Below are 56,484 nucleotides of genomic sequence, written 5' to 3'. Positions count from 1 at the left end.
GCTGCTGGCAGCCCGGCTCGGCGAACGTCGCCTCACCGCCGAACGCGCGGCGGTGCGGGAGATCATCGCGCACTGCGCGGGCGTGCCCCGGGCGCTCGCGGTGGTGGCCGCCCGGGCGGCCGTCCAGCCCCGGCTGCCGCTGGCGGAGGTGGCCCGCCAGCTCCGGTAGGCGGACCGGGGCCGGTCAGCCCCGGTCGGCGCGGGTGCCGGCGCGCGCGGCGACGTGCGCCGGCACCGGCGTCGCCGGCGGCAGGGCCGGGTCGGTCACCGGCGGCTCCCAGCGCGCGACCAGCGGAAGCTCGCCGGCCCACAGCCCGAGGGCGGCGTCCGGGCCGTCGCCGTCGTCCGGCGGGCCGCTGCGTGTCTTGACCGACGCCTCGGCCAGCGGCAGCGCCAGCAGCGCGGTGGCCGCCAGCTCCCGCCGGTTCGGGCGGCGGGCGTGGTCCCACTGGCCGGGGGCGACGTGCTCGGTCAGCAGCCGCAGGCCGTGCAGCTTCTCCTCGGCGTCGGTCACCCACCGGGGCCGGCCGTAGATCATCGCGCTGCGGTAGTTGATCCCGTGCTCGAACACCGAGCGTGCCAGGACCAGGCCGTCGACCACGGTGACCGTGACACAGACCTCGGCGTCGGTGGTGAGGCTCCGGCTGGCCACCGAGCCGTGCAGGTAGAGATGCCGGTCGTCGAAGCCGTAGACGGTCGGCACCACCATCGGACCGCCGTCGACGAGCACGCCGAGATGGCAGACGAAGGCGGCCCGGAGCACGTCGAACAGGGCGGCGCGGTCGCGGTGCCCCTTCTCCTTCATCCGGCGCAGGGTCGTACGCGGCGTCGCGGACAACCGCGCGTCGGTGTCGGTCATGGCTGATTCTCCCGTCGGCCACGCCGTTTCTACCGGGTCGGGCCGCGGTCCTCAAGGGCCGGCCCGCCGGGCCGGTGGGAAAGCGGGGTGCTCTCCGGCTCAGCGGACCTTCTTCGTGGGCCGCTTGCGCGGCGGCGTCAACGACTCGGCGATCGCCGAGATCGCCGACGGCACCAGGCGGTAGTACGCCCACACACCCCGCTTCTCCCGCTCGATCAGGCCGGCCTCGGTGAGGATCCGAAGGTGATGGCTGACGGTCGGCTGGGAGAGCCCGAGCGGCGCGGTGAGGTCACTGACGGACGCCTCGCCCTCCGGAGCGGACTGGATCAGGCTGAGCAGGCGCAGCCGGGCCGGGTCGGCGAACGCCTTCAGCACTCCCGCGAGCCGTTCGGCATCGGCCCGCTTGATCGGCTCACCGGCGAGCGGCGAGATGGCCGGGGTGGCAGTTTTCGCAGTTCCCACGCCTGCATCGTTGCACCAAAGGGCTCCGCCTGCCCGTACAACCAGGACCGGATCACCGTCAGTGGCGCGGTGGGCGACCATGAGGGCGGGTGTCAGGCGGTGCGGTGCAGTTCGGCGAGCAGCCGCTCCACCCGGGTGCGGATCTCGTCCCGGATGGGCCGTACCGCGTCGAGGCCCCTGCCTGCGGGGTCGTCGAGTTTCCAGTCCTCGTACCGCTTGCCGGGGAAGACGGGGCAGGCGTCACCGCAGCCCATGGTGACGATGACGTCCGAGGACTCCGCCGTCTCGTACTCCAGGAGCTTGGGGGTCTGGCCGGTGATGTCGATGCCGACCTCCCGCATGGCCTCGACGGCGGCGGGGTTGACCAGGTCGGCGGGTGCGCTGCCCGCGGAGCGGACCTCGACGGTGTCGCCGGCGAGGTGGCGCAGCCACCCGGCGGCCATCTGGGAACGGCCGGCGTTGTGCACGCAGACGAACAGGACGCTGGGCTTGTCGCTCATCGGGTCTCCATGATTGCGGTGGTGGCCGCGCGGCGTGCCGCAGCGCGGTGGACGCAGATGCCGGTGCCGGCTTCGGATCCGCGGTCGAGGCGTCTCATGACCGGATGCCCGGCGTGGGGAACAGGCGGGTGCGGGCCCACAGCGACACGTAGACCAGGCCGACGAGAACCGGAACCTCGATCAGCGGGCCGACGACACCGGCGAGGGCCTGGCCGGAGGCGATCCCGAAGGTGCCGATCGCGACCGCGATGGCCAGTTCGAAGTTGTTGCCCGCGGCGGTGAACGCCAGGGTGGTGGTGCGTTCGTAGTTCAGGCCGACGGCCCGGCCGAGCAGGTAGGAGCCGGCCCACATGAGGGCGAAGTAGGCCAGCAGCGGCAGGGCGATGCGGGCCACGTCGGCCGGTCGGCCGGTGACGGCCTCGCCCTGCAGGGCGAACAGGATGACGATGGTGAACAGCAGTCCGTACAGTGCGGCGGGGCCGATCCTGGGCAGGAATCGCTGCTCGTACCAGTCGCGGCCCCTGGCGCGCTCGCCGAGGCGGCGGGAGAGGTAGCCGGCGAGCAGCGGGATGCCGAGGAAGACGAGCACGTTGCCGGCGATGTCCCAGCCGGAGACCTCCAGCGCGGCGCCGTCCAGACCCAGCCAGCCCGGCAGGACCGACAGGTAGAACCAGCCGAGCAGGCCGAACGCGAGAACCTGGAACACCGAGTTGACGGCGACGAGGACCGCTGCCGCCTCCCGGTCGCCGCAGGCCAGGTCGTTCCAGATGATGACCATCGCGATGCAGCGGGCCAGGCCGACGATGATGAGACCGGTGCGGTACTCCGGTTGGTCGGCCAGGAACACCCAGGCCAGGGCGAACATGAGGGCGGGGCCGACGATCCAGTTGAGGACCAGCGACGAGACCAGGAGGCGCCGGTCACCGGTGACGGTGTCGAGGCGGTCGTAGCGGACCTTGGCCAGTACCGGATACATCATGATCAGCAGGCCGAGAGCGATGGGCAGGGAGATGCCACCGACCTTGACGGCGTCGAGAGCGTCGTCCAGGCCGGGGACGATCCGCCCGAGCAGCAGGCCGGCGACCATGGCCAGGCCGATCCAGGCCGGCAGGAACCGGTCGAGGCGCGACAGGCGTGCCACCACCGGTGGGGCGTGGTCGGCTCTGGTGGCGGTGCTCATGGGCACTCCCGCGAGGTGTCGGTGCCGGCGCGTGCGCGTCCGGCGAGGTCGGCCAGGTGGTGGGCGGCTGCCGCGCGTGCCTGCGGGCTGAGGCGATCGGAGGGGAGGCGGCCATGCGGCTCGGCGGTGATCACGCCGGCATCGACCGGCTCGTCGTGCGGGAGCACGAGGCGCCGCCCGGTACGGCGGTGGCCTACCGCTGCGCCGCGGCGGCCGGCTCGATCGACAGCAGGCCGGCGAGCTGGCGCAGGATCTGCGGTCGCGCGCGGTAGTAGACCCAGGTGCCCCGCCGCTCGGCGTCCACCAGGCCCGCCTCGCGCAGCGTCTTGAGATGGTGGGAGATCGTGGGCCCGGTCAGGTCGAACGCCGGTGTCAGGTCGCACACGCACACCTCGCCGCCCTCGGCGGAGGCGATCATCGACATCAGCTGCAGCCGTACCGGATCGCCGAGGGCCTTGAACGCGGGCGCGAGCACCGCTGCCGTCTCGGCCGGAACCCGGCGCTGCGCCAGTGGGGGGCAGCACGGCGCCTCGCCGCCGAGGTCGACGAGGGGGATCGGCGCCTGTTGCTTCGACATGCCTCTAGGTTGACATCTGTCTAATCAGCGCGCAAGTCCCGTGGCCCGCCCGTCGCCCTCGTCATCCGGCTCCCGTGATCGACGCGGCGGCGGGCTCTAGGTGAGCAGCGTGCGCAGCGCCTCGGCCAGGCCGGAGCCGGCGGTGACCGGGCGGGCGAAGGGCAGCCGGGTGTCGATGTGGCCGTCCGGCCGCTCCGCACGCAGCACGACGCCCTCGGCGTCGAGCGCGACCGGGACGACGCGCGCCGAACCGGCGGGGTCGACGAGCGCGCCCAGCCGGTCGAGGACGTCGCGGTGGCAGCGCGCCAGGTGCGCCAGGTGGGCGGCCTCGTCGACGGCGATCGGATCCGGCCGGGCCGCGCGGTACGCGCCGAGGTCCACCGCGACGGGATCGGCGGCCCGGTCGAGGACGATCTCGTCCGGTTCGACCGCCCACAGCGCCACCGGCGGCAGGTCGAGCAGCGACATCACGGTGGCCGGGTCGCAGGCGTCGAGGGCGGCCGGGTCGAACCGGCGGGCGGTGCCGAGGATCCGCAGCCGGGACCGCACCCGGGAGCGTACGGCGACCGGGGCGAGGTCGGTCACGTCGAGGCGCACCGCGCCGCTGTGGCCGCGCGCGGCGACCAGCAGGCCGCCGGTGCGGCTCATCGCGTCGACCGCGAGGACGATCGTGCCGTCGGGGAGGACGGCGTGGGCGGAGAGGAGGTCGGCAGTGGTGTCGCCGAGCGTGAGCCGCAGCGAGGAGGCGGCGGCCAGCACGCGCCGGGCGGCCACGGCGTCGCCGGGCGTGGAGGAGGTGCCCGTACCGCCCGCCGACCGCCCTGTGGCGACGGGTGCGACGCCGGCCGACGGGGCCGGACGCCCGGCGGGGTGCAACGCCATGTCTGTCTCCTCGGCCGGAAAGGGGTGAGCGCGGCCCAGGTCAGACGGTAGTAGGTAAGGCTTACCTGTGCAACGGCGGGTCGGGTGCCACAGACGCGGTACGGGTCACGACGGTGACCGTCGTGACCCGTACGGGCGTGCTGTCCGGTTCGTCAGGCCGGCTGGTAGGTGAGGCAGTCGCTGACCGTGGCGCCCGGACCGACCGTGATCGACTCGGCGGTGCAGGCGAGGTTGCTGTTGAACACGCACTCGGCCCGCGCACACGCGCCCACCGCGCCGGTGACCTCCGCGATCCCGCCGCTGAGCGACGACTCGACGAACGTCGCGCAGGAGGCCGCGTCGGCGGACGCCGCCACGGTGATCGCGGGAGCGTGGCAGCCGCTGTCGTTGAAGCTGCACGCGGTGGCGGCGCACTCACGTACCGGCGGAGACTGCAACAGGGTCTTCATGGTGCCTCCAAGTCATGCGGGCCGGCGGACGCCAACGGCCGGCCTCGTGGTGCTCGAATGCCATCTGGTATTTGCCGGGTGGCCCGGTCTTCAAACCTCTCGGCCGTCCCTGAGGATCTGCCTCACCTTAGCAACGGAATGCGGGTTTGGCGGCCTTACGCCGCCGTTTCCCCGCCGAATTCCCAACGACGAAGATAAGGCTAACCTTGGTTAGGTGAGTCTTTCTTTACTCTCCGGTACCGCGAATGCCGGCGCCTGGTTGTGGCCCGCCAAAACGGCCCTGAGCTGCGAATACGTACGCTGTCGTGCCGCCGGGAACCGGGGCTTCCGGTCGAATGGGTGATCGGGTGACGACGGCGGGTTCCGGAACGGCCGACGCGATTCGGGGCGCGCCGTAAATGCCAGCCGGAAATCGACGAACCGGCGGGGATCCAGGGCTGTCTTCGGGGCGTGGAATGCGAGTCCGGCGGCGGGAAGCGCAGGCTCCGCGTCCGCGATGTCCGCCGGGTGGGGGTCACCTGTCGGCGCGGGCGTGGCACCCTGAGCGGACCGCGGGCCCGGTGCGGGCCCGGCGGATCCGGGGCGGACGGGTGGAGGCGGCGTGACCGAGGGGTGGCACGGCTGGTTCGGCACGATCAACGGGGTCGTGCTTCTGACCGTGGCCGCGTTGCCGGTGGCCGCGCTCGCGGTGGGGGTTCTGGCCCGCCGGCCCGGCGGCGCGGGGCCGGCGTGGCGGAGGTCGCTGGCCGAGGTGGGAATCGTCTACGGGACCGTGCCGTGGGTCTGGATGATCATGTTGCCGGGGGAACGGGCCGGCGCGGTCCCCGGCCGGGTGAGCCTGGTGCCGCTGCGGGACCTGCTCACCGTCCTCGCGAGCGGGCCGCTGACGGTGACGGTCCAGATCGTCGGCAACCTGCTGGTGTTCGCCGCGCTCGGGTTCTTCGGCCCGCTGCGGTTCGCGGCGCTGGCGTCGGTGCCCCGGATCCTGGCGCTCGCGGCCGGCTGCTCGGTCCTGGTCGAGGTCGCGCAGTACGTCCTGCGGCTGGACCGCGTCTCCTCGGTCGACGACGTCCTGCTCAACACCGCGGGCGCCGGGCTGGCCGCGCTGGCGTCGCGCCGCTGGTGGCGGGAACCGGCCGAGGCGTCGCCGGACCGTCCCCGACCGGTCGCGGCCCCGCGACGCTGACCGGGCCGGCCCGGGGGTGACCTGCCGTCAGGCGGCGACCGGGCCCGCCGTGGCGCGGCGCGCGCGCCGTCCGAGGGCGGACACCGCGACGACGATGATCGGGGCGAGCGTGAGGTGGCAGGCCGCCAGTGTGATCGTGCTGGTGGTGTCGAGGTCCGCGGGCAGCGTCATGGTGGCGATCGTGAGCACCGCGAGCGCCGGGCCGACGATCAGCGCCGCCCGGACCACTTAGGCGAACCGGGAGGCCAGCAGGGCGACGGCGGCGAGCCCGAGCGCTAGCTGTAATGCCCATGAGGGTTGTTGACGGCGTGGCGGCTTGAGACGAGGCGAGACCTCCGGCGAGGTGTGAGGTGCTGACGCCCACACGGAACCGGAGGTCTCATGGCCCACCGTAATGCCCGGCTGACCATCCACGGCCGGCGGCTGCTCATCACGCGTGTCGTTGACCAGGGTCGGCCGGTGGCCCACGTCGTGAAGGAACTGGGCTGTTCTCGGGCCACCGGCTACAAGTGGCTGCAGCGGTGGCGGGCCGAGGGCGACGCTGGTCTGCGGGATCGATCCAGCCGGGCTCACCACCAGCCGCACAAGACGTCCGCCCAGTTGGAGGCGCGGGTCTGCCAACTGCGCCAGGAACGCAAACTCGGGGCTCGCCGGCTCGGACCGTTGCTCGGGATGCCGGCCTCGACGGTGCACGCCGTTCTGACGCGGCACGGTCTACATCGCCTGGCCTGGCTCGACCGGCCCACCGGTCAGCTCATCCGCCGCTACGAGCGCGACCGGCCCGGCGAGCTGATCCACGTCGACGTCAAGAAACTCGGCCGGGTTCGCGACGGCGGCGGCTGGCGCATCTTGGGCCGCGACAGCCTGGAACACCGCCGTGCCCGCAACGCCAGCCGTGTCGGCTTCGACTACGTGCACTGCGCCATCGACGACCACACCCGTCTCGCCTACGCCGAGATCCACCCCGACGAGAAGACCGACACCTGTGCCGGCTTCCTACGCCGCGCTGCCGAGCACTTCGCCACCCACGGCATCACCCGCGTCGAACGCGTCATGACCGACAACGCATTGGCCTACCGCCGCGGCCGAGCCTGGCACCAGGCCCTGACCGACCTCGGTGCCACCGCCCGCTTCACCCGCCGCTACCGACCACAGACCAACGGCAAAGCCGAACGCTTCAACCGCACCCTGTGCGACGAATGGGCCTACGCCCAACCCTTCACCAGCAACCAGCAACGCGCTGACGCTCTACCCGCCTGGTTGCACACCTACAACCACCACCGCAACCACACCTCACTCGGCGGCAAACCACCCATCAACCGCGTCAACAACGCTGCTGGGCATTACAGCTAGCGGCGGCGCGCTGAAGCCCGCCACGGTCACCGCGTCGACCTCGACCCGCCGGCCGTCGGCGGTGAACAGGAAGCTGCCGCCGGCCGCCCGGCCGATGGCGTACACGGCCAGGTTGACGACCACCGCGACGGCGGTGGCGAGCGCGACGACGGCGGTGCGGGACAGGTCAGCCACGGGAGGTCTCCTCTGCCTGCTCCCGGATCAGGTACGCCTCGATGCGCGCGAACGCCCCCGCCCAGACCTCGCCGACGAAGAGGTCGCGCAGCTGCGGGGTGGGGAAGCCGCTCTGCACCACTGTGATCAGCGTGCCGCCGTCCTTCGCCTCGAAGGTGACCTCGATGCGCGTGGTCATGGTCGTGCCGACCGGGCCGGTGCCCGTCGACTCGGTGACCAGCCGGTGCGGGCGGTCGATCTCCAGGAACGTCTGCGTCTCCCGGAACAGCTCGTCGGGGGAGGGGCCCCAGACGGCGGTCTGCCTCCCGCCGACCCGCAGGTCGACATCGATCTCCACGACGCCGGGCTCCTCGTCGAGGATGCCGAACCAGATCTTCTGTTTGCCGGCGTCGGTGTAGGCGTCGAACGCCTCGTCAGGGGTGCCCGGAAGGTGTCGTGTCACCCGCATGTGGAGTGTCATGGTCGCGGTCCTCCGTGGTGAGTGTGAGATAGGCGTCGAGGCCGTCGAGGCGACGCGCCCAGAGCCGTCGGTAGAAGGCGATCCAGGCCATCGCCGAGTCCAGCGGCGCCTCGCTGAGCCGGCACTGCCGGGACCGGCCGACCTTGCGCGTCACCACGAGGCCCGCGTCCTCCAGCGCGCGCACGTGCTTGCGCATGCCGGTGAGGCTCATCCCGGTGGGCTCGGTGAGCTCGCTGATGGTGGCCGGACCCGCGCCGAGCCGGATCAGGATGTCGCGTCGGGTGGGGTCGGCCAGGCTGGCGAACACCCGGTCGAGCGTCTCTTGCTGAACCACGAGGTTCACCGTACGACACTGAACCAATTGGTTCAACGTTATGCCGGGATCAGCGTGGCGTACGCGTGAAACGGCCCCGCGACCGGTGCGGGTCGCGGGGCCGTCCCCGGCGCCGTGGGAAGAACGCCGGAGTGCGGAGTGCCGGTCAGGCGATCGTGCAGGGTGAGCCGTTCAGGCTGAACGAGCCGGGCCGGGCGGTGTTGCCGGTGTGCGTGGCCTGGAAGCCGATGGTGGTCGAGCCGCGGGCCGGGATGACCGCGTTGTACGCGAGGTTGCGCGCCGTCACCTGCCCCGAGGCGGGGGAGTAGGACGCGTTCCAGCCCGAGGTGATGGTCTGACCGCCGGGCAGCGTGAACGCCAGCGACCAGCCGTTCACCGCGGTGGTGCCGGTGTTGCTGATGGTGATGTTCTCGGTCAGCCCGTTGTTCCAGGCGTTCAGCGCGATGCTCACCGAGCAGGCGCCGGTGCCGGGCGGGGGCGTGGTCGGGCCGGGCGGGGGCGTGGTCGGGCCGGGCGGGGGCGTGGTCGGGCCGGGCGGGGGCGTGGTCGGGCCGGGCGGGGGCGTGGTCGGGCCGGGCGGGGGCGTGGTCGGGCCGGGCGGGGGCGTGGTCGGGCCGGGCGGGGGCGTGGTCGGGCCGGGCGGGGGCGTGGTCGGTCCCGGCGAGGTGGTCAGGCCGAAGAAAGCCACGGCGGCCGCGGCCATCCCCGCCGACGGCAGGCTGTGCCCGGCGCCCTGGATGCTGTAGGCCTCGACCTGGACCGTGCCGGAGGTGTCGGCCCAGCGCCGCCGGTTCCAGCCGGACTGCGGCGTGTCGGTGGACGTGGGGTTCTGGCTGAGGCCGAACACGTTCGTCCACTGCTCGATCGTCTCCTGCAGCAGCGAGTACGGCACCAGCGTGTCGTTGGTGCCGTGCCACAGCTGCACCCGGGGGCGGGGGCCGGTGTAGCCGGGGTACGCCTGGCGGACCGCGTCGCCCCACTGCTGCGGGGTGCGGTTCATGCTCCCGCCGGTGCACTGGCTGGCGCCGGGCGGGTAGTCGGCGGCGCCGGCGAAGCAGTTGAACGGCACGCCCATGAACGCCGCGCCGGCCTTGAAGACGTCCGGGTAGAGCGCCAGCATGTGGTTGGTCATCATGCCGCCGGACGAGCTGCCGGTGGCGTAGACCCGGTCCGGGTCCGCGCCGTACTGCTGCTGGACGTAGCGGACCATCGAGATGAGCGACACCGGGTCGCTGCCGCCGCCGCGCCGCTTGGCCGCGTCGGACCAGGTGTCGAAGCAGTTGCCGAAGCCGGCCTGCTGGGTCGCGCTGGGGTAGATGACGATGAAGCCGTACCGGTCGGCCAGGCCGGCGAACTCGCTGCCGGAGTAGAAGCCGGGGCCGGAACCGCCACAGCCGTGCATGGCGACCACAGTGGCCGGCCGGGCCGGACGGGCGTCCGGGACGTAGACGTGCATGCGCATCCGGCCGGGGTTGTCGCCGAAGCTGGTCACCTCGGTCAGTGACGCCGCGTACGCGGGTTGGACGGCGGGGATCACCAGGCCGGCCGCCGCCAGCGACGCGGCCAGGGCCACCACCATCTTGGCTCTGATTCTCACGGATTCTCCTTCGGTCGCCCTGTGCGGGCGGTGACGGGCGGGCGCGCGTCGCGCCGGCGGCCCGGACCACCGCGGTGTCGCGTCTCGCCCACTGACGTGTCTCGCCCGGCCCGGCTCCGTCGTGTGGCACATAGTGTTCCCGCCGGGCGCTGAAGTGTCAATCGACGTGCTCCGATGAGCTTTGGCGGCGTTCGTCTACAGTCGGTGCACCGTCCCTGAGCCCAGCCCGGAGCGCGCGTGGCAAACCCGTTCGACATCGAGGAGATCTACCCGGACGAGGGGCCCGCCGCGCGGCTGCCCCGGCGGCAGGCCGGCACCTCACCGCAGAGCGTCGCGGTGACCCTGCTCGCCGACTACACGCTGCGTACCCGCGCCGCGCTGCCGTCCGCGGCGATCGTCGCGCTGCTCGGCGAGGCCGGGGTGACCAGTGCCGGGGCGCGTACCGCGATCAGCCGGCTGGCCCGCCGCGGGGTGCTGGAGGGCGCCCGGCAGGGCCGCAACAGCTTCTACCGGCTCAGCCGCTCCGCCGCCGAGTACCTGTCCGCCGGCGGGAACTGGATCATCGCCTCCACGACCGACGTGCAGACGTGGGACGGATGCTGGACCATCGTCGCCTTCTCACTGCCCCAGGATCACGGAGCGCAGCGCCGGGCGCTGCGCGGCCAGTTGCGCTGGCTCGGCTTCGCGCCGCTCTACGACGGGCTGTGGATCTCGCCGTACGAGCTGGCCGCACCCGCGCGGGCCCGGCTCGCCCCGCTCGCCCTCGGCGCGGTCACGGTGTTCCGGGGACGGCAGGACGCGCTGGACGCGATCGGCCAGCGTGCCCCCGTCGACGCCTGGGACGTCGACGCGATCAGCGGACACTACGAGGCGTTCCTGCGCCGGTGGACGCCACTGGTGTCGCGGCTCGGCTCCGTCGACGGCGCCGCAGCCGTGCGGGCGCGCACCGAGGTGATGGACACGTACCGGCGGTTTCCCACGCTCGACCCGCGGCTGCCGCTGGAGCTGCTCCCCGCCGGGTGGCCACGCCGGACGGCCCGGGACCTGTTCGCGGCCGTCTACGACGGCCTGGCCGGGGCCGCCGAGACCCACGTCCGGACGGTCGTCGCGCGGTTCGCCGAGCCGGTGCCGCAGGGCATCCGGGCGCACACCACCGCCGACATGCTCGTAGGCGTCGGCGAGGACGGGTGCGGTGCGCCGGCGGGCTGACACTCACCGTCGCTCATGGACACATCGGCGGCGATGAGTCTAGGGTCGCGGCACCCGGTATCCCGCGAGGAGCGGCCATGCGCGTCACCTTCTCCCTCGACGAGTTGCTCGGTGACAAGGTGCGGCGCGACCCGTACCCGTTCTACGCCCGGCTGCACGAGGCGGGGGAGGCGGTCGCGCTGCGGCCCGCCGACCCGCACGCACTCGTCGTGCACGGGTACGACGCGGTCAACCGGGTGCTGCGCGACCCCGTCTTCCGGGTGCTCGGCGCCGAGTACCTGGACCGGGCCGGCGTGCGCTGGCGCGAGCACCAGGTGATCCGGATCCTCCAGTCGTCGATGCTCAACGCCGCCGAGGGCGACCACCTCCGGGTCCGGCACCTGTTCTCCCAGGCGCTCACCCCGCGCCGGGTCGCCGCGCTGGAACCGGCCATCGGGCGCATCGCCGACGACCTGCTCGACGGGCTCGCCGCCGAGGGCGCGGACGGCCGGCCGGTCGACTTCATGGCGCGGTTCGCGCTCCGGCTGCCCAGTGACGTCATCGGCGAATTGCTGGGCGTGCCGGAGGCGGACCGGGAGTGGTTCCCGTCCCGGGTCCGCGCGTTCGACGCGGTGCTGGAGATCGGCCGCCGGTCCATGCGCGAGGTACGGGCCGCGAACGTGGCGGCGGCGGAGCTGACCGCGTACTTCACCGATCTGGTCGTCGCGCGCCGGGCTGCGCCGCACGACGACTTCGTCTCGGCCCTGCTGCGCGGCCTGGACGCCGAACCCGGCCGGCTGACCGCCGACGAGCTGCTGGCCAACCTGATCATCATGTACAACGCCGGGTTCCGGACCACCGCGAACCTGCTCGGCAACGGGCTGGTGCTGCTCACCGAACGGCCGGCCGCCCGGGACGCGCTGCGCGCCGATCCGTCGCTGGCCGCGTCGTACGTCGAGGAGATCCTGCGGTACGAGCCGCCGGTGCACTTCGCGGTCCGCTACGCCGCCGCGGACACCGAGGTCGCCGGCCTGCCGGTGGCGGCGGGCCGGACGGTGGTGGTGCTGACCGGCGCCGCGAACCGGGATCCGCGCCGGTTCCCCGACCCGGACCGGTTCGACCCGTCCCGCGCGGACAACCGGCACCTGGCGTTCAGCGCCGGACCGCACTACTGCTTCGGGGCGACGCTGGCCCGGGCCGAGGGGCGGCTGGTCCTGCCCCGCCTGCTGGACCGCTTCCCGGGGCTGGCCGCCGAACCCGGGCCGCGCCGCGCGCTGATGCTGCGCGGGTACGACCGGCTGCCCGTACGGCTGACCGGCCGGGTGTCTTGCCAAACCAACCCGATCGAGTAAGGTCGATGCTACGCGGAGTGTCCGCTCCGCGCCTCACAGGTTCCGTCGAGCAGGTCGAGCGCGCCGCCAGGACACCGTGGAAGGGAAACACCGGACATGACCGACGAGATCCGCGCGTTCCTCCTCGCCGCACTCACCGAGATGAAGTACGACGTCTCCGACGTCGACGACGACACCGTCTTCGGCCCGGCCGGGCTCGACGTGGACTCCCTCGGCCTGGCCGAGCTGGCGGTGCGCGTGGAGGACCGGTTCGCTGTCGCCTTCGACGACGAGGCGGAGGACCTCGCCATGATGACCGTCGGCGAGTTCAGCCGGGCGGTGGCGGCGCGCATCGCGCCGGCCTCGGCGCACTGACCGATGCCGGGGCACGACAGCCGGTCGGGTCGCGTCCCGGCGGTTCCGGCGCGGCACCGGGTCCGGTGAGCGTGCGCGAATCGGTCACCGTCACCGGGATCGGGCTGGTCAGCCCGGTCGGCTCCACCGCCGCCGACGTGTTCGACGCGGTCTGCGACGGCCGCTCCGGGCTCTCCCGACCGCCCGCCGGCCATCCGCTGCACGGCGTGGTCGACGTCGCCGCGTTCGCCCCGGCGATCGACCCGGCGAGCGTGCTGCCCGGCCCGGAGTCCCGCGTCGTGGACCGGTCGATCGTGATGGTGCTGCGCGCCGCCGAGGACGCGCTCGCCGACGCCGGGCTGCGGATCGGCCACGACGTCGACCCGTACCGGGTGGCGGCCGTCGTCTCCGGCGTCGGCGGGCTGTCCACCCTGGAGGAACAGGTGCTCGGCCGCGCCGCGCGGGGCCGGTTCGGGGTCAGCCCCTACATGCTGCCCGGGACACTGCCGAACATGGGCGCGGCCCGCATCGCGATCAAGTTCGGCATCCACGGCTACACCTCGTCCATCGGCACGGCGTGCGCGGCCGGGGCGCAGTCGATCGGTGAGGCGCTGCGCATCCTGCGCGCGGGTGAGGCGGACGTGGTGCTCGCCGGATGCGCCGAGGCGCCGCTGTTCCCGACGTTCGCGTACGCGTTCGGCAACGCCCGGGCGCTCGCTCGCGGCTGGGCCGACCCGGCCGCCGCGAGCCGCCCCTTCGACAGGCGTCGCAACGGGCTCGTCCTCGGCGAGGGCGCCGGGGTGTTCGTGCTGGAACGCGCCGCGCACGCCGCCGCGCGCGGTGCCCACCGCCATGCCGACGTGCTCGGCTGGGGCGCCACGAACGACGCCCACCACCCGACCACGCCGCGCCCCGACGGCGCCGGCGCGGCCGCGTGCATGCGGATGGCCGTCCGCGACGCCGGGCTGGTGCCCGGCGACATCGGGTACGTCAACGCGCACGGCACCAGCACCCGGGCCGGGGACGCCGCCGAGCTGGCCGCGCTCGCCGAGGTGTACGACACCGGCCCGCCGCCGATGAGTTCGACGAAGGGCGTGACCGGGCACATGCTCGGCGTCTCCGGCGTGATCGAGGCGGCCATCGCGGTCGAGGCGCTGCGTCGCGGCCTGCTGCCGCCCACGCACAACCTGGACGACCCGGAACGCGCCGGGGAGGTCGACCACATCCGCGCGAAGGCGCGGGCGGTGGAGGTGGACGCGGTGCTGTCCAACTCGTTCGGCTTCGGCGGCCACAACGTCAGCCTCGTCCTGGCGCGCCCCGCCTGACCGCGCGGTGTGCCTCAGCGCAGCGTGATCACCGTGGCGGTGTCGTACGTGGCGACGGCCACTGTGAAGTGCGGGCGCAGCATGTCGGCCACGTAGTCGAGGTCGGCGACCAGCGGCACCGGCAGCAGGGCGCGCTGGTCCGGGCCGGTACGGGTGGCGACCAGCTCGATCCGGTCGGCCTTGAGCAGCCCCCGGGTGAGGAACGCGGGCAGATCCTCGGGCAGCAGGCACCGCCACATGTCGACGTTGACGATCAGATCCAGCGCGCCGGCCTTGAACTGCTGGAGCACGGTGCCGAGCAGGTGGGAGTTCGTCTCGCCGGTCGGCGCGTCGTGGTCGAACGTGTGCGACCCGGCGCCAGGTCCAGCGCGGACACGCCGTTGCCCACGACCAGCGCCACGCTCGCCGCCAGCTCGTCGCGCAGCGGCGCGGGCAGGACGTCCGGCCGGCCCAGCCCACCGGCCCGGTACGCCTCGATCGCCTGGCCGTAGAGCCGGATCCGGCCCAGGTGCCGGCCGAACGTGTTGAGCCCGTACAGCACCTCGACGTCGTAGCGCAGATGCTTGCGCAGCAGGTACTTCATGTTGTCCATCGAGGCGAGCCCGTTCGACGTCTTGCGGAAGTGCGGCAGGTGGTAGGAGAGCGCGTCGGCGTCCAGCCGGAACAGCTCCGGCGGCGCGCCGTGCAGGTGGAACACCCGGTAGAAGAAGTCGAGGTCCTCGAAGCCCCACTTGACCATCGCCTCGTCGAACCCGCCGACCCGCCGGAACGACTCGTGGTCCACCGACGCGTTGTGGGTCAGGCCCAGCACCCAGGGCGCGCTCGGGAAGTCGTCAGTCCGCTGAGGGAGGGCGATGTCCTCCAGCCGCGGGTCGCCGCGCTCGGCGTCGAGCATCGCCGGAACGACCGGTTCGTCCCGGCGCAGCGCGTCCGCGCCGGCCCAGTCCAGGTCGTACCGCTGGCCGAGCAGCACGCCGGGCCGGCCGGCCCGCCCGGCGTGGAAGTCGCGGTGCCGCTCCAGCAGCCCGGGATGGGCCACCGTGTCGGCGTCGAGGAACATCAGCGTGTCCGCGCGGGCCCGGGCCGCCGCCGCGTTGCGGTTGGCGCTGCGGCCCCGGTTCCGCTCGCTGCGGACGTAGTCGATCCGCAGGCGGTCCCGGTACGTGTCCACCACCGGGCCCAGCGACACGGCCGAGCCGTCGTCGCCGACGACCACCTCGAACTCCCCGGCCGGCAGCGTCTGCCGGGTCAGCGAGCGCAGCGTGGCGTCGAGCGCGGATCCGTTCTCGTGCGCGGGCACCACCACGCTCAGGCCGGGCCGGTCCATGGCTCAGCGCGGGGTGGAGTTGGCGGTGATGTAGTCGGCCAGGTCGCCGAGCGTGGCCATCCGGTCCTCGTCCAGCTCCTCGACGTCGATCTGGATCTCCAGTTCGTCCTCCAGCGCCAGCAGCAACTCCAGGCCGAGGGAGGAGCTGAGGCCGAGCTCGTCCATCAGCTGGGTCTGCTCGGTGACCGGCGCGTCCGGCCGGAGCATGCGGGTCAGCAACACGGTCAGGCGGTCCACGACCTGGTCACGGGGCGGCGCGGCGACCGGCGCGTCGTGCTCTAGCACCGGGCGTCCCACGAGTCGATCATGCGCGTCGGCATGGAGTCATCAGAGCAGGGGACATCGGCGGGTGTCAACGGGTGCGGCGATCGTCACCGATCTTGACCGGGGCCGGTGCGGCACTCGACGGCGTACGGCCGCTCACCGGCGAGCGCGACCGCCACCGCGTACCCGGCGGGCTTGCGCAGGTCGGTCAGCCGGTGCGGTCCGGCCGGGTCGACGCATTCGACCACGTCGCCCCGGTGCACCGGCATCCCGAGGTTGGGCCACAGCCGCCCCCCGGCCGCCTTGACCGCCGCCTCCTTGCGCGCCCACAGCCGGGTGAACCGCAGCGCCCGGCCGGCCGCGCCGGGCCCGGCGGCGACGTGCCGCGCCTCCTGCGGGTGGAAGAAGCGCGCCGACGCCGACACCGGATCCCCGCCCGGCGCGACGTGCTGGACGTCCACCCCGACCGGACGGCCCTCGCTCAGCGCGACCGCCACCAGGTCGCCGGAGTACGACAGGCTCGTGTGCAGGCCGCTCCACGGGCCGGTCAGCACCGGTTTGCCGTACCGGCCCCGGCGCCAGGCCAGCGCCGCCGGTGACGCGCCGGTGGCCCGCCCGGCCAGGACGCGCAGCGCGCCGTGCGCCACTGTGAACCGGTCCCGCAGCGCCTCGGTGTCGAACCGCGCGGCCCGGTCCCGCTCGTCCGCGTCGAGCACCGCCCGGTACCGCGCCAGCTCGTCGGCCGGCACCGCCACCGGAACGATCCAGACCCGGACGGCGTCCCGCATGGACGGCAGCGTAACCGCGCGCCGTCACGTTGACACGCGCCGATGCACGTTGCTCTGATGAGCGGGTGTTCGCGCAGACGGTCCAGGCCCAGGTGCCCGTGGCGTTCGCCGGGCCGGGCGCCGGCACCGCGCCCCTGACCTGGGGGCAGAAGGCCATCATGCAGGACATGCGGGAGACCGGCTGGACGCACAACGTCAGCGGCGCCCACCCGATGCCGCCCGGTGTCACAGTCGAGCAGGTGACGGCCGAGTTCGCCGCGCTGATGGCCCGGCACCCGGCGCTGCGGATGCGGCTCGGCGCCGGCGGCGGGGACGGACCGTGCCAGGTCGTGTCGGCCAGCGGCGAGACGGTCCTGGACGTGGTGGAGGTGCCCGACGACGCCGACCCGGCCGACGTGGCCGCGTTCGCCTACGACCTGGGCCACGCCCGCCTGCTGAGCCACTACGACCTCTACCGCGACTGGTCGGTGAGGATGGCGGTGATCCGGCACCGCGGCGCCCTGGTGCACCGGGTGCTGACCATCGACCACCTCGTGGTGGACGGCACCGCCACGTCCCTGGTGCTGGCCGACCTCGGCCTGGCCGCCGGCCGGTCCGCCGGGTCGCCGACCCGCGTACCGTGCAGATCCTCGACCTGGGCCGGCGGGAGGAGACGCCGCCGCTGCGCCGGGTCAGCGACCGGGCCGTGCGCCACTGGGCCGAGCACCTGCGGGACGTCCCGCCGCTCACGTTCGGCGAGCCGGCCGCCGGTGGGCGCCGCGGCCACCGCTACTGGCACGGCCGGTTCAGCTCGCCCGCGGCGTACCTGGCGGTGCGGGCCATCGCGGCGCGGACCCGGACGGACACCTCGCGCGTGCTGCTCGCGGTCATCGCGGTCGCGATCGGCCGGGCCACCGGCGTCAGCCCGCTCACCGCCAAGCTCATCGTCGGCAACCGGTTCCGGCCGGGCTTCGCCGAGGCCATCGCCCCGCTCAGCCAGAACGGCGTGCTGAGCGTCGACACCGCGGACACCACTGTGGACGAGGTGGTGGCGCGTGCCCGCCGGGCCGCGGTCTCCGCCGGGAAGTACGCCTACTACGACCCGGCCCAGCTCACCGAGGTCTCGGACCGGCTGGACGCCGAACGCGGCTACCCGGCGCGGGTCACCTGCCGGATCAACGACCGGCGGGTGACCACCCGGCGGGCGGCCGACCACGGGCTGCACGACGACCCGGTGACCGCCGAGCGGATCCGCCGCCGGGCCGACGAGACGTTCCTGGTCTGGGACGGCCCACTGGACCACCTGCCCGAGCAGATGTTCATCACCGTCGAGGACCAGCCGGAGACGGTCCATCTCCAGGTGATCTTCGACTTCGGCTGCTTCACCGAGGAGCAGGCGGAACGGCTGCTGCGCGGCGTGGAGGAGGTGGCGGTGGAGGCGGCCCTCGACCCCGCCGCGCCGACCCGGGTCGTCCCCGGGTCGGCGGGCGGCTGACCGGTCACGCGTCCCAGGCCACCGGCAGCGACTCCAGGCTGCGCACCACCAGCCCCGGCCGGAACCGCAGCTCCGACTCGTCGACGGCGAGCCGCAGCCCGGGCAGCCGCCGCAGCAGCGCGCCCAGCGCCTCCTGCAACTCCATCCGGGCCAGCGCCGCGCCCAGGCAGTGGTGCGGGCCGGCGCCGAACGCCAGATGCGGGTTGTGCACGCGGGTCAGGTCGAGCGTGTCCGCACCCGGGAACACCATGGCGTCCCGGTTGGCCGACGCGATCGCCGGCAGCACCGCGGCGCCGGCCGGCAGGCGTACGCCGCCCAGCTCCACCTCCTCGGTCGTCACCCGGGGCAGCAGCACCCCGTTGTCGCCGAGCTGGATGAAGCGGGACAGCTCCTCGACCGCCCGGGCGACCGCCCCCGGGTCGTCGCCGCGCAGCCCGGCCAGCTGCTCGGGATGGCGGGCCAGCACGAGCAGGAACAGGTTGAGCTGGTTGGTGGTGGTCTCGTGCCCGCCCACGAAGATCCCGGCGGTGACCGACACCAGCTCCCGTTCGGTCAGGTCGTCGTGCTCGTCCCAGACCGCGATGAGCGCGCTCATCAGGTCGTCGCCGGGCTTGCGGCGCCGGAGGTCGATCAGCTCACGGAACGCCTCCAGCGCCGCCCGGGGCGCCTCCGGGTCGGCGTCCCAGTCGCCGACGAGCGCGTCCGACCACTGGCGTACCCGCTCCCGGTCCCGTTCCGGGATGCCGAACAGCGTGCTGATCACGGAGATCGGCAGAGGGCCGGAGACGTGCGTGATCAGATCGGCCGGCGGACCGGCGGCCTCCAGGTCGTCGATCATCCGGTCGACGAGCGCCGCCACTCTCGGGCGCAGCTCCTCCACCCGGCGGACGGTGAACGCGTGCGAGACGGCCCGGCGCATCGTGGTGTGCCGCGGCGGGTCCATCCCGATCAGCGAGTCCTCGGCGAGCGAGCCGAGTTCCCGGGTCGGGCGGTTGGGGCCGGCCGCGGCGGCCCGGCTGAACCGCTGGTCGGTGAAGACCCGGCGTACGTCGGCGTGCCTCGTGGCCAGGTACGCACACGCCCCGTCGGGCAGCTCGACCCGGGCCACCGGGCACGTCTCGCGCATCCGGGTGTAGTCCGGCGACGGGTGGTAGATCGTCGGAGCCGGCGCGAGCGGGTACGGGATGGCCGGTGGCTCCTGCGTCATCTGCGACTCCTCAGATCGGGCCGCCCCGGGCCAGGGCGGCGAGCGTCGGCACCAGGTCGGCGGGGGAGGGCATGGCCTGGACCCGGTCACGCATCGACGTCGCGGCCCGCCGCCGGGGCCCGTCGCCGACCAGTTCTCCGACGAGGTTCCGGACCGTGGCGGCGGTGGCCTGCTCACCCGCAAGCCAGGTGCCGGCGCCGGTGACGGCCAGCCGCTCGCCGTTGAAGTGCTGGTCGCTGACCTGAGGCAGGACGAGCTGCGGCACGCCGTACGCGAGCGCGGTCATGGTGGTGCCGGCCCCGCCCTGCTGCACGAGCGCGGCGCAGGTCGGCAGCACCAGCCGTACCGCCAGCGGCCCCTCGGCCAGGCGGACCCGGGCCGGCAGCGGCCCCAGCCCCTCGTGCTGGCGCGGTTCGACCACCACGACGACCTCCACATCGAGCCCGGCCACCGACCGGACCACCCCGCCCAGGTCGAGCCGGTCGTGCAGCCCGGCGCCGGCCATCATGGTGCCCGCCGTGACGCACACCCGGGGCCGGTCCGCCGGGCGGCGCAGCCAGTCCGGCACCACTGCGGGACCGTTGTACGGCACGAACCGCACCGGACGGCCGGGGCGGCGCATCGGCACCTGCATCGGCGGCGGCACCGGATCGAGCGTCAGGACGCCGTCCAACGGCACGTCTGCGGCGGGGAGCCCGAATCGGGCGGCCAGCGGCCCGACCACCGCGTCCGGGTCGAGGCGTAGCGTGGTCGAGGAGTCCGGCCCCCACAGGTTCAGCACGCCCGGCACGCCCAGCGCGGCGGCGGCCACCGGCGCGGCCAGGTTGAACGGCTCCCAGAGGACCAGGTCCGGCCGCCAGGACCGGCCGAAGGCGACCAGGTCGTCGAGGACGGCGTCGGCGAACCGGACCACCCCGCCGTCGGCGGTGATCGCCGGCTCGACGGCGCCGGCCGACGCGGAACCGGCGAGCGGGGCCACCGCGCCGATCCGGCCGGCGAACGCCTCGGCGAAGTCGACATCCGCGCCCACCGGTACGGCGGCGAGCCCGGCCGCGCTGATCGTGGCGGCCATCGACGGGTGACTGGCCACCCGCACCTCGTGGCCGGCGGCCTGCAAGGCCCAGCCGAGCGGGACCAGGCTGTAGAAATGCGACCGCCAGCCCCACGTCGACATCAGAATTCGCAGCGGCGCAGTCAAATCCCACCAATCCGCGCGGCGAAACGGCAGCCCTGGACAACCGATGCTAGGGGATCGGCACCGGTACGCGGAAGGTCGCGAACGCAAGCGGCGGATATTGACGCCGGACTAACCGATGCTGGACCCTTAGCCGATGTCCGAGGTGGACCGCGATCAGTCTCCCGGTGACCCGGTGACGGTCGATTCCAGGCCCCGTTCGTATCCGTTCGAGCCGTTCACCGGCGACCTTCCCGCCGAGCTGCTGGAGATGGTCGTCGCCGAGCCGGTCAGCCGGGTGCGGTTGCCCGACGGGCGGGCGGCCTGGCTCGTGCTCGGCTACGAGCACTGTTGCACCGTCCTGGCCGACCCCCGGTTCTCCCGGCTCCCGCTGGGCGCGACGGCGACACCGGACGGCGGTGGCCCCCGGGAGCTGAACATGGACGGCCCGGCGCACGCCGTGGTGCGGCGCGTGGCGGGCCGCGCGTTCACCGCCCGGCGCATCGAGACGTTCCGCCCCCGGGTGCAGCGGCTGGTGGACGAGCTGGTCGGCGCCATGCTCGCCGGTCCGCGCCCGGCCGACGTGGTGGCCGGGCTGGTGGCGCCGCTGCCGGTGCTCGTGGTGTGCGACGTGCTCGGCGTCCCGGCCGCCGACCGGCCCCGCTTCTACGCCTGGATCGAGGGGCTGAACTCGGTCACCGCGTACGGTTCGGCAGCCGCCGCGACCGCGCAGGCCGAGTTGCGGGACTACCTGGCCGGGCAGTTGGCGCGCAAGCGGGCCGAGCCCGGCGACGACCTGCTCTCGGCCTGGGTCCGCGGCGGCGGCGCGCACGAGCTGGCCGACGCCGAACTGGTCGAGCTGGCCATGGGGGTGCTGCTCGGCGGCTTGGAGATCAACTCGACGAGCGCGGGACTGCGCGCGTTGTTCCAGCACCCGGAGCAGCTGGCGAAGCTGCGCGCCGCGCCGGGCAAGCTCGCCACGGCCACCGACGAGATCCTGCGCTACACGTCGGTGAGCGCCATGTTCCGGGTGCAGGTGGTCCGCGAGGATCTGGTCCTCGGCGGGGTCGGGATGCGGGCCGGCGACTGCGTGATGGCGATCCCGTGGGCCGGCAACCGTGATCCCCGGTTCTTCCCCGAGCCGAACGTCTTCGACATCGACCGCCGGCCCGGCGTGCCGCACCTGACCTTCGGCTTCGGGCCGCACTTCTGCCTCGGTACGGCGCTGGGCCGGATGCAGGTGGAGCTGTCGCTCGGCGCGCTGCTGACCCGGATGCCGGCGCTGTCGCCGGCGGTGCCGCCGGCGGAGATCCCGTGGCGGCACGACCGGATGAACGGCGGCATCGCCTCCTTCCCGGTCACCTGGTGACCGGCGGTCAGTAGCTCTCCACCGCGTTGACCCGGTCCGGCCAGTACCGCTCGCCGGGTGCCGGGACGTAGTGCTCCCACCGGGGCTCGTTGCCGGTCGGGTGGTCGCCGAGCACGGTGATCCGCTGCCCGCGCCGCGGGCCGTCGTAGTCGTTGACCGCGTAGTGCTGGGTGACCCGGTTGTCCCACACCGCGACGTCCCCGGTCCGCCAGCGGTAGCGACAGGTGAACTGGGGACTCTCGGAGAAGGTGAACAGGTGCTCCAGCAGCGCGTCGCTCTCGTTGCGGGTCAGCTGCGGGATGTGCGAGGTGAACAGCCGGTTGACGTACAGCGAGCGGCGCCCGGTCTCCGGGTGCACCCGGACCACCGGGTGTTCCGCGCGGCTGGTGAACTCGGTGCCGATCCGGATGACGTGGATGGCGGTCAGCCCGTCGAGCAGGTCCCGCATCGGCGCGGAGAGCGCCTCGTACACCCGGCACTGGTTGGTCCACATGGTGTCGCCGCCGACCTCGGGCAGCTGGATCAGGTGCAGGATCGAGGCGATCGGCGGGCTCTGGTGGAACGTCATGTCGGTGTGCCAGACGTCGACCTTGCCGCCGTCGGCGGAGTCGATGACGACGATCTCCGGGTGCCCGTCCAGCCGGGGCAGGTACGGGTGCAGTTCCACCTCGCCGAAGCGCCTCCCGAACGCGACGTGCGCCTGCGGGGTCAGCCCGCTCTGGCCGGCGAGGAATACCACCTGGTGCTTCAGCAGCAGGTCGTGGACCAGCGCGAAGCCCTCGTCGGTGAGCGTGTTCAGGTCGATGCCGTGGACCTCGGCGCCCAGCGCGCCGGAGACGAGCCGGACCTCGGCCGCGATGGATGTGGTCATCGATGATCCCTCCGGTCTGCGCGCCTCGGCTGGTCCGCGGATTGTTCCATGTTCATGAATGTCCTCACCAGCCGTCGTCGTTGACTCACCCGGCGTGCGCCTGGAAGCATGCGCACCGGCGGGGCGGCGGTGCCGGCCCGCGAGGCGGGAGGAGGCGCCGGTGTCGATCGATGCCCCGATCGAGGGTGACGCGGGGGAGCGGCTCGACCGGCTCACCGACCTGGCCACCCCGTTCGCGGTCCGCACGGCGGTGACGCTGCGCGTGCCGGACCGGATCGCCGCGAGCGTCACCGGTCTGGGTGAGCTGGCCGAGGCCTGCGGCGCGGACGCCGCCGCGCTGGCCCGCCTGCTGCGCTACCTCGTGCACCGGGGCGTGTTCGTCGAGGTGTCGCCGGACGTGTTCGGCCTGACCGACGTCGGCGAGCTGCTCTGCGACCGCGACGGCGGCGGCCACGGCGCCTACCTCGACCTCGCCGGTCTCGGCGCGCGGATGGACCTGGCCTGGACGGGCCTGCCGCACGCGATCCGCACCGGCGGGCCCGGCTACCGGGAGGTGCACGGGCGCGACTTCTGGGCCGACCTCGACGCCCACCCGGAACACCGGGCCTACTTCGACGCGCTGATGCTCAGCCAGCAGCGGTTCACCGCGCCGGAGGTCGCGGCGCTGTACCCCTGGCAGGAGGCGGGCCACGTGGTCGACGTGGCCGGGGGCGCGGGCGGGCTGCTGCGGGAGGTGCTGGGCGCCCACCCGCACCTGCGGGGCACGCTCGTCGACCGCGACGAGCCGGTGGCCACCGCCGCCGCCACGTTCGCCGCGTGCGGTCTCGCCGGCCGGGCCGAGGCCGTGGTCGGGGACTTCTTCGCCCCGCTGCCGCCCGGCGCCGACGTCTACGTGGTCTCCCGCGCGCTCACCGACTGGAGCGACGCCCACGCCACCGCGATCCTGCGGCGCTGCGCCGAGGCGGCCGGGTCCACCGGCCGGGTGCTCGTCGTCGAGGTGCTGCCGACGGTGCCGCACGTGCCGCACCTGTCCCCGTACGACCTGCGGATGCTGGTGCTCGTCGGCGGGCGCGAGCGTGGGCTGCCCGAGTTCGCCGCACTGGCCGCCGCCGCGGGGCTGGCACCCCGGCGCACCTACCACGGCACCGACGGGCTGACGCTCATGGAGTTCGCCGCGGGCGCCTGAGCGGGCCGGGCGAGTCGCACCTGTCCGGTGCCGTCCCGTGCGCCCGAACATTGACGTATATGCATCGACATGGCGGCCGTGGGTCAAACGGCGGATTTCGCTGGGCATCGGCCAATGTGCTGAAGAATGCTGTCGCGACATTTGCGGCTACCCATCTCCATGCGTATTTATCAATGGTTGTTCGCGGGAGGGCCGACCGGTAACGTCTCGCGTGGCGACTAGCCGATCCCTGGCGAAAGGGTCGACGCGTCATGACGGTTGCTGGCTCCACGCGATATCCGCCCTTCATCGATGACCTGGCCCGCAGTGAATCGGGGCGGCTGCTGCGCGCCGAACTCGGCCGGCGGTGGCCGGAGACGCCCGACCAGCTCGACGCGATCGTGCGCTACGCGCTGCTGCCGGCGGGCAAGATGCTCCGCCCGATGATGACGCTGCACGCCGCCGAGGCGGTGGGCGGATCGCCGGCGGACGTCCTCGCGGCCGCGCTCGGCACCGAGTACCTGCACGTCGCGACGCTCGTGCACGACGACATCATCGACGCGGACACGCTGCGCCGCGGCCGGCCCGCGGTCCCGGTCGCGTACGGCATCCCCGGCGCCATAGTGGCCGGTGACCACCTCATCTTCCACGCCTTCCAGGCCCTCGTGGAGGGCGGCCGGGCAGTGCCCCCGGCGTCGGTCGTCGCCGCCGTCACCGCGCTCGCCGAGGCGGGCCAGGACCTGTGCCGGGGTCAGGCGCTGGAGGCGCGCCTCGTCGGCGACCTGGACGCGGGCGGACGCTGGTACCCGGAGATGATCCGGCTCAAGACCGGCTCGCTGTTCCGCGCCGTGTGCCACGTCGGCGCGCTGCTCGGCGGCGCCGACCCGCCGGTGTCGGGCGCGCTGGCCCGCTACGGCGAGCACGTCGGCACCGCGTTCCAGATCCGCGACGACCTGCTGTCCTACCTGTCCACCCCGGAACAGACCGGCAAACCCGCGACCAGCGACCTCAACAACGGCCGGCCCACCCTGCCGCTGCTGCTGGCGTACGACGCGATCAGCGACGCGGCCCGGGTGGAACTGCTGGCGGTGCTGCACCGCCGCGGCGCCGGTCCCGGCGACGTCGAGTGGGTCACCGCCCTGCTCCGCGACGTGGGCGCGGTCGACGGCGCCCGGCGGCGGATGGTGGAGCACGCCGAGCGGGCCCGCGCCGAGCTGACAGTGCTCACCCCGTCCGCGAGCGCGGACGTGCTCACCGGCATCGCGGCCTGGATGACGAGCGAGATGGCGTGAGCACGGCCGTCGCCGTGCGAGTACTGCGGGCCCACGTGGAGACCTGGCGTCCCTACACCCTCTGGTACGTCGGGCTGGTCGGCCTGGCCGGCGCCGCGGTGGCCGGTGGCCGCGACCCGTGGCTGCTGCTGTCGGCCTGGGCCGCGCCCACCGCCGGGTGGCTGGGCGGGCACTATCTCGGCGACTACTTCGACCGGAACCTCGACGCCGGCAGCAAGCCGCACCGGCCGATCCCGTCCAGCCGCCTGGGCGCGGGCACGGCACTGTGGTGCGGCAGCGCCTGCTTCGCCGCGCTCGGCGTCCTGGCCGTGCTCGGCGGCTGGGGCACCACAGTGGCGGCGCTGCTGGCCGGATGCGGCATCGTCGCGTACAGCAGGTGGTTCAAGGCTCGAGGGATCGCCGGCAACCTGGTCCGCGGCGCGCTCGGCGCGGTCGCGCTCGCCTACGGCGCGTTCGCTGCCGGAATCGAGCCGGGCCGGGCCTGGGCGGTGCCGGTACTGCTCGCGCTCGTCGTCGCGTTCTGGTCGCACGACGCGATGTCCAACCTGGTCGGCGCGCTGCGCGACATCGACGGGGACCGCGCCGGCGGCTACCGCACGCTGCCCGTGGGGCGGGGCGTGCCGGTGGCCGTACGGACCGTGGTGGCGCTCTACGCCGTCACGATCGGCGCCGCCGTGACCGCCGGACTGCTGGCCGGGGCGGGCACGCGCGTGGCGTACCTGGGCACGGTGGCCGTCGTCCTGGTCACCGGCGTCGTCGCGCTGACCCCGCTGGTGGCGCGCCGCGACGGGATGCCCGTCCTGGTGGCGCTGCGCGCCCACTCGGTCCTGGTCGTCGAACGGGTTTTGCTGGCCTCGGCGGCGGTCGGGCTCGGCCTCGGCGTCGCCGTGCAGCTCGCGCTCGCGCTCCCGATGGTGCTGCTGACCTGGCTGGCGCAGCGTGGCATGCGCGTCCGGCACGAACTCGGCCCGCCGGTCGCGGGCCTGACCCTCGCCACCCGCAGTCGACTGCCGCTGGAGGACGCGCCATGACCGCTGTGACCGCCGAGACCGTCGGGAAGGCCCTCACCGCGGGCGCCGAGGCGCTCTTCCGCCGCCGCCGTCCCGACGGCGCCTTCGGCGACGATCCGCCCGCCTCGGTACTCGGCACCGCCGGCGCGGTCGCCGCGCTGCACGCCGCCGACCCGTCCGGCTGCGCCGACCTGGTCGACGCCGGAACCGCCTGGCTGCGGCGCGCGCAGCACGACGACGGCGGCTGGGGCGGCGTCGTGGGCGCCGGCACCGCTGTGGTGCCCACCGCCGTGGCGGTCGCCGCGCTGGCCCTGAGCGCGCCCGCCGACAGCGCCGGCGCGATCGCGGCGGGACGGGCCCGGCTGGCCGCGCTCGGCGGCGTCGACACGATCACCGATCCGGCCGTCTCACTGCTGTGCCGGCAACTGCTCACCATGGCCGGGATGACCGGCGAGGCCGGCCCGCTGCGCCGGCTGCCGCTGGAGATCGTCCTGTTCGACCGGGTACGCCGGCAGCGCCTGTCGTTCCGTACCGCACCGTTCGTCGGGCTGGCCCTGATGCAGGCCGACATGCTGCCGGCGGGCCGGCTGCGCCGGGCCACGCTGCGCCGGGCCCGCCCGGCGGCGGTACGGCTGCTGCGGTCCATCCACGACCACGAGGGCCGCACCGGGGCGCTGAGCGAGGATCCGTGGCCGGCCGCGCTCGTCCTGCTCGGCCTGGCCCGCAGCGGCGAGGCCCCCGACATCGCCCGCGCCGTCGTCGGCTGGCTGCGCCGGGCGGTCCGCCCCGACGGTTCCTGGGACGCGGTCGCCAACCTGGACCTCACCCGGTCCGGGTACGCGGCGACCGGGCTGATCGCGGCCGGTTACGCCGACGACCCCCGGCTGCGCCCCACCCGGGAGTTCCTCCACGCCGCCCGCAAGACGGAGGCGTTCGAGGTGCTGGACGTACCACCGGGCGGGTGGAGCTACTCGAACGCCCGGGGCTGGCCGGTGACGCTGGAGTCCGCCGAGATCCTCTCCGCGCTCGCCGGATTCCCGGACGCCGGCACCGACCCGGTGCTGCCCCAGGGACTGGCGTGGCTCGTCGGCCGCCAGGACAGCCGCGGCTCGTGGAGCCTGTGGGTGCGCGACACCCGGCTCGCCAACGACGGCCCGTGCCCGGCCATCACCAGCCAGGCGATCCTCGCGCTGCACGACGCCGGGCACCCGGACGACCACCCGGCGATCGCCCGCGCGGCGGCGTGGCTGCTGACCCGGGCCGCGCCCGGCGGCACGTTCGAGAACCTCTGGTACCGCGACCACACCTCCGGCACCGCGGTGGTGGTCGCCGCGCTGTCCCGGGTCGGGCACGCCCGGCACGAGGTGGTGCGCCGCGCGGCCCGGTGGCTGCGCGGCACGCAGCTGCCCGACGGCTCGTGGGGTCCGGGTGACGGCACGGGCGGCACGGTCGAGGAGACGTCCTGGGCGGTACAGGGCCTGCTCGCCACCGGCGATCCCGACGCCGCCGGGGCGGTCGACCGGGGCGCCGCCTGGCTGGTGGCCGCCGCCGGACCGGACGGCGCGTGGCCCGCGGCCCGGGTGTGCAACTACATCCGCCACCACATGCGGTACCCGAACGCGGTGATCACTCAGGCGCTCGCGCTGCGGGCGCTCGGCGAATACCGCAGCGCCGCCGCCGCGCGATCCGGCGCCGTACCGGGCGCGGTGCCCCGATGACCCCCGACGTGGTGGTGGCCGGTGCCGGTGCCGGCGGGCTGGCCTGCGCGCACGCGCTCGGCGCACTCGGGCTGCGGGTGCTCGTGCTCGACCGGCAGCGCACCCCCGCGTCGATCGCCAAGGGCGAGATCCTCCAGCCCGAGACGGTACGCATCCTCGACTCCTGGGGCGCGCTGGACGCCCTGCGGGCCACCGGCGCGCGCCCGGTCGGGCGGCTGGCCATCCGCGACGCGTACGGCGAGCCGTTGCTCTGCCTGGACTACGCCGGCCTGCCCGGGGCGTACCGGCAGATCCTCTGCGCCGACTACGGCGACCTGCGCGCGGTGCTGGCCGACCGGCTGCCCGCCACGGTGGACCTCCGGCGGGGCGTGCGGGTGACCGGTGTCCGGCGCGACGGCGACGGCCGGATCGGCGGCGTCCGGGTCGTCGCGGACGGCGCCGAGCGGGAGATCGCGGCGCCGCTGGTGGTCGCGGCCGACGGCATGTCCTCGCCGCTGCGCCGCGCGGCCGGGATCGGCGTGGAGCGCCGGGAGTACCCGCACGGCCTGGTCGCCTTCGACGTGGACGGCGCCGAGGTGGCGGACGAGGTGTCCGCCTACCGCACCGCCCGGGGACTCTGCCTGGTCTACCCGCTGCCGGGCGGGCGGTGCCGCCTCTACGTGCAGGTCACACCGGACGAGTTCCGGGGCCGCGTGGACCTGGGGGCGTGGTGCGAACGGCTGCTCGCCGACGTCCCGGCGATCCGCCCGCTGGCCCCGGCCGTGCGCGCGAGCCTGCACCGGCGCCAGCTGCTCGCGGTCTACCGGCTGCGCAGCGCACGGCTGGTCGTACCGGGACTCGCGCTCGCCGGCGAGGCCGCCCACGCGGTGCACCCGATGGCGGCGCAGGGCGTCAACAGCTCACTCGGTGACGCCGAGACGCTCGCCGCCTGCCTGGCCGCCGAGGGCGGTGCGCCGGAGGTGGCCGCCGTGGACCGGGCGCTGCGGGCCTTCGACGCGGCGCGGCGACCCCGGCTGGACCACGTCGCCACCGTCAGCCACAACGCCTCCCGCATGATCACCGCCGTGTCCGGGCTGCCGAAGCTGCTCGGTGCGCGGATGATGCGCCGCACCGCCGCCAACCCCCGGCTGCTCGGGCTCACCGCCGGGAACCTGTCCGGCACCGACGTCCGGCCGCTGTCGGTGGTCGACCGGCTGTACCAGCTGGGGTTGCTGGCCGACCGGCACGCGCACACCCCGTCCCCACCGGTCCCGTCGGAAAGTGAGCGATGATGACGCCTGCCACCGCCGTCGGGACGCAACCACCGGCCGACCTGTCCATGAACGAGACGCCCTACCCGCCGCTGCCGGGAATCCGGCGGGTGGTCGAGGACGCCGCCGCGACGCTCCAGCGCTATCCGGACCGGACGTCGTCGGCGCTCGTGGCGGCGCTGTCGGCGCGACTCGGCGTGGGCCCCGAGGCGATCCTCGTCGGCCCCGGCTCGGCCGGGCTGTGCCAGCACCTCGTGCAGTCCCTCGGGCCGCGACCGGACGTCGTCCACCCGGCCCTGTCCTTCGAGGGCTACCCGCTGATCATCGGCAACGCCGGCGCCCGCCCGGTACCGGTCCCGATGGACGGGTACGACCACGACCTGCCGGCGATGGCGGATGCGGTCACCGAAAGGACCCGGTGCGTGCTGCTGTGCAACCCCAACAACCCGACCGGTACGGCGCTGCGCCGCGACGACGTCGAGGCGTTCCTGGACCGCGTCCCGGCCGACGTGCCGGTCATCGTGGACGAGGCGTACCGCGAGTTCGTCACCGACCCGCGCTCGCCGGACGGGATGGACCTGTACCGGGCGTACGACAACGTCTGCGTACTGCGCACGTTCTCCAAGGCGTACGGCCTGGCCGCGCTGCGCGTCGGTTACGCCGTGGTGCCGCCCCGGCTCACCCGGGCCGCCGCGCTCACCGGTGCGGTGTTCTTCCCCGGCGCGCTCGCCCAGGCGGCCGCGGTGGCGAGCCTGACGCCGGAGGTGGGCGGCGAGCTGACCCGGCGGTGCACCGAGCTGGTGGCGGCGCGAGCCGGTCTGGTCGGCGCGCTGCGCGGCCTCGGGCTCACCGTGGCGCCCAGCGAGGCCAACTTCGTGTGGCTACCGCTGGGAGAGCGGGCCGTGCCGTTCGCCGAGCGGGCCCGGGAGGCGGGCATCCTGGTGATGGCGCTGCCAGGCGCCGGGGTCCGGATCACCGTCGGCACCCCGGAGGTCAACGAGCGGCTGTGCGCGTTCGTGCGCGCCGCGCTCGCCGACGGGCTCTGACCGGCCCGCCGGTGCCAGCGCGACAACGCTCAGGTAGCCCAGGCCGGGCTCGTAGTCGGCCACCACCACCGGACGGGGCCGCGCCGCGTCCCCGGCCAGGCGGTCCAGCAGCGCCCACCACACGCCGGTGGACGGCTGCCGCTGCGGACCGGTCGTGACCGCGCCGCCGCCGGGACCGGGCCACGCCGCCGCGAGGTCAGCACCGAGCACGACGGCGGCGTCGGTACGCCCGGCCGTCAGCTCGCGCACCTCGGCCGCCGCGAGCGCCGCGACGTCGCCGGGGCCGACGTCCGCGTGCTGGCGCAGCCCGGTGACCCGCGCGCCGCCGAGCCCGATCCGCTCCGGACCGCCGGTCCTGCCGTCGGCCCTACCGCTGTCGCCGCCGGTCCCGGCGCTGTCGTCGGCCGCAGTGCCGTAGAGCATGGCGACGGCCCGGTGGCGGGCCGGTACGGGCACTGCCGCGCCGTACGGCAGGACCGCCTGCTCGACGGTGACCAGCAGGGCGCGGCGGCACCCGTAGCCGCGGGCGATCCGCAGCCCGGTGAACGCCGCCGCCGATCCCTGGTCGCAGAGCGCGAACGACATCGGCACACCCGGGCAGACGTGACTGAGATACGCCGCCGTGGCCCGCCCGGGCAGCATGTCGTGCACGGCGAACGCCAGCACCAGCAGGTCCACCGGCTCGTCCGGCGGCACGACGGCCGGGATCAGCTCGGCGGCCATCTCCCCGTACGACTGCCCGAGCGTCCCCGGCGGCGCGTCGAACAGGCCGTCCGGCACCCGCAGCCCGTACGGCCGGGTCAGGTCCGCCAGGTACTCGGCGGCACGGGCGCGCAGCACGGGATCGCCGAGCAGCGCGGCCGGGCCGGTGACCGTGCGCCGGGCGGCCCGCAGCAGGCGCAGCCCGTCGTCCATGGTGGCCTCCCGTCCGCCGGTCAGTGCTCGAACACCATGGCGGCGAACGTCGCGCCGTCCCCGGCGCCCACCGCCGCGACCAGATACCTGTCACCCGGCCGGAGCAGGCCGCGCTCCCGTGCCGTGCGGTAGTTCACGAACGCGTCGGCGCAGAACACGTGGCCGGTCTCGGTGACGTTGTCCAGCAGCACCCGGTCCAGCGGCAGCCCGATCAGCCGGCACAGCCGCTTCCAGGTCATCAGGTTGACGTTGTGCGGCAGCACCAGCCGCAGCTCGGACAGCGCCGTGCCGGCCCGGTCCAGCGCGCGGCCGATCACCTCGGCCAGGGCCGGCCGGTACGCCCGCTGGAACCGCGCCGGGGACTCGCCGCCGGCCACGTCGAACTCGCCCCGCTGGTGGCAGGCGTACGCGAGCAGCCGGTCCCGGCCGCCACCGGCGCTGAGCAGGCAGGCCGACGAGCCCTCGCTGAACACCGACGTCTCCGGGATGAACTGGGCGTCGCGGGTGAACGCCTTCTCCCCGGTGAGCACCAGCGCGAGCGGCGGGCCGTCGGGCGTGTCCGGTTCGCGCGCCAGCAGCCGCCCGGCCACGTCGATCGCGGCGAGCGCGCTCGCGCAGGACTGCTGGGTGAGCGTGAACGCGAGCGCGTGGCCCAGCCCGAGCGTGCGGCACACCTCGTGCAGCGGGTTGACCGGATAGGGGGTGACCACCGGGAACGCCCGCCCGTACACCACGAACCGCACCCGCCGCCGTAGCGCGGGAAGCGCGGTGAGGCCGGCCGCCGCGCGCAGCAGCAGGCCGGTCAGGGACAGCGCGGGGTCGCGGCGGACCTCGGTCAGGCCGTGGAAGCGGCGGAACAGCCGGACCTGCATGTCGCTCAGGCCCAGCGGCGCGGCCAGGCTCTCGACCGGTACCCGGCGCTGCGGCAGGAACACCGAGACGGCGTCGATCGCCGTCATACGCGTACCGTCACGCCACGGATCAGATCAGTGACGCCGGTGGATGTCAACGCGCATGCGATCATATCGACGTGGCTCGCTTCCTGTTCGTCGTGCTGCCGGTGGAGTCCCATCTGCACGCCCCGGTCGCCATCGCCCAGGAACTGGAGGCGGCCGGGCACGAGGTGGCCTGGGTCGGGCCGCGCAGCGACCTGCGCCCGCTCGTCGGCCCCGACGCCACGCTGTTCCCGACCGGCAAGCGCTACTACCGCCCCGACGGCGCGTCCGGGCCGGCCTCGGTGCGCAGCCTCTGGGAGGGGCACGTGCTGCCCGCGAACCGGTTCATCCGCGACGCCGCCGACGCGGCGGTCGAGCGGTACCGGCCGGATGTGGTGGTGGCCGACCAGTACGCGCTGGCGGGCGGCCTGGCCGCGCACCGCCGCCGGCTGCCGTGGGCGACGTTCTGCGTCGGCATGCTGGAGCTGACGCCCCCGGTCGAGGAGATGCCCGACTTCACCGACTGGGTGCGAGCCCGGGTCCGCCGCGTGTGGGCGATGACCGGCGTACCGGTGGACGAGACGATCGACCTGCGCTTCTCGCCGTACCTCGTGCTCGGGCTGACCACGACGGCGCTGACCGGCCCGGTGCCGCTGCCGCCGGGCTGCGTGCTCACCGGCCCGGCGCTGGGGCGGCGGCCGAACGCGCCCGCGTTCGCCTGGAAGGAGTGGGATCCCGGCCGCCGGCACGTGCTGGTCACGGTCGGGACGATGGCCGAGCACCTCGCGGCCGACTTCTACCGGCGGATCACGGCGGCGACCGCGCCGCTCGCCGACCGGCTCCAGGTGATCCTCACCGCCGGCGCCGGTCTGGTGCCCGACCCGCCACCGCACGTGCTGGTCGCGCCCCGGGTGCCGGTGCTGGAGCTGATGCCCCGGCTGGACGCGCTGGTGTCCCACGGCGGGCTGGGCACGGTCTCCGAGGCGCTGGCACACGGGGTGCCGGTGGTGGTCGCGCCGATCCGGCACGACCACCCGGCGGTGGCCCGTCAGGTGCGCCGGGCCGGCGCCGGTCTGGAGGTCTCCTTCCACGCGGCGACCCCGGCGGAGCTGACCGCGGCGCTGAGCGCGGTGCTCGACGAACCCGCGTACCGGACGGCAGCGCGCCGGGTGGGCCAGTCGTTCGCCGCGGCCGGCGGCGCCCGCGCGGCGGCGGCACACCTCGCCGCATTGGCACGGACGGCCCCGGCGCCTGACGCATCGACCGTTGTCCAACCGTCGGCGCCGAACTAGCCTGACCTGACGCACCCGCGCCGGTGTCGTGCCGCACGAGGAGGCTCGATGATCGAGGCCACCGGCCTACGCAAGTCCTTCCGGGTCGGGCGCGGGCGCGGCGCCACCACAGTCGACGCGGTACGCGGTGTCGACTTCGCGGTACGGCGCGGCGAGATCGTCGGGTTCCTCGGCCCGAACGGCGCGGGCAAGTCCACCACACTGCGGATGCTCGCCACGCTGATCCGGCCCAGCGGGGGAGCGGCCACCATCGCCGGTGTCGACCTGCTGCGCGCGCCCGCGCAGGTCCGGCGGCGGATCGGTTTCGTGGCGCAGGCCAGCGGCACCTACGACGACTCCACCGCCCGGCGGGACCTGGTGCTCCAGGCCCGGATGCACGGGCTGTCCAAGTCGGTGGCGCAGGAGCTGGCCGCCGGGGCGATCCGTGCGTTCCAGCTCGACGACTTCGCCGACCGGAAGATCAAGACGTATTCGGGCGGGCAGCGCCGCCGCCTCGACGTGGCGCTCGGCGTCATCCACTCGCCGCAGGTCATGTTCCTGGACGAACCCACCGCCGGGCTCGACCCGCCCAGCCGGGTCCGGATGTGGCAGGAGGTGCGGCGGCTGCGCGAGGAGGGCATGACCATCTTCCTCACCACGCACTACCTCGACGAGGCGGACAGCCTCTGCGACCGGGTCTCGATCATCGACGCCGGGCGGATCGTGGCCGAGGGCACCCCGTCGGTGCTCAAACGCGAGATCTCCGGTGACGTGGTCGCCGTCGACTTCGCCGCCGGCATCGCGGGCGCCACCGGCGGCGACCTGCCGGCCGCGACGAAGCTGCTCGCCGAGGCGCCGTACGTGCACGCGGCCGAGCCGGTCGACGGCACGTTGCGGCTCTACGTGGACAGCGCCGCCACCGCCATCCCGCAGATCATGCGCGCGCTCTACGACAGGGGCATCGAGCCCGGCGCGATCGAGGCCCGCCGGCCCAGCCTCGACGACGTGTTCCTGGCCAAGACCGGCCGGTCGCTCGCCGAGTGACCGGACGCCGAGAGGAGTACGGCGTGAAACTCGTCCGCGACACCTGGCTGATCTTCCAGCAGGAGGCCGGCCTGATGGTGCGCAACCCGGTGATGGTGGCGTTCAGCCTGGCCCAGCCGATCACCTACCTGATCCTGTTCGCGCCGTTCCTCAAGGTGGTGATGGTCGACCGGGGCGCCTCCTCGTACGCCGACGCGTACCGCATCTACGTACCGGGTCTGTTCGTCGCGATGGGCCTGTTCGGTGGACTGTTCGCCGGTTACGGCCTGCTCAGCGCGCTGCGCGCGGGCATCATCGACAGGTGCCGGGTGACGCCGGTCAGCCGGACCGGCCTGCTGCTGGGCCGGGCGCTGATGCACGTGTGCCTCAACGTGGTCCAGGCGGTCGTGGTCACCCTGGTGGCACTGCCGTTCGGCCTGCGGGTGCACCTGGCGAACCTGCTCGTGTCGTACGCGCTGCTGTCGGTGATGGTGCTGCTCAGCACCTCGATCTCCTACGACATCGCCTTGCTGGTGCGCAACGAGAACAGCCTCGGCGTGCTGGTGAACACCGTCGGGCAGCCGGTGTCGCTGCTCGCCGGCGTGCTCATCCCACTCGTGCTGGCGCCCATGTGGATCCAGCGGGTGGCGGTGTGGAACCCGTTCGCCTGGGCCACCGACGGCATGCGGGCGCTGTTCGCCGGCCAGATCACCCAGAACGTGGTGTGGCAGGGCGCGCTCATCATGTCCGGGCTGGCCGCCGCCAGTCTGTTCTGGTCGTCGCACCTGTTCAACCGCGACGTCTCCTGACCGTCCGTGCATCGACCATTGTCTCAGCGTGGCGGGCCCTCTAGCCTGATCGTGTCCCCGCTCGGCGGCCGGTACGGGGCGCGGCCGTGACGCGTGTCAGCTGAGGAGGCCACTCGTTGGGTGCCGACAACTTCCGGGCGACGCTGGCGGCCGACATGGAGCTGGGCGCGGGCAACGTGCTGCTCCGGCTGGCCGAGCACGGCGCCGACATGGAGATGCCCCGCGTGACCTTCGACGCCGACGTCGACGGCATCCCCGCCTGGACGCCGCTGTCGCTGGCGACGCTCACCGACCGGGTCGCGGCCCGGGCCGCCTGGTTCCGGGCGCGCGGCGTGCGCCGGGCCGACCCGGTCGCGGTGTACGTGACCTCCGCGCCCGACGTGTTCCTCAACTTCCTGGCGCTGACCTGGCTCGGCGCGATCCCGGCGCTGATGAACGGCAACATGCCGATCCCGCTGGCGGCCGAGTTCGTCAGACGGCTGCGCGGGGCCGGGGTGCTGCTCGACGCCGACCACGCCGCCCTGGCCGAGCACGACCTCGGCGTGGAGATCCTCGGCGACGCGGCGCAGACCGGCACCGGCGACCCGGCGCAGGCGCCGCCGCACCACCGGCACCACCCCGAGGACCCGGTGGTCATCACCCACTCCTCCGGCACCACCCGGGTACCGGCGGCGATCGTCCACTCGCACCACGGGCTGTTCGCCGCGATCCGCGCGGTCCGGCTCACCGAGTCCCGGCCGTACGGCGAGGTGCGGGAGATGTCCGCGCTGCCGGCCGCGCACGCCGCCGGCATCATCACGCTCAACCAGGCGCTCTGCAACGGCTACCAGCTGCTCTGCCTGTCCGCGCAGGGCGGCCCGTTCGAGCGCAGCGCGGAGACGATCCTTTCCGCGATCGAGCGGTGGCGTCCCACCGGCGTCTTCGGGTTCGCGGTGACCTGGTCCGAGCTGGCCCGGGTCGACCTCACCACCCGCGACCTCAGCTCGGTGCGCAACTGGTTCAACACCGGTGACTGCGCGCACGAGGCGCACGTACGCCGGCTGGTCGCGGTCGGCAGCCACCCCGCGTACACCCGCGACGGCATGGTCGACGTCCCCGGCTCCAAGTTCGTCGACATGCTCGGCTCCACCGAGATGGGCCACGGCGCGTTCCGGATCACCCACCGGCTCGGCAGCGACCGCTACGACCGCTGCGTCGGCAAGCCTTACCCGTTCGCCGAGATCGCGCTGCTCGACGTGGACACCGGCGAGGAGGTTCCGCCGGGGCAGGTGGGGCACGTCGGCCTGAGGTCGCCGACGCTGGCGCTCGGCTACTGGAACGACTCGGTCACCACGTACCGGACGCGGCTGGGCGGCTACTACCTGACCGGTGACCTGATGTACCGGGACGCGGCCGGCGACTACCACCACGTCGACCGGGCCAGCGACGCGGTCCACCTGGGCGGCGGCACGTGGCTCTACACCGCGCTGTCCGAGGAGCGCATCCTCAGGCACTGCCCGGACGTCCGTGACTGCACCGTCCTCGCGGCCGCGGGGGAGGACGGCGCGACCGTCACCGACGTGCTGCTCCTGCTCGCCGCCGACGCCGATCCGGCGCACGACCGTACCGGGCGGGTCCGGGCCGCGCTGGGGCCGGCGGTGTCCGCGACGCTGCGCCGGGTGGTGACGGTCCCCGACGACGACGTGGTCATGGGGCCCACCGGGAAGGTCCGCAAGTTCCTCATGCGACAGCGGCTGCTGACCGACGCCGGAGCGCCCGGCGCGGGCTGACCGGAGGAAGATCGACGGCTGGCGTCGCCGTGCCAGAATCTGGCCGTGTCCTACCTCCCCTCGCAGCCCTACCCGCCGATGCCCGGCGGCGTCAGCCCGCTGATCGCCTACCCGCACCCGATCACCCCGCCGCCCGGCTGCGGCGTGCTCGTGGTCTCGGTGAACCGCGGGCCGTACCTGATCCCCGTGCCGGTGACCAGCCGCTTCAAGATCGACCGTCAGGTGGTCGCCATTCCCGGCGAGGGGACGTGGCACGTCGCGGTGCCGGCCGGCGCGCACGACGTCCGGTACACCGACTTCCTGGGCGTCCCGCTCGTCACCACGGCGCTGGCGGTGCAGCCGGGCGCCGCACACCACCTCGCGTTCCGCTTCGGCGGGTGGCGCAACCGGGTGCACGACGGCTACGGCACCGACGTCACCCGGTTCGGCCTGTGGTCCAACTACAGCGTCATGCTGATCGTGCTGGCGGTCCTCGGCGTGGCCTGCTGCGGGGTGCTCGGGCTGGTCGTAGGTACGACTCCCTGACCCGGTCCGGACGGCGGACCTGGTCGCTGGCGCAGCGCCCAGGTCTGCTTCGCGTTGCACCCGGCGGCGATTGATGATCCGGAACGAACCCGAAAAGTTTCGGAGGCAAGCTCCGTCGGGCGGGCGGGGAGTGGTCGCCAGTGGGCCGTCCGCGCTGATCGGATGCCCTTTCCGGCAGCCATAACGCCCGTTCAGGGCGCGGCGAACGGTTACCACAACATTTCCGGAACTTGTTGACAGGATGAACCGGGTCTCCAATACTGTGGCCATCGGCGTACCTCGATTGACGTCGATGTCCGACCACCACCGTGGCGCGGCTGTCGCCCCGGTCCCGCCGTCCGCGGGCGGGCGAGCGCACGCGGCTCGCGCCACCCGGCTGGCCGCCCGCCAGCCGTCACAGGGAGGAAACCCGTCCATGAAAGACGCTCCCGTCCGCACGGGCATCCGCAGGCGCGGACGCCTCAGGATGGCCCTCGGCGGCGCCTGCGCCGTCGCGCTGATCGCCGCCGGGGCGACGGCTGTGACGTCGAGTCCGGCGTACGCGCAGACCGTCACGTCGAACTCGACCGGCACGCACAACGGCTACTTCTATTCCTTCTGGAAGGACAGTGGCAACGTCTCCATGACCATGGGCAACGGCGGTCAGTACAGCACCCAGTGGAGCAACATCAACAACTTCGTCGCCGGCAAGGGCTGGAACCCGGGCTCGCGCCGCACGGTCAGCTACTCCGGCAGCTTCAACCCGTCCGGCAACGCGTACCTGACGCTCTACGGCTGGACGCGCAACCCGCTGGTCGAGTACTACATCGTGGACAGCTGGGGCAGTTGGCGCCCGCCGGGCAGCGGCTACATGGGCTCGGTGTCCTCCGACGGCGGCACGTACGACATCTACCGCACCCAGCGGGTCAACGCCCCCTCGATCGAGGGCACCCGGACGTTCTACCAGTACTGGAGCGTCCGCCAGCAGAAGCGCGTCGGTGGCACCATCACCTCCGGCAACCACTTCGACGCCTGGTCGCGCCACGGCATGAACCTCGGCACGCACGACTACCAGATCATGGCCACCGAGGGCTTCCAGAGCAGCGGCAACTCCAACATCACGGTCGGCGGCACCAGCGGTGGCAACCCGACCACCCCGCCGCCGAACAACGGCGGCTGCACGGTCAGCGTCAACCGGGCCGAGGAGTGGGGCGACCGGTTCAACGTGACCTTCTCGGTCAGCGGCACCAGCAACTGGGTGGTCAGCATCCAGACCCAGGGCGGGCAGAGCCTGCAGAACAGCTGGAACGCCTCGATCAGCGGAACCAGCGGCACGCTCACCGCGCGCCCGAACGGCAACGGCAACAACTTCGGCATCACGCTCTACAAGAACGGCAACAGCAACACACCGACGGCGAGCTGTTCCGCCGCCTGAGCCCTTTTCCGGGGAGGGGGTGCCGCGCCTGGCGCGGCACCCCCGTTTCGTGCGTCCGGCCCCGATGATGTGACGGCCGACACGCCGACGCAAAAACTTGATTCATTCCAGAAGAGCGGACTAAGGTCGTCGCATGACGGCCGACTTCGAGACGCAGCTCCGGGCGGTCTCGTTGCGGGTGACCCGGCCCCGCCTGGCGGTGCTGGCCGCGTTGCGCGATCACCCGCACGTCGACACCGACACGGTGATCGCCCTGGTCCGCGCCGAGCAGCCCACCGTGTCCCACCAGGCGGTCTACGATGTGCTCCGGGCACTCACCGACGCCGGGCTGATCCGGCGCATCCAGCCGGCCGGCGCCACGGCCCGCTACGAGTCGCGGGTGGGAGACAACCACCACCACGTCGTGTGCCGTTCCTGCGGCGCCATCGCCGACGTCGAGTGCGCCGTCGGCCGCGCCCCCTGTCTCACCGCCTCGGACGACCACGGCTTCGTGGTGGACGAGGCGGAGGTCGTCTACTGGGGCACCTGCCCCGGCTGCGCGGCCGACCCCACCGCCCAGTGACCCGCCAGTTCGGAAGGAAGCAGATGAGCGACACCCAGGACAACCGGCCCGTCAGCCCGCAGGGCGTGGACGCCAAGGAGGCGGCCGGCTGCCCGGTCGCGCACGACTCCGTGACCGCGCACGGCAGCGAGAGCGAGAACCCGGCGATCGACTCGCCGACCCCGAAGACCGGCGGTCGTCCGCGCAGCAACCGCGACTGGTGGCCCAACCAGCTCGACCTGTCGGTGCTGCACGCCCACTCCTCCAAGGGCAACCCGCTGGGCCCGGAGTTCAGCTACGCCAAGGAGTTCGCCAAGCTCGACGTCGAGGCGCTGAAGCGGGACATCACCGAGGTGCTCACCACCTCGCAGGACTGGTGGCCGGCCGACTTCGGCCACTACGGCGGCCTGATGATCCGAATGAGCTGGCACGCCGCGGGCACCTACCGCATCGAGGACGGCCGCGGCGGCGCCGGCGACGGCGGGCAGCGGTTCGCGCCGCTGAACAGCTGGCCGGACAACGCCAACCTGGACAAGGCCCGCCGGCTGCTCTGGCCGGTCAAGCAGAAGTACGGCCAGAAGATCTCCTGGGCCGACCTGCTGGTGCTCGCCGGCAACGTGTCGCTGGAGTCGATGGGCTTCAAGACCTTCGGGTTCGGCTTCGGCCGCGAGGACGTCTGGGAGCCGGAGGAGATCTTCTGGGGCCCCGAGGACACCTGGCTCGGCGACGAGCGCTACGCCTCCGAGAAGGACATGGTGGCCGGCGTCGGCGCGACCGAGATGGGCCTGATCTACGTCAACCCGGAGGGCCCGCGCGGCAACGCCGACCCGCTCGCGGCGGCGCACTTCATCCGTGAGACGTTCCGCCGGATGGCGATGAACGACGAGGAGACCGTCGCGCTGATCGCCGGTGGTCACACCTTCGGCAAGACCCACGGCGCCGGCCCCGCCGACCAGCACGTCGGCCCCGAGCCGGAGGCCGCGCCGCTGGAGTCGCAGGGCCTGGGCTGGCTGAGCACGTACGGCGAGGGCAAGGGCGGCGACACGATCACCAGCGGTCTCGAGGTGACCTGGACCGACCGCCCGACGCAGTGGAGCAACCGGTTCTTCGAGATCCTCTTCGGCTACGAGTGGGAGCTGACCACCAGCCCCGGTGGTGCCAAGCAGTGGGTCGCCAAGGACGCGGAGGCGATCATCCCGGACGCCCACGACCCGTCGAAGAAGCACAAGCCGACGATGCTCACGACCGACCTGTCGCTGCGCGTCGACCCGGCGTACGAGAAGATCTCCCGCCGCTTCCTGGAGAACCCGGACGAGTTCGCGCTGGCGTTCGCCAAGGCCTGGTACAAGCTGCTGCACCGTGACATGGGCCCGGTCAGCCGCTTCCTCGGCCCGTGGGTGCCGGAGGCCCAGCTCTGGCAGGACCCGGTGCCGGCCGTCGCGCACGACCTGGTGAACGACGCCGACGTCGCCGCGCTCAAGGCGAAGGTGCTGGAGTCCGGCCTCACCACCGCCCAGCTGGTCTCCACCGCCTGGGCCTCGGCCGCGAGCTACCGCTTCACCGACAAGCGCGGTGGCGCCAACGGCGCGCGGATCCGGCTGGAGCCGCAGCGCAACTGGGAGGTCAACCAGCCGGAGCAGCTCGCCACCGTGCTGTCCACCCTGGAGGGCATCCAGCAGGAGTTCAACGCCGCCGGAGGCGCCCAGATCTCGCTCGCCGACCTGATCGTGCTGGCCGGCTCGGCCGCGGTCGAGCAGGCGGCGCGGGACGCCGGCGTCGAGGTGACGGTGCCGTTCCACCCGGGTCGTACCGACGCCACCCAGGAGCAGACCGACGTCGAGTCCTTCCGGGTTATGGAGCCGCGCGCCGACGGGTTCCGCAACTACCTGCGGCCGGGCGAGAAGACCCAGCCGGAGGTGCTGCTCGTCGACCGCGCGTACATGCTGAACCTGACCGCGCCGGAGATGACCGTCCTGGTCGGCGGCCTGCGCGCGCTCGGCAACAACGTCGGCGGCGCCGCGCACGGCGTGCTCACCGACCGGCCCGGCGTGCTCACCAACGACTTCTTCGTCAACCTGCTCTCCCCGGGCACCCGGTGGAAGGCGGCGGAGTCCGAGGAGCACGTGTACGAGATCCGGGACCTGGCGACCGACCAGGTGAGGTGGACCGCCACCGCGGTCGACCTCATCTTCGGCTCCAACTCGCAGCTGCGGGCACTGGCCGAGGTCTACGCCAGTGACGACGCGCGGGAGAAGTTCGTCCGCGACTTCGTCGCCGCCTGGACGAAGGTCATGGAGCTGGACCGCTTCGACCTGGCCTGATCCGCCACATCTGAGCGAGCCCCGGTCCGTCGCGCCGCGACGGACCGGGGCTCGTCCGTGTCCGGCGGGCGCACCCAGCCGCAAGCGGTGGAAGATCTGCTCGGAACTTGCGGTCGTCCCGCGCATCGGTTCGTCCTGTCCCGAGTGGCGGGAATCCCGCTGAGTGCTGCTGGCGAATCCACGATGGATCGTCGCTGGTGGGTGCGAATCCGCACCCCTTGGTATTGCCTGCTGGTTTCGAAAACTTTGCCGCAAGCTATTGCAAAGACTTTCATGGATGGCGCATCGTGTTCGCTACCCGGGACGGCCGCCCCACCCCCGCTCACCCTTTCGAACCCACGGAAGAGGTCCCCCGACCATGCCATCCGCCAGGCCACACCCCCGTGGCCGCACCGGTCGCCTGCTGCTCGCCGCCGCGCTCGTCGCGGCCGGCGGCACGGTCGTCGCCGCTGCCACCACCGCCCCCGCCCCCGCCCGCGCCGCCGTCACGCTCAACGACAGCGAGGTGACCGCCAACCTCTGGGAATGGAACTGGACCTCGGTCGCCGCCGCCTGCACCGACCACCTCGGACCGGCCGGCTACGGCGCGGTGCAGGTGGCACCGCCGCAGGAATCGGTGAAACTGCCCGCCAGCGCGGACGGCGCGTACCCCTGGTACGAGGTGTACCAGCCGGTGTCGTACAAGCTGGACAGCCGGTTCGGCAACCGCCAGCAGTTCGCCGCCATGGTCACCGCGTGCCACGACGCCGGTGTCCGCGTCTACGTCGACGCGGTGGTCAACCACATGGCCGGCACCAACAACCCGGCGGGCACGCGCGGCTACGCCGGCACCGAGTTCTCCGGCTACAGCTACCCGGCCGTACCGTACGGCGCCGGTGACTTCCACCGCCCCGGCGACAACTGCCCGACCGGCGGCGCGATCAGCGACTGGAACAACGAGGCCCAGGTGACCAGCTGCGAGCTGCTGTCGCTGTCCGACCTCTACACCGAGAAGGAAGCGGTCCGGAACAAGATCGCGGCGTACCTCAACGACCTGATCGGGCTCGGCGTCGACGGCTTCCGGGTCGACGCGGTCAAGCACATCCGCAAGGACGACTTCGCGGCCGTCCTCGGCAAGCTGAACGACACCGTCGCCGAGGGCCGGCGGCCGTACGTCGCGCAGGAGATCTTCGACGGGGCGAGCAACCCCGCGTTGCAGGCCCGGGCCTACATCGGCAACGGCGACGTGCTCGACTTCGCGTACGCCAAGGGCATCCGTTCGGCGTTCCAGGGCTCCGTCTCGGCGCTGGCGAACGTGCCGAACTGGAACCTCGACGCGCCGAGCGCCAACGTCTTCGCCATGGTCACCAACCACGACCTGGAGCGCGACGGTGTGGTGCTGTCGTACAAGAACGGCACCGACTACGTCCTGGCGAACTACTTCGCGCTGGCCTACCCGCACGGCAAGCCGTCGGTCTACGACAGCTTCACCTGGTCTGACCGCAACCAGTCCCCGCCGCACGACGGCACCGGGCGGGTCACCGACACGGTCTGCGGCGCCGCTTGGAACTGCCTGACCCGCACCACGGGCGTCAAGGGCATGGTCGGCTGGGCCAACGCCGCCCGCCCGGTGAAGACCGTCTCAAACTTCACCACTGTGAACAGCAACGTGATCGGCTTCCACCGGGGCGACCGGGCGTGGATCGGCATCAACGACTCCGGGTCCGCCAGCACCGCCACCTTCGCCACCGGGCTCGCCGACGGCCGGTACTGCGACGTCATCTCCGGCGTCGCCACCGCCAGCGGCTGCACCGGCGGCACGGTCACCGTGTCCGGCGGCCGGGCCACGGTGACCGTCCCGGCCAACGACGCGGTCGCGATCCACGTGAATGCCCGGCCGGCCGCCGGCCCGTCCCCGACGGTCTCGCCGAGCGCCTCGCCGACTGCGTCGCCCACGGTCAGCCCCAGTGACCGGATCGCCACCACGTTCACCGTCACCGCGAACCTGGCCGCCGGGCAGGACGTCCGCGTCGTCGGCAACATCCCCGCGCTGGGGTCCTGGACGCCCGCGAGCGGCGTCGAGCTCGCCGCGCAGGGCGGCGGCGTCTACCGCGCCACCGTGGACCTGCCGCGGTCGACGGCCGTGGAGTACAAGTTCGTCAAGCTGACCACCGGCGGCGCGGTCACCTGGGAGCCCGGTGCGAACCGGACGCTCACCACGCCGGCCGGCGGCACGTACGCGGTGACCGAGACGTTCCGCGGCGACACCGTCACCACGGCGGTCGCCACCACGTTCTCCGTCACCGCGACCACCGTCTACGGGCAGAACGTGTTCGTCGTCGGCGACATCCCGGCGCTCGGCGGCTGGAACCCGGCCGCCGCCGTCGCCCTCTCGTCCGCCGCCTACCCGGTCTGGCGGGCCACTGTCGACCTGCCTGCGAACACCGCTGTCGAGTACAAGTACGTCAAGAAGAACCCGGACGGCTCGGTGACCTGGGAATCAGGCGCCAACCGGACGCTCACCACGCCGGCCGGCGGCACCCGCGCCGTCACCGACACCTGGCGCTGACGATCGTGCGGCCCGTCCCCTCACCCCGGGGACGGGTCGCATCCGGTCACGCCGGACCTGGGCCCGGCCGGGTTCGGGCGCGGCGGCAGATCCGTCCCGGCGAGGTCCACCGGCGGCCGCCGCCAGTGCGGCGGCCAGGCACACCACGGCGGCCACCACCAGCGGCGGCCGCCCGCCGAGGGCGACCGCCGCCGAACCGAGCGGGATGGCCAGCGTGATCGGGCCGAACATCGCCGTGTTCGCCGTCCCGGCGACCCGCCCGAGCATCGCCTGCGGCGTGTACGCCTGCACGGCGGTGACCGCGGCGACGAGCGTCCACGGCAGACCTGCACCGACCGTCACCGAGGCGGCCACAGTGCCCGGCCACCACGGCAGGCAGCGCCCCAGACAGCCGGCCGCGAACAGGACGGCGCCCGCGACACCGACCGCCACCTCACCGTGGCGGCGGACCAGCCGGCCGACGGCCAGCCCGGCGAGCAGTGACCCGCCGCCCTGCGCGCTGGCCAGCACACCGAGGAACGTCGACGGCAGCGCCAGGTCCGTCACCACCACGTCGTACAGCGCCGCCGTGGTGAAGCCGGACATCGCGATGGACACCGCCGCGAGCGCCACCGGTACGCGTACCGCCCGCCGGGCCAGCAGGGCGGCGAGCCCGTCCCGCACCCCCGCCGGGCGTGTCGCCGGGGGAGCGGGGACGGCCCGCGTCAGGCGTAACGCGCCGTACAGGGCGGCCGCGAGCACCGGTACGGCGGCGGCCAGCACCGCGACGACGTGCCCGCCCCGCCACGTGTACAGACCCGCCCCGGCCAGCGGCGCCACCAGCTTCATGCCCTCCTGCGCGCTCGACCGCCAGCCGTTGACGTCGGCCAGCCGGGCCGGGGGGAGCGCGGCGGGCAGCAGCGCGGTCTCGCCGGCGTCGACGAGCACGTAGCCGATGCCGTAGGCGAGCGAGACGGCGTAGATCAGCCACGCCTCGCCGGGCCCGCGCACCGCCAGCAGGCTCAGCAGCGCGGCGGCGAGCGCGAGGTCGACACCGATCACCAGGGGGCGCCGGGGCACCCGGTCGAGCAGGCCACCGAGCCACGGCCCGGCCAGCGTCGGGGCGTATACGCAGAGTCCGGCCAGCGCGGCGAGCCCGGTGGAGCCGGTCAGGTCGAGGATCCAGATGCCGGAGACCAGTGCCATGGCGCTGCCGCCGAGCCCGGACAGCAGCGAGACGGCCACGAACAGGACGGCGTTGCGACGCATGGATCCCCCGAGAGATTGAGTCTGGTGGACTCATATCCTCCGGAGTTGAGCCGTCACGAGGCAATGCCTCGGGCATACGTCAATGTGCTGTTGACAGCGCGGCGACGATCCGCCGGGCCGCGTCGCGTGCCGGAGCGGGCAGCCGGCGCCCGGCTGCGGCCAGGTCGTCGGCGAGGTGTGTGGCCAGCGTGTGCAGCGGCCCGGCCGGGGCGTCGAGCGCGAGCAGGCAGGTGCGGCGCGTCAACGCCGCGCGGGGGAATCGGCGGTCCCACGCGCGGTCCGTCCCGATCCAGCGGTGCAGGTCGGCGACGGCTGCCCGGAGCGCCGGCACGTCGGGGGAGCCGGCCGGGTCGAGCCGGGTCAGGCGGTCCCGCCGTGCCGCCAGGAGTCGTTGCCGGCGCTGCTCGGCTGCCTGCCGGCTGCCCAGGCCCAGCGCCCGCGCGATCTCGGCCCAGGTGGCGCCGTCGTGGCGGGCCCGGTCGATGAGGTCAAGTTCGCACTCGTCCAGCCGGACCCGGGCCGCGGTGATCTCGGACAGGCGGGCCAGGGTCACCCGTCAACGCTACATTGACATCGGGGCCGGGAGCGCGTCAGTCCTCCGGGAGGCCCGGGCCCACCTCGCCGTGCGCCAGGTGCTCGGCATTGCGGTCGGCCTCGCTCTCCGCGTTCTCCGCACCGGCACCCGGATCCCGGGTACGCCGCCCCTCGGCGTCCTGGAACACCTGCCCGCGCTCGAGCGCGCCCTCCTGCTGTCGCTGGAACTGCTCCGGATCCGTCATGACCGTCAGGTGCCCCGGCGGCCGCGCGGCAAACCGGTACGTCAGCGCGGCGGCGCCACGTACAGATCGGTCTTGCAGCCGGTCTCGCCCGGCTCCAGCCAGATCCGGTCGTACCCGGGGGACTCGATCTTCCCGGCCGGCGTGCGGACGAGCAGGAGGCAGTCCCGTTCGGCCGGGACGCCCACGGCGGCGACGAGCGCGCCCTCGTGCACTGTCGTGTCGACGGTGATCCAGTTCTGCGGGAAGGCCGCCCGCACCGCGCCCGCCAGCGTGCCCGGGGTGGCGGTGCGCAGCACGGCGGTCAACCGCTGCCGCCCGTCCTCGGGCACCCTCGGCACCGGCGCGGCGGTGGGCGGCGGGGGAGCGGCGCCACTCGGACAGTCGATCTCGCGGTACGTCGTGTAGCGGTAGAGCTCGAACTCGTAGCGGTAGCAGCGTGTGGCCTCACCGGCGCTGTTGCTCGCGCCGCCGATCGACACCGGCGGCCGCTCCGGCACTGTCACCACGAACCGCACGTCGACGGTGGCCCGCTCGTTCCCGGCGGTGCGTCCGGACCAGGCCAGCGCCTCCCGCCGGACCGTCCCACCACCGCCCGACGCGGGTTCCTCCGCCTCCTGGACGATCTCGGCGGCCGCGATGGACGCGGCGTCGCGGGGCCGGTTGCGGTGCCCCAACTCCGTGTTGAGCTGCTTCGCCTCCACCGCCGCGGCGTCGCGCGCCAGCGCGTCGCCGCTCTCCTCCCCGAGCCCTCTCCCGCACCCCGCCGACGCGAGGAGGAACACCGCGAGCGTCCCGCGGATCCACCGGTGACGGGGCGGAGGTTTCGGCCCGATGGCGCTGCGTGTCCGGCTCACCGCGCCGACGTTACCGACGAGCCGGGCGCCACGCTGCCCCGTGCACGGGGGCCGTTGGTCCCGGGTCCGACAGACCCTCGGCCCTGCGATTCGGCCCTGCCCGCGCGGCATCCTGGGACTGCCCGGCGCGGGCGGCGACGACATGGAGGACGATGTGGTGATCAACGGCGGGCCCGCTACCGCGACGACGCCCACCGTGATCTCTGCGGCCCCCGTGAGCGGGCTCGGTTCGGCCGAGGCGGCCGCCCGGTTGCGCGCCGACGGGCCGAACACCGTGGCCGCCCCACGCAAGCGCGGGCTGGCCGGCCGGGTGTTCCGCCAGCTCACCGACCCCCTGGTGGCGCTGCTGCTGGCCGCCGCCGTGGTGACCACGCTGCTGCGCGACTACCCGGACACCGCCGTGATCGTGCTGGTCGTCCTGATCAACACGGCGATCGGCGTGGTGCAGGAGGTACGCGCCGACCGGGCCGTCGCCGCGCTGGACCGGCTCGCGGCACCGACCGCGCGTGTGGTCCGCGACGGCCGCGACCTCGTGCTGCCCGCCGCCGACCTGGTCCGCGGCGACCTGGTCCGGCTGGAGGCCGGCGACGTGGTGCCCGCCGACCTGGACCTCACCGACGCGGTACGCCTCAGCCTGGACGAGTCGGCGCTGACCGGCGAGTCGGTGCCGGTGGCCCGGGTCGCGGGGGAGGAGACGAGCGCGGGCACCGTGGTCACCACCGGCCGCGCCACCGGAACCGTGGTGCGCACCGGCGCGGCGAGCGCGCTGGGCCGGATCAGCGCACTGGTTGCGGCGACCCGGCCGGCACCCACCCCGCTGCAACGGCGCCTGTCCTCGCTCGGCCGGGTGCTCGGCCTGACCGCCGTGGTGCTCTCCGGGCTGGTCTTCGCCATCGGCGTGCTCGACGGGCGGCCGGTCACGCAGATGGCGGTCACCGCCGTCAGCCTCGTGGTGGCGGCCGTGCCGGAGTCGCTGCCCGCCGTCGTCACGCTCGCGCTCGCCCTGGGCGCGCGCCGGATGGCCGGCAGCCGGGCCATCCCCCGCCGGCTGCACGCGGTGGAGACCCTCGGCTCGGTCACCGTGATCGCCTCCGACAAGACCGGCACGCTCACCGAGGGCCGGATGGCGGTGCAGTACGCGGTCGTCCCCGGCCGCGACCGCTACGCCGTCACCGGCACCGGCTACGCGCCCGACGGAGAGGTGCACCACCGGGGCGAACCGGTGAGCGCCCCGGACGAGCTGCGCGCCCTCGCCCGCGCCGGACTGCTCTGCAACGACGCCACCGTGACGCCGCCGACCGACGAGCGGCCGGAGTGGACCGCGATCGGCGACCCGCTGGAGGCGGCGCTGGTCACCTTCGGTGCCCGCTGCGGCCTGGACCCGGACACCACCCGCGACGCCTGGCCCCGGGTGGCGGAGGCGCCGTTCGACCAGGACCTGCGCCGGATGACCACGGTGCACCGCCGCTGCGACGGCCGCTACCTGGTGGTCTGCAAGGGCGCGCCGGAGAACCTGCTGGCCGCGCCGCTGGTGGACGCCGACGCCGGGGAACTGGCCGAGCTGACCGACGCCGCGCACCGGCTCGCCGCCGAAGGGCTGCGGGTGCTGGCGGTGGCGTCGGCAGTGGTCGGCACCCCGCCGGACCCGGGCCGGCCGACCGGCCTGCGCCCGCTGGGTCTGGTCGCGGTCGGCGACCCGCTGCGCGCGGTGGCCCCGGGCATCGCCGCGGGCTTCGAGGAGGCGGGCATCCGGCTGGTCCTCATCACCGGCGACCACCCGGCGACCGCCGCCGCCATCGGCGGACGGCTCGGGCTCTGGCGCGACGGCGACCCGCTCGCGAACGGCGACGACGGCGACCCCGGCCGGGCCCACCCGGAGACCCGGGTGTACGCGCGGACCCAGCCGGAGCAGAAGCTCGACATCATCGCCGGGCTCCAGACCCGGGGGCACGTGGTGGCGATGACCGGCGACGGCGTCAACGACGCGCCGGCGCTGCGCCGCGCGGACATCGGCGTGGCCATGGGCGGTGGCACCGAGGTGGCCCGGCAGGCCTCCGACCTGGTGCTCGTCGACGACGACCTGACCACCGTGGCGACCGCCATCGGCGAGGGCCGCCGGATCTACGACAACATCCGCCGGTTCCTGCGGTACGCGCTCGCCGGTGGTGTGGCCGAGATCGCGGTGATGCTGCTCGGCCCGCTGTTCGGCCTGCCGGTGCCGCTGCTGCCGGCGCAGATCCTCTGGATCAACCTGCTCACCCACGGCGTTCCCGGGGTGGCGCTCGGCGCGGAACCGGCCGAACCGGGCACGCTGCGCCGGCCGCCCCGCTCGCCGCAGGAGTCGGTGCTCGGCGGTGGCCTGGGCCGGGACGTGCTGTTCACCGGCGCGCTGATCGCCGCGGCGACGCTCGGCGCCGGAGTGTGGGCCGCCGCGGCGGACCGGCCGTGGCAGTCGGTGGTGTTCGTGGTGCTCGGCCTGGCCCAGCTCGGCGTGGCGCTGGCGGTCCGCGCGATCCGTACCCCGGGCTCGCGCGAGCGCAACCTCGCCCTGCCGGTGGCGGTCGCGGTCTCCGCTGTGCTCCAGGTGGCGGGCGTGCTGCTGCCGCCGCTGCGCGAGCTGCTCGGCACGTCGCCGCTGGGCGCACTCGACCTGCTCGCCTGCGCCGCGATCGGCGTGCTGCCCGGGCTGGTGCTGCGGCTGACCCGCCACTTCCGCGGGACCAACGGCCCCCACGCCGGGACCGCCGGCCCTGCCCGGCCGGCCGCCTGACGGGCAGGCTGAGGACGAGTGAAGGAGGACGACATGACGATCCACTCGCAGGCCCCCGTCGTGGTGGGTGTGGACGGCTCCGCCGCCTCGCTGGACGCGGTCCGGGTGGCTGCCCGCGAGGCCGCCGACCGGAACCGGCCGCTGCGGGTGGTCCACGCCTTCATCTGGCCGCTGACCCGCGCGCCGCTCACCCCGGCCCCGGGTGCGCCCGCCGGCGCCGGCCTGCGCAACCAGGCCGAGCGGTGCGTCGCCGAGGCGGTCGCCGAGGCGGGCAAGGTCGCGCCGGACGTTCCGGTGACCGGCGTGGTGGTCGACGGCGCGCCGGCGGCGGTGCTGGTCGCCGAGTCCCGCGACGCGGCGCTGATCGTTCTCGGCCACCGCGGCCTGGGCGGATTCGCCGGCCTGCTGATCGGCTCGGTCACGCTCCAGGTGTCGGCCCGCGCGCACTGCCCGGTGCTGGTGACGCGCGGCGAGGCGCGCGCCGACGGTCCGGTCGTGGTCGGTGTGGACGGCTCCGAGCTGTCCACGGCGGCCGTCGGGTTCGCGTACGAGGAGGCCGCCCGCCGGGGCGCGTCGCTGATCGTGGTGCACGCCTGGCTGTACCCCACCCCGATCGGCCCCGGCGACATCCTGCCCCTGGTGTACGACCCGGAGGCGCTCGCCGAGGAGTCCCGGCGGGTCGTCGCCGAGTCCGTCGCCGGCTGGTGCGAGCGCTACCCGGACGTGTCGGTACGGCAGCTGTCGGTCCGCGGCGCCCCGGCCCGGATGCTGGTGGAGGAGTCGAAGGACGCCCAGCTGGTGGTCGTCGGCGCGCACGGCCGGGGCGCGCTGGGCGGGCTGCTGCTCGGCTCGGTCAGCCACGCGGTGCTGCACCACGCCCACTCGCCCCTGGTGATCGTGCGCAACGGCGCCTGACCCCGCGACAGCGCCTGACCCCGCGACAGCGTCAGGTGCTGCGGACCGTGGTCAGGTCGGCCAGCCCGGAGATGGTCAGCAGCGGCTCCAGCAGCGGGCCGGCGACCAGCGCGATCCGGCCGGCGTGCGGGAACAGCGTGGCCAGCCCGGCGCTGTCCAGGTACTCCACCTTGGTGAGGTCCACGACCAGCGGTTCGCCGTCGGGGCGCACGGCCTCGGCCAGCGCGTCGGCGAAGGCGGACGCGTTACTCATGTCGATCTCGCCCACGGCGGCCAGCACGCGCACGCCGTCGGGACTATCGCTCGTGGTCAGAGTCAGGGACGTGCTCATGGCGTGATCCTCGCCTGCATGTCGACTGTGGTGCCGGTGGCTCCCGGGGTGACGCTGATGCTGTCCATCAGCGCGCGCATCAGCACGAGTCCGCGGCCGCGGTGCGGGCCGGAGGGCTGGTCCCGGTCCCGCCAGTGACCGCTGTCGGTGACGCTCAGGCGCAGGTCGCCGGCGGTGGCGGCGGCGCGCAGCCGGATCGGGCCGCCCGGGTGGTCGCGGTGCCCGTGCTCGATCGCGTTGGCGCACGCCTCCCCGGCCGCCACCAGGATGTTGTAGGCGTGCGCCGGGGCCAGCCCGCAGCGGTCCAGCCAGCCCCGCAGCGCGGTACGGACCTCGGCCAGGTGTGTCGGCTCGGCGGGGAACTCCAGCTCCAGCGGCCCGGGGTGGCGGTAGAGCAGCAGCGCCACGTCGTCGTGGTAGCCCCCGTCCGGGGTGAGCCGTTCCATGATCTCGGTCGCCAGGACCTCGACCGGCGCGTGGTGTCCTTGCTGGATGGCGCCGGTGGCGCGGGCGATGCCGGCGGTGATCGGCTGGCGGCGTCGTTCCACCAGGCCGTCGGTGTAGAGCATCAGGGTGGCGCGCGGGGCCACCGTCGCCTCCGCCTCCGGGCGTTCCTGGCCCGGACGGACGGCCAGTGGCCGGGACCGGCCGTGTTGCAGCAGCTCGGGAGTGCCGTCGGCGCGGACCACGATGGCCGGTGGGTGACCGGCGCTGGAGTAGCGCATCAGGCCGGTTGCCGGGTCGAGCACGCCGCAGAAGACGGTGGCGCAGGACGCCCCCGGCAGCAGCGCGGCGAACCGGTCGAGGGCCGCGAGTGTGCGGGCCGGGCTCGGGTCCTGCAACAGCAGCGCGCGGCAGGCGCTGCGCAGCTGCCCCATCACCGTCGCGGCCCGAAGGCCGTGGCCCACGCAGTCGCCGACCACGATGCCGATGCGCCCGTCCGGCAGTTCGACGGTGTCGTACCAGTCGCCGCCGACCTTGAGCGGCATCGCGGCGGGGGAGTACCGAACCGCGAAGCCGGCGGGCAGCCGCGCCGGACCGAGGATCGCCCGTTGCAGGGCCAGCGCGGTCTCCCGCTGCTGGTCGATCTGGTGCACCCGGTGCAGCCCCTGACCGATGTGGCCGGCCAGCAGCGCCAGCAGCGTCTGGTCCTGTTCGGTGAAGGGCCGCTTCTCGCCCAGGTCGATCCAGAGCGCCATGGTGCCGTGCGGGTGTTCGACGGCGATGCCGGCGCCGTGCGTACGCGTCGCCACCGGGGTCAGCAGCGGGGTGTCCCGCAGCGCGAGCAACGCCTGCCGGCGTTCCGGCGGCAACGTGTCCCAGCGTGCCGCCGGGTCGGTGGCGGTCACGTCGGGGGCGGGCAGGTCGCCGAAGACGGCGGTGAGCACGCCGGCGGCCCGCCACAGCTTGCGCAGCTCGTCCAGCACCCCGAGCAGCGCGTCGGTGAGGTCGTCCGCCTGGGACAGCCGCATGCTGAGCCCGGCCAGGGCGGTCTCCCGCTGCACGGCGTAGTGCTCGGCGGTGACGTCGCGGAACGTGCCGACGATCATCCGCCGGCCGCTGTCCGGGTCGTCGACCTGGTTGAACGCGGCCGAGATCCAGATCCGGTGCCCGTCGCGGTGCGTCACCGGCACGGTGTACGTGCCCCGGGTCTGCCCCACGAGCGTCGAGAACGCCGCGGCCACCTGGCGGTGCGCGTCGGGCTCGGCCTCCCGGTCCGGCCACCACGGGTGCACCGCCGGATAGGGCAGGCCCTCGGTCCCGTAGCCGAGGATGCCGGTGAACGCCTTGTTGATCTCGACCACCGCGCCGTGCGCGTCGCAGACGAAGAACGCCTCCTGCAACGAGTCGACGAGCGCGGTACGCCAGCGGGCGTGGTGGTTGCGCAGCCGGGCCAGCTCCACGTTCGCGCGTACGCGGGCCAGCAGCTCGGCGGCCGGGAACGGCTTGACCAGGTAGTCGTCGGCGCCGGCCTCCAGCCCTTCGATCGAGGCCTCCTGCCCGGCGCGGGCGGACAGCAGCAGCACCGGAGTGCCGGCCGTGCGCTGGTCGGCGCGCAGCGCGGCCACCAGTTGCAGGCCGTCCAGGCGGGGCATCATCACGTCGCTGACCACCAGGTCGGGGGTGTGCGCGCGGGCGGCGTCCAGCGCGTCCTGCCCGTCGGCGACCGCGTGCACCTCATGCCCGGCCGAACGCAGCAGCCGGGTCAGGTACTCCCGCATGTCGGCGTTGTCGTCGGCCACCAGGACGCGGGCCGGCGCCCCGCCGGACAGCGGCTGGACCGGTCCGCCGGCCGGGTCGTCCCCGGCGACCACGGCGCCCGGGTCGGCGGGCAGCCAGCGCAGCGCCTCCTGCACGAACGGCTCGGCCGACGCCGGTGTCCGGCCGGTGCCCGCCGGGGCGAGCGCGTCGGCGGGCAGGTGACCGGTGCCGAACGGCAGCCGGATCGTGAAGGTGGTGCCCCGGCCCACTGTGCTCTCGGCGTCGATGTCGCCGCCGTGGAGCGTGACCAGTTCCCTGACCAGGGCGAGGCCGATCCCGCTGCCCTCGCCGGAGCGGGAGCGGGCGTTCTCGATCCGGTGGAACCGCTCGAACAGGCGCGGCATCTCGTCGGCGGGTACGCCGATGCCGGTGTCGGAGATCCGCAGCACCGCCGCGCCGCCCTCGCCGCGCAGCTCCACCCGGATGGTGCCGCCGAAAGTGAACTTCAACGCGTTGCTGAGCAGGTTCAGCACCACCTTCTCCCACATGCCGAGGTCCAGGTGCACCGGCTCGGGCAGGGGCGGGCAGTCGACCTCGAAGGACAGGCCGGCCCGTTCGATCGCCGACCGGAACGCGCTGGCCAGGTCGGTGGTCACCGCGGCCAGGTCCACCGGCTCGTAGCGGGCCTGCATCCGCCCGGCCTCGATCCGGGAGAAGTCGAGCAGGCTGTTGACCAGCTTGCCCAGGCGCAGCCCGTTGCGGCGGATGACGTCCAGCTCGGCGCGGACCTGCTCGTCGGCGTCCGGCAACCGGCCACGCAGCTCGTCCAGCGGCCCCATGATCAACGTCAGCGGGGTGCGGAACTCGTGGCTGATGTTGGAGAAGAACGCGGTCTTCGCGCGGTCCAGCTCGGCGAGTTCCTCGGCCCGCCGCTGCTGCGCCTGGTAGCTACGGGCGCTGGCGATCCCGGTCGCCAGGTGCCCGGCGGTCAGCTCCACGAAGCCGCGGTACCCGTCGTCCAGCGCCCGGTAGCGGTTCAGCCCGGCGACCAGGAATCCGTACGGTGCCCCGCCCTGTTGTCGCAGCGGCACCAGCAGCGCCTCGGCCGGCGCCGCGGGCCAGACACCGGCGGGCAGGTCCGTGAAGGCCGGGCCGTCGAGCGTGACCCGCACCGGCTCGCCCTCGGCGAGAGCGCCGGCCGGCCACGGGGCGGCGGGGTCGCCCAGGGACAGCGTGGCGGGTGCCGCCGGGTGGCCCTCCGCCAGTCCGGTCGCCTCCACCAGCCGGGCGCGGTCGTCGTCGTACAGGTAGGTGAGCGTGAACGGCAGATCCCGCGGATTACGGGCCAGCTGGCGGCTGACGAACGCGAGCGTCTCCCGCTCGGTGCGGATGACGCTCGGATCCGAGCCGAGGTCGCGCAGCGTGGCCATCCGCCGCTCACCGATGACCCGCTCGGTGTCCTCGCTGACCACACAGAGCATCCCGACCAGACTGCCGTCGTCGTCGCGCAGCGGGCTGTAGGAGAACGTGTGGTACGTCTCCTCCCGGTAGCCGGCCCGCTCCAGGAACAGCAGCAGGCCCTCGTCCCAGGTCGCCTCGCCGGTGCGCAGCACGGAGTCGACGCGGGGACCGATGTCGTCCCAGATCTCCGCCCACACCTCGTTCGCCGGGCGCCCCAGCGCCCACGGGTACTTGCGGCCGAGCGTGTCCCGCCGGTAGGCGGCGTTGCAGAAGAAGGTGAGCTGCGGCCCCCAGGCCATCCACATGGAGAACCGGGAGGACAGCAGGATCCGCACCGCGGTCCGCAGGCTCTGCGGCCAGGTGCCCGGCGGGCCCAGGGGGTGCGCCGACCAGTCGATCCGCGCCAGGTCCGGCCCGATCTCACCGTCGACGGCGAAGACGTCGGCTCGCGCACGCGGGTCGGTGTCAGCGCCGCTCATCGCACGAGTCTCCCCCACCCCGTCGGATCCCGCTCGTCCGGGCCGCGTCGCGGCCTCGTGGTCGCATTCTTGCCCCGTCGCGTCCCCGGCACTCCACCCGGGGCGGGGAGATCCGACTCACGTGAGAGCAGAGATTCGCGGGCGGCAAAAAGAAGGGCAAGGAGACAACTCTCCTCGCCACTATCAACGTATACCGCACCCCGGGTCTTGCCGCAAGGCCCCAGTGATGCCGCACAATCATCGGCCGATGCGGGTTGAGCTGCGAAAACGGGGGCACGGCATGACCGGACGGTACGTGTGGCAACTGCACGAGGCCGATGAGACGCGAATCGCCGAGGTCGGCGGCAAGGGCGCCGGTCTGGGGGCGCTGACACGGATCGACGGGGTGCGCGTACCCGATGGTTTCTGCGTCACGACCGACGCCTTCCGGCTGGTGGCGCGGACGCCGGCGCTCGCCGGCCCGCTGGCGCGGCTCGCCGGCGCGGACGCGGACGACCCGGCGGGGCTCCGGACGGCCGCCGCCGAGGTCCGTCGCGCGGTCGAGCGGACCGCCCTGCCGGGCGACGTGGCGGCGGCGGTCACCGCCGCGCTGTCCGGGCTCGGTGCGGACGCCGCGTACGCCGTGCGGTCGAGCGCGACCGCCGAGGACCTGCCGACCGCCTCGTTCGCGGGCCAGCAGGACACCTACCTGAACGTGGCCGGCACGGCCGAGGTGCTGCGGCACGTCAGCCGCTGCTGGGCCTCGCTGTTCACCGACCGGGCGGTGACCTACCGGCGGCGCCACGGCATCGACGACCGGGCCGTGGACATGGCGGTGGTGGTGCAGCGCATGGTCGTCCCGGACGCTGCCGGGATCATGTTCACCGCCGACCCGGTCACCGGCGACCGGACGGTGGTCTCGGTGGAGGCCGGGTTCGGTCTCGGTGAGACCCTGGTCTCCGGCCTGGTGAACCCGGACGTCTTCACGGTGCGCGCCGGCGTGGTCGCCGGCCGGGCGATCGGCACGAAGGCGCGGGCCGTGCACGCGGCGCCCGGCGGCGGCACCCGGGAGACACCCGTCGACCCGGCGCGGCAGGCGTCCTCCGCGCTGACCGACGCGCAGGCGGTACGCCTGGCCGCACTGGGCCGGCGCATCGAGGCGCACTTCGGCTGCCCGCAGGACATCGAGTGGGCCCTGACCGGCGACGACGTCCACATCCTCCAGAGCC

The 56,484-nt window shown here is 73.9% G+C and carries 53 protein-coding genes and 1 pseudogene (2 of these 54 cut by a window edge); 28 read left to right on the top strand and 26 right to left on the bottom strand.

Going from position 1 to position 56,484, the window contains the following annotated elements:
- Window positions 1–169: the 3' portion of a helix-turn-helix domain-containing protein gene (locus KSK32_RS30005; RefSeq protein ID WP_254187250.1), read on the top strand. It extends 740 nt beyond the left edge of the window; 169 of the gene's 909 nt are visible here — the last part of the coding sequence; the start codon falls outside the window, past its left edge; its stop codon occupies window positions 167–169.
- Between the two features lie 15 nt (window positions 170–184).
- On the opposite strand, the gene KSK32_RS30000 is transcribed toward KSK32_RS30005, so the two are convergent.
- The 7 genes from KSK32_RS30000 to KSK32_RS29970 form a co-directional block, all read right to left on the bottom strand.
- Window positions 185–859, bottom strand: a complete 675-nt coding sequence (locus KSK32_RS30000; protein ID WP_216934839.1) for a pyridoxamine 5'-phosphate oxidase family protein — start codon at window positions 857–859, stop codon at window positions 185–187.
- 99 nt (window positions 860–958) lie between these two features.
- Window positions 959–1,321, bottom strand: a complete 363-nt coding sequence (locus KSK32_RS29995; RefSeq protein ID WP_018783931.1) for a helix-turn-helix transcriptional regulator — start codon at window positions 1,319–1,321, stop codon at window positions 959–961.
- Window positions 1,322–1,413: 92 nt separating this feature from the next.
- Window positions 1,414–1,821, bottom strand: coding sequence for an arsenate reductase ArsC (locus KSK32_RS29990; protein WP_216934837.1), 408 nt, complete (start codon window positions 1,819–1,821; stop codon window positions 1,414–1,416).
- Window positions 1,822–1,915: 94 nt separating this feature from the next.
- The gene (gene arsB / locus KSK32_RS29985) at window positions 1,916–3,001 is read right to left on the bottom strand and encodes an ACR3 family arsenite efflux transporter (RefSeq protein WP_254187249.1); all 1,086 of its coding nucleotides are present in this window, start codon (window positions 2,999–3,001) and stop codon (window positions 1,916–1,918) included.
- Between the two features lie 193 nt (window positions 3,002–3,194).
- Window positions 3,195–3,578: a helix-turn-helix transcriptional regulator gene (locus KSK32_RS29980; protein ID WP_216934835.1), complete on the bottom strand. Its 384-nt coding sequence runs from the start codon at window positions 3,576–3,578 to the stop codon at window positions 3,195–3,197.
- A gap of 96 nt (window positions 3,579–3,674) precedes the next feature.
- The gene (locus tag KSK32_RS29975; RefSeq protein WP_216934834.1) at window positions 3,675–4,460 is read right to left on the bottom strand and encodes a DUF2470 domain-containing protein; all 786 of its coding nucleotides are present in this window, start codon (window positions 4,458–4,460) and stop codon (window positions 3,675–3,677) included.
- A gap of 152 nt (window positions 4,461–4,612) precedes the next feature.
- The gene (locus tag KSK32_RS29970) at window positions 4,613–4,909 is read right to left on the bottom strand and encodes a DUF1540 domain-containing protein (protein WP_216934832.1); all 297 of its coding nucleotides are present in this window, start codon (window positions 4,907–4,909) and stop codon (window positions 4,613–4,615) included.
- Between the two features lie 601 nt (window positions 4,910–5,510).
- On the opposite strand from KSK32_RS29970, the gene KSK32_RS29965 reads away from it, so the two are divergent.
- Complete coding sequence (locus KSK32_RS29965) at window positions 5,511–6,095, top strand: VanZ family protein (protein WP_216934830.1); 585 nt, start codon at window positions 5,511–5,513, stop codon at window positions 6,093–6,095.
- Window positions 6,096–6,122: 27 nt separating this feature from the next.
- Here KSK32_RS29965 and KSK32_RS29960 read toward each other — a convergent pair whose 3' ends face one another.
- On the bottom strand, window positions 6,123–6,323 hold the full coding sequence (locus tag KSK32_RS29960) for a hypothetical protein (RefSeq protein ID WP_254187248.1): 201 nt from the start codon (window positions 6,321–6,323) through the stop codon (window positions 6,123–6,125).
- 153 nt (window positions 6,324–6,476) lie between these two features.
- Here KSK32_RS29960 and KSK32_RS29955 point away from each other — a divergent pair, with 153 nt between their 5' ends.
- Window positions 6,477–7,448, top strand: a complete 972-nt coding sequence (locus tag KSK32_RS29955; RefSeq protein WP_216928094.1) for an IS481 family transposase — start codon at window positions 6,477–6,479, stop codon at window positions 7,446–7,448.
- Here the strand turns inward: KSK32_RS29955 and KSK32_RS29950 are convergent.
- The 4 genes from KSK32_RS29950 to KSK32_RS29935 form a co-directional block, all read right to left on the bottom strand.
- On the bottom strand, window positions 7,389–7,622 hold the full coding sequence (locus tag KSK32_RS29950) for a hypothetical protein (RefSeq protein WP_254187247.1): 234 nt from the start codon (window positions 7,620–7,622) through the stop codon (window positions 7,389–7,391). The genes KSK32_RS29955 and KSK32_RS29950 overlap by 60 nt on opposite strands.
- On the bottom strand, window positions 7,615–8,082 hold the full coding sequence (locus tag KSK32_RS29945) for an SRPBCC domain-containing protein (RefSeq protein WP_216934828.1): 468 nt from the start codon (window positions 8,080–8,082) through the stop codon (window positions 7,615–7,617). Before KSK32_RS29945 ends, KSK32_RS29950 begins: the two co-directional genes overlap by 8 nt.
- Window positions 8,036–8,416 carry a helix-turn-helix transcriptional regulator gene (locus KSK32_RS29940; RefSeq protein ID WP_216934826.1) on the bottom strand — a complete coding sequence of 127 codons (381 nt, stop codon included), beginning with the start codon at window positions 8,414–8,416 and terminating at the stop codon, window positions 8,036–8,038. The genes KSK32_RS29945 and KSK32_RS29940 overlap by 47 nt, the downstream gene beginning before the upstream one ends.
- Before the next feature lie 145 nt (window positions 8,417–8,561).
- Window positions 8,562–10,013 (bottom strand): PHB depolymerase family esterase, encoded by a 1,452-nt coding sequence (locus KSK32_RS29935; RefSeq protein ID WP_216934824.1) that lies wholly within the window; start codon window positions 10,011–10,013, stop codon window positions 8,562–8,564.
- A 237-nt stretch (window positions 10,014–10,250) separates the two neighbouring features.
- On the opposite strand from KSK32_RS29935, the gene KSK32_RS29930 reads away from it, so the two are divergent.
- The 4 genes from KSK32_RS29930 (at window position 10,251) to KSK32_RS29915 (ending at window position 14,211) form a co-directional block, all read left to right on the top strand.
- Window positions 10,251–11,222 (top strand): PaaX family transcriptional regulator C-terminal domain-containing protein, encoded by a 972-nt coding sequence (locus KSK32_RS29930; RefSeq protein ID WP_216934822.1) that lies wholly within the window; start codon window positions 10,251–10,253, stop codon window positions 11,220–11,222.
- A 77-nt stretch (window positions 11,223–11,299) separates the two neighbouring features.
- Window positions 11,300–12,553 (top strand): cytochrome P450, encoded by a 1,254-nt coding sequence (locus KSK32_RS29925; protein WP_216934820.1) that lies wholly within the window; start codon window positions 11,300–11,302, stop codon window positions 12,551–12,553.
- 96 nt (window positions 12,554–12,649) lie between these two features.
- Window positions 12,650–12,907 carry an acyl carrier protein gene (locus KSK32_RS29920; RefSeq protein ID WP_216934818.1) on the top strand — a complete coding sequence of 86 codons (258 nt, stop codon included), beginning with the start codon at window positions 12,650–12,652 and terminating at the stop codon, window positions 12,905–12,907.
- A 65-nt stretch (window positions 12,908–12,972) separates the two neighbouring features.
- Entirely contained in the window at window positions 12,973–14,211 is a 1,239-nt protein-coding gene (locus tag KSK32_RS29915; protein ID WP_216934816.1) for a beta-ketoacyl synthase, read from the top strand.
- A gap of 14 nt (window positions 14,212–14,225) precedes the next feature.
- Here KSK32_RS29915 and KSK32_RS33680 read toward each other — a convergent pair whose 3' ends face one another.
- The 4 genes from KSK32_RS33680 to KSK32_RS29900 form a co-directional block, all read right to left on the bottom strand.
- Window positions 14,226–14,501: a hypothetical protein gene (locus KSK32_RS33680; RefSeq protein WP_254187245.1), complete on the bottom strand. Its 276-nt coding sequence runs from the start codon at window positions 14,499–14,501 to the stop codon at window positions 14,226–14,228.
- The gene (locus KSK32_RS29910; RefSeq protein WP_254187244.1) at window positions 14,465–15,538 is read right to left on the bottom strand and encodes a glycosyltransferase family 2 protein; all 1,074 of its coding nucleotides are present in this window, start codon (window positions 15,536–15,538) and stop codon (window positions 14,465–14,467) included. Before KSK32_RS29910 ends, KSK32_RS33680 begins: the two co-directional genes overlap by 37 nt.
- A gap of 3 nt (window positions 15,539–15,541) precedes the next feature.
- Entirely contained in the window at window positions 15,542–15,835 is a 294-nt protein-coding gene (locus tag KSK32_RS29905; RefSeq protein ID WP_289256425.1) for a phosphopantetheine-binding protein, read from the bottom strand.
- 74 nt (window positions 15,836–15,909) lie between these two features.
- Entirely contained in the window at window positions 15,910–16,590 is a 681-nt protein-coding gene (locus KSK32_RS29900) for a 4'-phosphopantetheinyl transferase superfamily protein (protein WP_216934815.1), read from the bottom strand.
- Between the two features lie 158 nt (window positions 16,591–16,748).
- Between KSK32_RS29900 and KSK32_RS34680 the strand changes: the two are divergent.
- Window positions 16,749–17,105, top strand: a pseudogene (locus KSK32_RS34680) (condensation protein); the annotation flags it as partial.
- Between the two features lie 104 nt (window positions 17,106–17,209).
- Complete coding sequence (locus tag KSK32_RS34675) at window positions 17,210–18,064, top strand: hypothetical protein (RefSeq protein ID WP_289256669.1); 855 nt, start codon at window positions 17,210–17,212, stop codon at window positions 18,062–18,064.
- 4 nt (window positions 18,065–18,068) lie between these two features.
- Here KSK32_RS34675 and KSK32_RS29890 read toward each other — a convergent pair whose 3' ends face one another.
- Together KSK32_RS29890 and KSK32_RS29885 are read right to left on the bottom strand one after the other, a co-directional pair.
- Window positions 18,069–19,271, bottom strand: coding sequence for a cytochrome P450 (locus tag KSK32_RS29890; protein WP_216934813.1), 1,203 nt, complete (start codon window positions 19,269–19,271; stop codon window positions 18,069–18,071).
- A 10-nt stretch (window positions 19,272–19,281) separates the two neighbouring features.
- Entirely contained in the window at window positions 19,282–20,445 is a 1,164-nt protein-coding gene (locus KSK32_RS29885; RefSeq protein ID WP_216934811.1) for a nucleotide disphospho-sugar-binding domain-containing protein, read from the bottom strand.
- Window positions 20,446–20,602: 157 nt separating this feature from the next.
- On the opposite strand from KSK32_RS29885, the gene KSK32_RS29880 reads away from it, so the two are divergent.
- Window positions 20,603–21,814 (top strand): cytochrome P450, encoded by a 1,212-nt coding sequence (locus tag KSK32_RS29880; protein WP_216934809.1) that lies wholly within the window; start codon window positions 20,603–20,605, stop codon window positions 21,812–21,814.
- Window positions 21,815–21,821: 7 nt separating this feature from the next.
- On the opposite strand, the gene KSK32_RS29875 is transcribed toward KSK32_RS29880, so the two are convergent.
- Window positions 21,822–22,685, bottom strand: a complete 864-nt coding sequence (locus KSK32_RS29875; RefSeq protein ID WP_216934807.1) for a TauD/TfdA family dioxygenase — start codon at window positions 22,683–22,685, stop codon at window positions 21,822–21,824.
- A gap of 160 nt (window positions 22,686–22,845) precedes the next feature.
- On the opposite strand from KSK32_RS29875, the gene KSK32_RS29870 reads away from it, so the two are divergent.
- The 6 genes from KSK32_RS29870 to KSK32_RS29845 all read left to right on the top strand — a co-directional run bounded on the left by KSK32_RS29870 (window position 22,846) and on the right by KSK32_RS29845 (window position 30,166).
- Window positions 22,846–23,871: a methyltransferase gene (locus KSK32_RS29870; RefSeq protein ID WP_216934805.1), complete on the top strand. Its 1,026-nt coding sequence runs from the start codon at window positions 22,846–22,848 to the stop codon at window positions 23,869–23,871.
- A 251-nt stretch (window positions 23,872–24,122) separates the two neighbouring features.
- The gene (locus tag KSK32_RS29865; protein WP_216934798.1) at window positions 24,123–25,142 is read left to right on the top strand and encodes a polyprenyl synthetase family protein; all 1,020 of its coding nucleotides are present in this window, start codon (window positions 24,123–24,125) and stop codon (window positions 25,140–25,142) included.
- Complete coding sequence (locus KSK32_RS29860) at window positions 25,139–26,173, top strand: UbiA family prenyltransferase (RefSeq protein ID WP_216934796.1); 1,035 nt, start codon at window positions 25,139–25,141, stop codon at window positions 26,171–26,173. The genes KSK32_RS29865 and KSK32_RS29860 overlap by 4 nt, the downstream gene beginning before the upstream one ends.
- Entirely contained in the window at window positions 26,170–27,870 is a 1,701-nt protein-coding gene (locus KSK32_RS29855) for a prenyltransferase/squalene oxidase repeat-containing protein (RefSeq protein WP_216934793.1), read from the top strand. The genes KSK32_RS29860 and KSK32_RS29855 overlap by 4 nt, the downstream gene beginning before the upstream one ends.
- Window positions 27,867–29,141, top strand: coding sequence for an NAD(P)/FAD-dependent oxidoreductase (locus KSK32_RS29850; protein ID WP_216934791.1), 1,275 nt, complete (start codon window positions 27,867–27,869; stop codon window positions 29,139–29,141). The genes KSK32_RS29855 and KSK32_RS29850 overlap by 4 nt, the downstream gene beginning before the upstream one ends.
- On the top strand, window positions 29,141–30,166 hold the full coding sequence (locus KSK32_RS29845) for an aminotransferase class I/II-fold pyridoxal phosphate-dependent enzyme (RefSeq protein ID WP_254187242.1): 1,026 nt from the start codon (window positions 29,141–29,143) through the stop codon (window positions 30,164–30,166). The genes KSK32_RS29850 and KSK32_RS29845 overlap by 1 nt, the downstream gene beginning before the upstream one ends.
- A 935-nt stretch (window positions 30,167–31,101) precedes the next feature.
- Here KSK32_RS29845 and KSK32_RS29835 read toward each other — a convergent pair.
- Complete coding sequence (locus KSK32_RS29835) at window positions 31,102–32,040, bottom strand: 3-oxoacyl-[acyl-carrier-protein] synthase III C-terminal domain-containing protein (protein ID WP_216934787.1); 939 nt, start codon at window positions 32,038–32,040, stop codon at window positions 31,102–31,104.
- A gap of 71 nt (window positions 32,041–32,111) precedes the next feature.
- On the opposite strand from KSK32_RS29835, the gene KSK32_RS29830 reads away from it, so the two are divergent.
- From KSK32_RS29830 to KSK32_RS29790, 9 genes are all read left to right on the top strand, one after another.
- Window positions 32,112–33,308, top strand: coding sequence for a glycosyltransferase (locus KSK32_RS29830; protein WP_216934785.1), 1,197 nt, complete (start codon window positions 32,112–32,114; stop codon window positions 33,306–33,308).
- Between the two features lie 48 nt (window positions 33,309–33,356).
- A complete protein-coding gene (locus KSK32_RS29825; protein ID WP_216934784.1) occupies window positions 33,357–34,331 on the top strand; it encodes an ATP-binding cassette domain-containing protein in 975 nt (324 codons plus the stop codon).
- Window positions 34,332–34,354: 23 nt separating this feature from the next.
- Complete coding sequence (locus KSK32_RS29820; protein WP_128137122.1) at window positions 34,355–35,119, top strand: ABC transporter permease; 765 nt, start codon at window positions 34,355–34,357, stop codon at window positions 35,117–35,119.
- A 116-nt stretch (window positions 35,120–35,235) separates the two neighbouring features.
- Window positions 35,236–36,888 (top strand): class I adenylate-forming enzyme family protein, encoded by a 1,653-nt coding sequence (locus KSK32_RS29815; protein WP_374226732.1) that lies wholly within the window; start codon window positions 35,236–35,238, stop codon window positions 36,886–36,888.
- A 45-nt stretch (window positions 36,889–36,933) separates the two neighbouring features.
- On the top strand, window positions 36,934–37,413 hold the full coding sequence (locus KSK32_RS29810; RefSeq protein WP_216934782.1) for a hypothetical protein: 480 nt from the start codon (window positions 36,934–36,936) through the stop codon (window positions 37,411–37,413).
- Window positions 37,414–37,828: 415 nt separating this feature from the next.
- Window positions 37,829–38,827: a glycoside hydrolase family 11 protein gene (locus KSK32_RS29805; protein ID WP_216934780.1), complete on the top strand. Its 999-nt coding sequence runs from the start codon at window positions 37,829–37,831 to the stop codon at window positions 38,825–38,827.
- Between the two features lie 133 nt (window positions 38,828–38,960).
- Complete coding sequence (locus KSK32_RS29800; RefSeq protein ID WP_018783960.1) at window positions 38,961–39,389, top strand: Fur family transcriptional regulator; 429 nt, start codon at window positions 38,961–38,963, stop codon at window positions 39,387–39,389.
- A gap of 23 nt (window positions 39,390–39,412) precedes the next feature.
- Window positions 39,413–41,689, top strand: coding sequence for a catalase/peroxidase HPI (gene katG / locus KSK32_RS29795; RefSeq protein WP_216934778.1), 2,277 nt, complete (start codon window positions 39,413–39,415; stop codon window positions 41,687–41,689).
- A gap of 358 nt (window positions 41,690–42,047) precedes the next feature.
- The gene (locus KSK32_RS29790; RefSeq protein ID WP_216934776.1) at window positions 42,048–44,237 is read left to right on the top strand and encodes a carbohydrate-binding module family 20 domain-containing protein; all 2,190 of its coding nucleotides are present in this window, start codon (window positions 42,048–42,050) and stop codon (window positions 44,235–44,237) included.
- Here the strand turns inward: KSK32_RS29790 and KSK32_RS29785 are convergent.
- The 4 genes from KSK32_RS29785 to KSK32_RS29770 all read right to left on the bottom strand — a co-directional run bounded on the left by KSK32_RS29785 (window position 44,169) and on the right by KSK32_RS29770 (window position 47,118).
- Window positions 44,169–45,485 (bottom strand): MFS transporter, encoded by a 1,317-nt coding sequence (locus KSK32_RS29785; protein ID WP_254187241.1) that lies wholly within the window; start codon window positions 45,483–45,485, stop codon window positions 44,169–44,171. The two genes, KSK32_RS29790 and KSK32_RS29785, sit on opposite strands and share 69 nt — an antisense overlap.
- Window positions 45,486–45,564: 79 nt before the next feature.
- Complete coding sequence (locus KSK32_RS29780; RefSeq protein WP_216934774.1) at window positions 45,565–46,038, bottom strand: hypothetical protein; 474 nt, start codon at window positions 46,036–46,038, stop codon at window positions 45,565–45,567.
- 37 nt (window positions 46,039–46,075) lie between these two features.
- Window positions 46,076–46,264, bottom strand: coding sequence for a ribonuclease (locus tag KSK32_RS29775; protein WP_216934772.1), 189 nt, complete (start codon window positions 46,262–46,264; stop codon window positions 46,076–46,078).
- Window positions 46,265–46,305: 41 nt separating this feature from the next.
- Window positions 46,306–47,118, bottom strand: a complete 813-nt coding sequence (locus tag KSK32_RS29770; RefSeq protein WP_289256424.1) for a hypothetical protein — start codon at window positions 47,116–47,118, stop codon at window positions 46,306–46,308.
- 142 nt (window positions 47,119–47,260) lie between these two features.
- Here KSK32_RS29770 and KSK32_RS29765 point away from each other — a divergent pair, with 142 nt between their 5' ends.
- Together KSK32_RS29765 and KSK32_RS29760 are read left to right on the top strand one after the other, a co-directional pair.
- Entirely contained in the window at window positions 47,261–49,888 is a 2,628-nt protein-coding gene (locus tag KSK32_RS29765; RefSeq protein ID WP_254187240.1) for a cation-transporting P-type ATPase, read from the top strand.
- Window positions 49,889–49,921: 33 nt separating this feature from the next.
- Window positions 49,922–50,803 (top strand): universal stress protein, encoded by an 882-nt coding sequence (locus KSK32_RS29760; RefSeq protein ID WP_216934769.1) that lies wholly within the window; start codon window positions 49,922–49,924, stop codon window positions 50,801–50,803.
- 31 nt (window positions 50,804–50,834) lie between these two features.
- Here the strand turns inward: KSK32_RS29760 and KSK32_RS29755 are convergent, their stop codons facing one another.
- Window positions 50,835–51,134 (bottom strand): STAS domain-containing protein, encoded by a 300-nt coding sequence (locus tag KSK32_RS29755; protein ID WP_216934767.1) that lies wholly within the window; start codon window positions 51,132–51,134, stop codon window positions 50,835–50,837.
- Entirely contained in the window at window positions 51,131–55,276 is a 4,146-nt protein-coding gene (locus KSK32_RS29750; protein ID WP_216934765.1) for a SpoIIE family protein phosphatase, read from the bottom strand. The genes KSK32_RS29755 and KSK32_RS29750 overlap by 4 nt, the downstream gene beginning before the upstream one ends.
- 280 nt (window positions 55,277–55,556) lie before the next feature.
- Between KSK32_RS29750 and rph the strand changes: the two genes are divergently transcribed.
- On the top strand, window positions 55,557–56,484 hold the start of the coding sequence (gene rph, locus KSK32_RS29745; protein WP_216934763.1) for a rifamycin-inactivating phosphotransferase. It continues 1,670 nt past the right edge of the window; 928 of the gene's 2,598 nt are visible here — the first part of the coding sequence; the start codon lies at window positions 55,557–55,559; its stop codon lies off the right edge, out of view.

It is taken from the genome of Micromonospora sp. WMMB482, assembly GCF_019038635.1.
Lineage (GTDB): Bacteria > Actinomycetota > Actinomycetes > Mycobacteriales > Micromonosporaceae > Micromonospora > Micromonospora marina.
The sequence above is the reverse complement of the archived record's forward strand: the minus strand, read 5'-3'. Positions and strand labels throughout refer to the sequence as shown.

Bases quoted from the DNA above. Each gene is read 5' to 3' on its own strand.
- KSK32_RS29825 (WP_216934784.1), top strand. From the start codon at position 33,357: ATGATCGAGGCCACCGGCCTACGCAAGTCCTTCCGGGTCGGGCGCGGG.
- KSK32_RS29970 (WP_216934832.1), bottom strand. From the start codon at position 4,909: ATGAAGACCCTGTTGCAGTCTCCGCCGGTACGTGAGTGCGCCGCCACC.
- KSK32_RS29900 (WP_216934815.1), bottom strand. From the start codon at position 16,590: ATGCGGGACGCCGTCCGGGTCTGGATCGTTCCGGTGGCGGTGCCGGCC.
- KSK32_RS29790 (WP_216934776.1), top strand. From the start codon at position 42,048: ATGCCATCCGCCAGGCCACACCCCCGTGGCCGCACCGGTCGCCTGCTG.
- KSK32_RS29925 (WP_216934820.1), top strand. From the start codon at position 11,300: ATGCGCGTCACCTTCTCCCTCGACGAGTTGCTCGGTGACAAGGTGCGG.
- KSK32_RS29865 (WP_216934798.1), top strand. From the start codon at position 24,123: ATGACGGTTGCTGGCTCCACGCGATATCCGCCCTTCATCGATGACCTG.
- KSK32_RS29800 (WP_018783960.1), top strand. From the start codon at position 38,961: ATGACGGCCGACTTCGAGACGCAGCTCCGGGCGGTCTCGTTGCGGGTG.
- KSK32_RS29990 (WP_216934837.1), bottom strand. From the start codon at position 1,821: ATGAGCGACAAGCCCAGCGTCCTGTTCGTCTGCGTGCACAACGCCGGC.
- KSK32_RS30000 (WP_216934839.1), bottom strand. From the start codon at position 859: ATGACCGACACCGACGCGCGGTTGTCCGCGACGCCGCGTACGACCCTG.
- KSK32_RS29765 (WP_254187240.1), top strand. From the start codon at position 47,261: ATGGAGGACGATGTGGTGATCAACGGCGGGCCCGCTACCGCGACGACG.
- KSK32_RS29845 (WP_254187242.1), top strand. From the start codon at position 29,141: ATGACGCCTGCCACCGCCGTCGGGACGCAACCACCGGCCGACCTGTCC.
- KSK32_RS29875 (WP_216934807.1), bottom strand. From the start codon at position 22,685: ATGACCACATCCATCGCGGCCGAGGTCCGGCTCGTCTCCGGCGCGCTG.
- KSK32_RS29910 (WP_254187244.1), bottom strand. From the start codon at position 15,538: ATGGACCGGCCCGGCCTGAGCGTGGTGGTGCCCGCGCACGAGAACGGA.
- KSK32_RS29880 (WP_216934809.1), top strand. From the start codon at position 20,603: ATGTCCGAGGTGGACCGCGATCAGTCTCCCGGTGACCCGGTGACGGTC.
- KSK32_RS29885 (WP_216934811.1), bottom strand. From the start codon at position 20,445: ATGTCGACGTGGGGCTGGCGGTCGCATTTCTACAGCCTGGTCCCGCTC.
- KSK32_RS29955 (WP_216928094.1), top strand. From the start codon at position 6,477: ATGGCCCACCGTAATGCCCGGCTGACCATCCACGGCCGGCGGCTGCTC.
- arsB (WP_254187249.1), bottom strand. From the start codon at position 3,001: ATGAGCACCGCCACCAGAGCCGACCACGCCCCACCGGTGGTGGCACGC.
- katG (WP_216934778.1), top strand. From the start codon at position 39,413: ATGAGCGACACCCAGGACAACCGGCCCGTCAGCCCGCAGGGCGTGGAC.
- KSK32_RS29890 (WP_216934813.1), bottom strand. From the start codon at position 19,271: ATGACGCAGGAGCCACCGGCCATCCCGTACCCGCTCGCGCCGGCTCCG.
- KSK32_RS29945 (WP_216934828.1), bottom strand. From the start codon at position 8,082: ATGACACTCCACATGCGGGTGACACGACACCTTCCGGGCACCCCTGAC.
- KSK32_RS29920 (WP_216934818.1), top strand. From the start codon at position 12,650: ATGACCGACGAGATCCGCGCGTTCCTCCTCGCCGCACTCACCGAGATG.
- KSK32_RS29850 (WP_216934791.1), top strand. From the start codon at position 27,867: ATGACCCCCGACGTGGTGGTGGCCGGTGCCGGTGCCGGCGGGCTGGCC.
- KSK32_RS29775 (WP_216934772.1), bottom strand. From the start codon at position 46,264: ATGACGGATCCGGAGCAGTTCCAGCGACAGCAGGAGGGCGCGCTCGAG.
- KSK32_RS29975 (WP_216934834.1), bottom strand. From the start codon at position 4,460: ATGGCGTTGCACCCCGCCGGGCGTCCGGCCCCGTCGGCCGGCGTCGCA.
- KSK32_RS29760 (WP_216934769.1), top strand. From the start codon at position 49,922: ATGACGATCCACTCGCAGGCCCCCGTCGTGGTGGGTGTGGACGGCTCC.
- KSK32_RS29750 (WP_216934765.1), bottom strand. From the start codon at position 55,276: ATGAGCGGCGCTGACACCGACCCGCGTGCGCGAGCCGACGTCTTCGCC.
- KSK32_RS29805 (WP_216934780.1), top strand. From the start codon at position 37,829: ATGAAAGACGCTCCCGTCCGCACGGGCATCCGCAGGCGCGGACGCCTC.
- KSK32_RS29755 (WP_216934767.1), bottom strand. From the start codon at position 51,134: ATGAGCACGTCCCTGACTCTGACCACGAGCGATAGTCCCGACGGCGTG.
- KSK32_RS29855 (WP_216934793.1), top strand. From the start codon at position 26,170: ATGACCGCTGTGACCGCCGAGACCGTCGGGAAGGCCCTCACCGCGGGC.
- KSK32_RS29980 (WP_216934835.1), bottom strand. From the start codon at position 3,578: ATGTCGAAGCAACAGGCGCCGATCCCCCTCGTCGACCTCGGCGGCGAG.
- KSK32_RS29835 (WP_216934787.1), bottom strand. From the start codon at position 32,040: ATGACGGCGATCGACGCCGTCTCGGTGTTCCTGCCGCAGCGCCGGGTA.
- KSK32_RS29785 (WP_254187241.1), bottom strand. From the start codon at position 45,485: ATGCGTCGCAACGCCGTCCTGTTCGTGGCCGTCTCGCTGCTGTCCGGG.